Here is a 57671-nt window from a genome sequence, read left to right on the forward strand (position 1 = left end):
CCAACACACCGAACCAACGACCACCACGGTCTACCCAATCCTCGCCGACCCCAAACAACAGCCAAGCCAGGTTGGTGTGGTGAACACTCAAGGACGTCATGACGGTGAAACGTGGGAAGAGATTGCCCCTAACGGGGACCATTTGCAGCATACGTTGGTTCCTGGAACCGGGGGGCAAACCGTTGATACGCATGTCACTCGCAGTGATGGCACGTTTGCTGACATCCGTAGCGTTGATGATGGCAACGGTGGTGCGACGGTTTGGGCTGATGAAAGTACCGGCACTGCTTCATATGGGACATTTGATGAACACGGCAACTTAGATGCTGTTGCCTATGAGCAATCACCGGTGTTGAGTGAAGATCCTGTAGCGGTGTCTTATACCCCAGCCGGTGGTGAGGTCTCGGAATTTACGACAGCAAATCCCGATGGGACCGTTTCGCACGGTCTGGCTGCCCAGACAGCATCGAACCAAGTGACCACATTGGTGGAAAACCCTGATCAATCCACCTCGACGATTACTTCCACAGATACTGGTCAAGGCACCACCTCTGAATTGGTTCAAGATGCTGCCGGTACCCGTGTACGCGTAGACAATGGTCCCGTCACCGAAATTGATGAGCTTGGCAACGACATATCAGTCCATGATCAGCCATCTGTAGATACCGGGCGGTTTTATAACCCGGACACAGGTCAGTGGGTCAACGGTGCGGTTGTCGAAGGAAGGGATACCCCCATCTATCGTCTCGATGATGGTTCATTGGTCTATGGCCAGCACAACGAGGAAGGAACCACCGATTGGGTAATAGTCACCAACGATGGCGGCGTTGCCGCAGTTCGCGAACTTGAATGGGACACCAACGGTGCACCCATTGTCACCGCCCATGATCCGATCGAACACGGCACAACCCAAGCAGACAACGGTGTTGCGATCCTGACCCCCTCAGATGTAGCTGGCATCACCTACGGCATTGGAACACTAGCGCCCTTAGAAATGGCCAAACACCAAACACTTCGCGACCTAGGCACCGGCCATCTTGATGACCTGGATACGGCGAAAACCCTCCGCAGCGTCAAGATCGCCGGCAAAGCCCTCGGCCCGATCGGTACAGGACTATCCATCGGCGCCGACATGAAAAGCGGTGAATCTATGCAAAAAGCAGTTACTACAAATCTCGTTGGTGTAGGAGCAGGAGCTGCGACGGGTGCATTAGTCACAGTGGCTGCAGGAGCAATTGCAGCGACTGCACCAGTCTGGGCGACCGGCCTCGTCATTGGTGGTGTTAGCACGGCTGTCGGTCTTCTCGCGACTAAAGGGGCGAAATTAATGTGGGACAAGGTGGCCGAATGAGATCGGCGTTGCTGCGAAAGGTCGGTTTCAAAAGCCTGGGGATCTTATTAAGTTCTGTATTTCCCGCGATCCTCCTTTGGATTTCGACTTTCCCTGAAGAAACAAATAGTCGTTGGTACTGGATTTCAGGGGCTTTACTCGCTCTGGTATTGAGCGTCATGGCGACTTATCTATTTCTTCCCATCTTTGCACTTTCTAAATTCCTTCAGGTGAAGAGTATTGAAGGTGTCGGCATTGCAATCCGTTCCCACTATTGGAAGTTGTGGATGGTCCTCATATTTGCGGTCGCATGTTGCATAGTAATTTGGAATTTTGGCTCGCAGTTCACACTGCCTGGCGAATTAGTCAAAGCCCGGTTTTGGTTGGTTTTACTCATTCCACTGCTTTATGGAAACGCCAAAATCATTCAAAATGCAAGATTAAATCCTCCGATAATGCGGTTTGATTACCGTCAGGTGGAGGTTTTGGGTCCGCATGCGGTGACGCTTCACGCTGATGACGTGGAAGCTGTGGTGCTTAAGGATTGTCTGTGGCGACCGAGTATTTCCATTCGTTTTTCCAACCCGGATGCGCCTCGTCCACGTTCACCGTATTGGTTGACCAATTTTTTGACTTATGGGCCTAGGGAATTAGCTGAGCTCATGGCTAACCACTTGGAGGCTCCCGTCGAACTCGCGAAGCGATGGAACCACGATCAGTGAGCCTGTGAAGTGTCCCAGGTTTTGTTCCGTCTGAGGAGATGGGAGAATTTGGTGTGTGCCAATGAAGTGTGACCAACCGGCGAAGGATCGGGTGATCCGCCTGATCGGGGATCGCATCCTTGCCGAGTACCTCTCGCTGCAGGTCGCGTGCCAAGAGGTGGGTTTGTTGCCGGCGAAGTCGGCGGATACGCCGGTGCTGCTGTCGGAGAGCTCATCGCTGGGCCACCCGGCGCATTTGTAGGAGGATTCATCGGCGCTGCTGTGTTCTCCATAGCCGGACCCAAGCTAGCAGAAGACCTCTACGATCGACACCTGGGTTAGTCACATGAATTACTATTCGGCAACCGCAATAATGTTCGTCGCCGTCATCATTGCATCAATTATGGAGGAACCATACGGATTCAAACAAAGAATCGCCGCCATAGTGGGTATGAGTGGCTACGTCATCCTGTTGTGGGACGCCGATGAATCGCTTGGGGCAAACATATTTGTAACTCAGGGTTTGTTCTTCATGGGCTCCTGGGTGTTTTGGTGGGATCACACCAGCTTTCTGCGCATCCTGTGCGACATGTACATCGTCACACTCTTTCCATTCCACCTCGTGATCTACTGGCTCAACCGCCTGATCACCCACCTCACCTCAGGCAAGATCCCAGTCTTCATCATGGATCCCATGCGCATCGCCGACGCCCACCCGAAGTACTAAGGAGCGTTGCAGGAGTCTTGGGCGAATGAATTGGATTCGAGAGGGCCCTCCAATCAGAAATGTCTAAGATATCAATTGACCCAATTACCCTAAAGTTTCTCATTATTGTGTTGCCGATGTACAACCCCGGTTTTGCTTACATCTTGCACCGTCCTACTGATCCAAGACTTTCCGAAACGGAGCGTATGCGGAAGGCCCTGGGAGATACCCTCAAGGTCACGCTTCCTGGCGTTGTGTTCTCAGTCATTATTTCCTATTGGGTGCATCCAATTTCAACTGATTGGGGGGGGGGAGAACATCTTTGTAGTCTGCTTGGCGTATCTTGGCGTCCTCGTCCTTGCCTTGCGATGGGGATAGCTATGATCGGGCGATTTGCGATCAAGAGTTCTGACCGGTGTCCCGCCATTAGGATGTTGATTTGCTGTCTCCCGATCTCGAACTTGGGGCCCTTCAGATCTTCTGCTTGGAAATATTGCCATCGGTGAAGAAAAGAGGCGGATGTGCATGGCAAAGCTGAATAAGTTTTCCGTCTATACGCTGCCAGGCTTTCTGTTCTCGATGTCAGCGGCGCTTTGGCTGGAGCTCGTCTCTTCCGGTTGGACGCAGATTATCCATTTGTTAGTGCTGTTGCATTTCGGGATGCGCGTGAGCTTGTTCAAGTGGACTTGGTGGCCAATGAAGCAACCAGGCACTGTATGGCTATCCCTAAATCAAAACGCTTGCCCTCGCCGAGGAGGAATATGCAAGAGCTGCTAATTCTCGCCCTCGTGGGTGGCATCGGTGTTCCGCTCAGCATGCCGCTGCCCTACCGCCTGAAGCATTGCCTTATTGTTGCTGGCTGCGGTCTGGGTTTGAGTGCCATTACCTGGGCGTCGGTGGATTCGGTGCCGGCAACAATTCTGCTCACCTACGTCATCTTCGCCTACTCGTTCTCGATCCATTGGTTCCGCCACCGTAGTTGGACTCGTCTGCTTTGTGATCTCTACGTCGTATCAGCCTTCCCCGTCCACGCCCTCATGTACGGGCTCAACCGACTCATCACCAGCCTCACCTTCGGGCATGTGCCCCTGATAGTGGGCGACCCGATGTTGGTGGCGGACTTCCCCGCCACCCCACCCAAGCACCGCAAGCAGTAGCAGTCGCCCGAAATTGCACAGGCGTCACTTCCCAGGGTGCGCGTGGGTAAGCGCGCGGCGTGGGGCGTCGAAAAGCTAAGATATTTGCCTATGACTACTCCTTCCGAGAACTCCCAAGGGCCCGCCTACCGCTACACTGCCGAGCTTGCGAATTCGCTGGAGCGCACCTGGCAGCAGCGCTGGGTGGCCGAAGGCACTTTCAATGCGCCGAACCCGGTGGGTGATCTGGCCCCGGCGGACCCCGCGGAGTTGGAGAAGGAAAAGCTCTTTGTGCAGGACATGTTCCCCTACCCCTCTGGTGCGGGCCTGCACGTGGGGCACCCGCTGGGCTACATCGCCACGGACGTGTTTGCGCGCTTCAACCGCCAACTGGGCAAGAACGTCCTGCACACGCTAGGCTATGATGCCTTCGGCTTGCCCGCCGAGCAGTACGCGATCCAGACGGGCACCCACCCGCGTGCCACCACGATGGCCAATATTGAGAACATGCGCCGTCAGCTCGATGCGCTGGGTCTGGGGCATGATCGCCGCCGTAGCGTTGCCACCACGGATCCTGAGTTTTATAAGTGGACGCAGTGGATTTTCCTGCAGATCTTTAATTCTTGGTTCGATACCAAGCAGCAGAAGGCTCGCCCCATCGATGAGCTGATTCCCTTGCTGGAATCCGGTGAGGTCGAAACCCCCGGCGAAGTACCTTTTGCACAATTAGATGAGGTCGCGCGCCGCGATGTGATTGACTCCTTCCGCCTGGTCTACCGCAGTGAATCCATGGTGAACTGGTGCCCTGGCCTGGGCACGGTGCTGGCCAACGAGGAGGTCACCGCCGATGGCCGCTCGGAGCGCGGCAATTTCCCGGTGTTCCGCAAGAAGCTTTCGCAGTGGATGATGCGCATCACCGCCTACTCGGATCGCCTGATCGATGACCTCGACACCCTCGATTGGCCCGAGAAGGTCAAGAGCATGCAGCGCAACTGGATCGGCCGTTCCCGCGGCGCCGAGGTCCACTTTGACGCCGCCGGACACCGCATCACCGTATTCACCACCCGCCCGGATACCCTCTTCGGAGCCTCCTACCTCGTGCTTGCACCCGAGCATGAGCTTGTCGACGCCCTCCTGACCCAGGCACCCGACGCCTACCAGGAGGCGCCAGCGAAGTGGACCTATGGCGAGGACTCCCCCGCTGCCGCCGTGGCTGCCTACCGCAAAGCCATTGCCGCGAAGTCCGATGTGGAGCGCCAAGAAAACAAGAAAAAGACTGGTGTGTTCTTAGGCGTGTACGCCACCAACCCAGTCAATGGTGAACAACTGCCCGTGTTCATTGGCGACTACGTCTTGGCTGGCTATGGCACCGGCGCTGTGATGGCCGTGCCCGCCCACGACGAGCGCGACCACGAATTTGCCCTCGAATTCGACCTCCCCCTGCTCGAAGTAGTAGCTGGAGGCGAAGTGGTCAAAGAAGCCTTCACCGGCGAAGGCGAAGTGATCAACTCTGCCAATGACGAAGGCCTGGATATCAACGGCCTGAACAAGGCAGAAGCCAAGAAGGCTGTGAATCAATGGCTAGAGCAGCGCGGCGCCGGCGAGGAGAAAATCCAGTACAAGCTGCGCGATTGGCTCTTTGCCCGCCAGCGCTACTGGGGCGAACCCTTCCCCGTGGTCTACGACGAGCACGGCCATGCCCACGCGCTGCCCGAGTCCATGCTGCCCGTGGAATTGCCGGAGGTAGAAGATTATAAGCCGGTGAGCTTTGAGCCCGACGATGCCGACTCCGAGCCGCAGCCACCTTTGGCAAAGGCAAGCGATTGGGTCACGGTTGAGCTCGATCTTGGCGATGGCCTCAAAACCTACACTCGCGATACCAACGTGATGCCGCAGTGGGCCGGTTCTTCCTGGTACCAACTGCGCTATATCGATCCCAATAACACCCAGGCCTTCTGCGATATTGAAAATGAGCGCTACTGGACTGGTCCGCGTGGCGAAAACGACCCCGGCGGCGTGGACCTTTATGTCGGCGGCGTGGAGCACGCCGTGCTGCACCTGCTCTACTCGCGCTTCTGGCACAAGGTGCTCTTCGACCTGGGCTTCGTTAGCTCAAGCGAGCCCTATCGCAAGCTCTTCAACCAGGGCTATATCCAGGCCTACGCCTACACGGATGCCCGTGGCGTGTACGTCCCGGCTGCAGAGGTAGAACAGCGCGACGGCAAATTCTTCTACCAGGGCGAGGAAGTATTCCAGGAGTACGGCAAGATGGGTAAGTCGCTGAAAAACAGCGTCTCCCCCGATGAAATCTGCCGCGACTACGGTGCAGATACATTGCGTGTCTATGAAATGGCCATGGGCCCACTGGATACTTCCCGTCCCTGGGCCACGAAGGACGTGATTGGTGCGCACCGCTTCCTGCAGCGCCTCTGGCGCCTCGTGGTTTCCGAAAACAGTGGCGAACTGGTGCTCAGCGATGCAGAACTCACCCAAGAAGACCTCAAGCAGCTTCACCGCACCATCGCCGGTGTGCGCGAGGATTACACCGAATTGCGCATCAACACCGTGGTAGCGAAGTGCATTGAGTACGTGAACTACCTGACCAAGACCTACCCGAACGGCGCACCTCGCGAAGCCGTGGAGCCGCTGGTGATTATGATCGCCGCCGTGGCCCCGCACATTGCCGAGGAACTCTGGCACCGTCTTGGCAATAGCGGCAGCGTTGCTTTTGCACCCTTCCCCGATTTTGATGAGCAGTGGCTCAAAGACGATGAAGTTGAGATGCCCGTGCAGATCAACGGCAAGGTGCGCTCGCGCATCATGGTGCCCGCCGATGCTAGCCAAGAGCAGATCATCGAGATCGCCCTTGCTAACGAGGCCGTTGCCGCTCACACCGAGGGCAAGGAAGTATTCAAGACCATCGTGGTGCCTGGCCGCATGGTCAACCTCGTGGTGAAATAAGCGCTCTTAGAGCTGGCACCGTCCCTTTGTGGGGCGGTGCTTTTATTTATCGCCACTGCGAAATTCTTGGAGTGCCTGCAGCGCAGTAGCGCTGCTAGTTCTTGCGCCCGTTCGGTATAAGGAAAAGCACCAATGTCACCGGGAACAGAAGCAGGAGTGAGTGCCCAAGGGTGAGGAAGTTCTGCATCCAAGCCAAGACCAGGGGCATAGCAAACACCACTACTCCCCCGGCGAGCGCTGATAACGCCGCGGCACGATTTGGAGAAAGTGAAGGCTGCGCAACCAAGTCATCAACGGTGATGGGATATAGCAAGGCGTTGCCCATGCCGGCTACAAGCAACCCCACCACAACCACCGCGCTAGAAGTGCCGGTGCCGATGATGATGGTGCCCAGCATGGCGCAGGCCACGCTTGTGTGAAAGATGTATCGCCAGCGAATGAGCACTCCTGCAGATAAACGGCCTGCAGCCATACCAAGGGGGAACACCGCACCAAGGGTTGCTGCGGTGGCATTGGGTACACCGATATCGAGCAGGCGAGCCACACCCCAGGTGTACAACGCGAACTCAGCCACCACGCTCAGCGCTACGCGCAGCAGTCCCACCTTGATCTGGCGGCGTTCGCGCTTTGATGCCTTGGGCAGGCGCTGCGAAGGTGCATCGTGAAAGGAAGAAACGTGCACGCTTTGAGCACTTGAGGCTACCGCTGCTCGGGCAAGTTCATCATCGGCCACATTTTCGGCGCCGCCAAAGGCCTTGACGGAAGGCACTTTGCCAAAGGCATCTGCAAGATCGCGGCGTCGCTTCCCTTTTCTTCCTGCACGTCGCTCTGCAAAAGCGGAGGGGGTATGCACAAAGTCCACATTGCGGATCGTCACCATCACATACAGGGCTGGGAACGCCAACATCAGTGCTGCCCAGCGCCCTTCCACCAGGGGTAGCGATGCAAAAAGGCCATAGAGCAGCGGTGAGGCGATGGATGCGGCTGAAGAAGCCCCATTGGCAAGCGCAATATCTCGCGCGCGGTTCGGCCCAGCTAATACCGAGGGCACAATCAAAATGACTAAGGACGTGCCCAGCGCAACGCTTAAACCAGAAGCAATGGCCAGGTTGGCCCAGGGCGCGAAAGCTAGACCAATAGCCCCCAGGATCACCATGACGGAAGATGCCTTGAGCAGCATGCCGGCGGTGGCGTCCATGACCCACTTGGACAGCAAACTAAATAGCACCATGCCCACGCCAAGGAAGGATCCGAGAATGGCGAAGTGGCTGATCGGAAGATCGAAGTCTTGGGCAAGCAGCGCGATGAGTGCACCGACGCCACCGACATGGGCGCCGACGGCAATTTCGGAAACGAAGGTGGCGGCAAAGATTCTGGGGCGGGCAGGCGAAGTTGGCCTCGCCAACGTAGGCGCAGTAGACATGGTGGTGTCCTCGTGGTCTCGTTGTGTACTGGCCGCCGGGTTGTGCGGCTTTGGCGCAGTTTAACCTGTCTGCGCTGTGGCCTCTGGCACAGCCTCGGCAATGGCCAAGGCACTCATCGTGCTGTGCCCTGAAGGGGTGCGCGCCGCCAACCAACCGGCGCGGGCATGCAGCACGGCCGCCTGGGCCGCTACCTGGGCGTAATTAACACGATGAGCAGTATGAACAGCTTTGGCCACCAAGGCCACCAGGATCCCGCTGAGCACATCGCCACTGCCTGGTGTTGCTAACCACCCATGGCCAGCATCCACGGAATAAGCCTGCGTGCCATCACTGATTAAGGTGAAGCGACCTTTGAGCAGCACGGTGCACTCAAGCTTTCTCGCCATCGCTTGCACATGTTCAAGCCTCGGCTCAGTGCCCACACCGCAGGCCTTGGCCAGGGTGGCAAATTCTCCTGCGTGTGGGGTGAGTATTGTGGGCGCCTGCCGCTGCTGCAGCCCAGCAATATCTTCTATCACCATGCCCAAGCCGCTGGCGTCGAGCACCAGTGGCTCTGGGCGCTGCAATAACGTCCTCAGTGGTTCGCGTTTGGTGCAGCCCGGGCCAAAAAGCCAGGCCTGTACCTTCTTACTACTGGCCTCAATGCCCTGTGTGCACACCATCTCCGGGTAGCGCTGGAGCACGAGGTGCTTGACTAGATCATCCGGTGCCACCACATGCTTCATGCTTGGCGTGGTGTGGATGGCACCTGCTACCGCGAGTACTCCGGCACCCGGATATTCCTGGGAACCAGCCAGGATGCCGGCCACGCCGCTGTATTTATGTTCTGTAGGTGTTGGCTCCCATTGCGGCCAGGCAAGATCAGCCTGTATTGCTCGAAGCCCTTGAGGTGCCTGGTAGCGATCGCGTTCGATGGCGCGCAGTAGCCAAAGGGCGCATGAAGCATCGTCACGGGCGGCCTGCTTCAGCGCCGAGCCAATCGGCTCTACCTCTGCCACCCACACCTGCCCACAGTGGTGGCTAAGCCCATGCACCATCCGTGGAGCACCGAAGGTGACGCACACATCTGCCTGCACAAACACCTCACCCTCGGGCAGGCCAGTATCGGGGTGAATACCCGAGGGCACATCCACGCTGAGGGTGGGAGTGCCTGCAAAATGGCGCACCAGCTCGGCTGCGTTCGGGCGTAGCTCCCCGCTCGCTCCGATGCCAAGCATGGCGTCGATAAGCAAATCGGCATGCCCTGGTTCTTGGATAACCTCGCCGCCTGCCTGCATAAAGGCCTGCAGTGCCGGCTCGTGTGCCCTTGAGCCAGTCAAGATGGCCTGCACCTGATAGCCCTGCATGGCCAGCTCGGCCCCCGCGTAGAGGCCATCGCCACCATTGCCGCCGGAACCCGCCAGCACCACTACCCTGCCCGATGCCACCATGCTGCGCGCAGCAAGGGCCACGTGGTGCGCCGCCTCTTGCATAAGAGCATCCGGAGCCGCTGCCTCAATCAGGGGTGCTTCAATTGCTGCGATCATTGCGGAAGGAAGTGCGGGCAGGCTCATAGCAATCCAGCCTAGTGCTGGCGTTGGCACGCAGGGCACCAAAAAAGATTGCGTCCTTCCATGCTTCGCTCGGCAATCGGGTGGCCGCACACATAGCAGGGCTGGCCGCTGCGGCGATACACATAGACCTCGCCGCCATGATCGTCCTTGCGCGGCGGGCGCCCCATGGCTTCGGGTGTGTGGACCTCGCGCACGGTATCGATGCGGCCGCGCTGGACTCCCTCGGCCATTAAAAAGCGAAGGTCCTCCCACACCTCAGGCCAGCAATCCAGGCGCTCACCTGGGGTAAAGGGATCAATGCCAAGGCGAAAGAGCGTTTCTGCGCGATAAATATTGCCCACCCCGGCAAAGAGTTTTTGATCCATGAGCAGCGAGGCCACTGTGCGCTTGGAGCGGCGCACTTTGCCGAGGATCGCTGCAAAGTCGGCATCTTCGCGCAGCGGATCGGCGCCGAGTTTTCCTGTTGCCCGGCTCTGTTCTTCTTCGCTAATCAGCCTGCACCACTGCGGGCCGCGCAGATTCGCCGCGATGGCATCATTGGCTATGCGCAACCGTATTTGGCCCCACACTTCTTCGGCCGGCTCGATGCGAAAACTACCAATGAGCCCAAGATGAATATGCACAATGTGTTCGAATCGTTCGGGTGCGAAGTGCACAAAGAGGTGCTTGCCCCAGGCCTCTGCATGATCATAGGCAAGAGAATCTAAGGCTTTGGCCTCTATGGCGAAGCGCCCCTGAGGGGAGCTCACTTCGGGGATGGTGCCGCCAAAGTGCTGGTCGAGTTCTTTGGCAAGGCGGTGGATCACGTGTCCTTCGGGCATATTCCCGATGCTAAATGCCACGGCTAGTTCAAGGAAATATACACTGTTGTGTGTCCCTCATCCTCTATACACTGTGAGGTCTTTAACATATGGATACTTGGGAGCCAACGCTCTCGGCGGGGCCACTCCTGGCCATCGCCGCCGGCGCTATCGCCGTGATCCTCTTTTGTGTGATCGTGCTCAAACTGCACGCCTTTCTCACACTTACCCTCGTCTCAGCCATCACCGCCCTCGCCGCAGGCATCCCCGTCACCGGCGTGATCCCCACCATGACCGACGGCTTTGGCAAAACACTCGCCAGCGTCGCCCTGCTCGTGGGCCTTGGCGCCATGCTTGGCCGGTTGGTGGAAACCTCCGGCGGTGCACAGTCGCTTGCCGACGCCATGGTGCGCAAATTCGGCGAGGATAAAGCGCCCTTGGCGCTCGGCATTGCCAGCTTGATTGTGGGCTTCCCCATCTTCTTCGATGCCGGCCTGATGGTGATGCTGCCCGTGATCTTCGCCGTGGCCCGCAGGCTCAACGGCCCTGTGCTTGCCTACGGCATTCCCGCAGCGGGCGCATTCTCCGTCATGCACGTCTTCCTTCCCCCACACCCAGGTCCCATTGCGGCCAGCGAATTCTTCAACGCCGACATCGGCCTCGTGCTGCTGCTCGGCCTGATCGTGGCACTACCCACCTGGTACGTCTCCGGTTACCTCTGGGGTCTGTTCCTGGGCAAGAAGTTCCCACTACCAGTGCCTGATCTGCTTACCGGCGGCAAGCAGGTAGCAATGCCTGACAATCCCGCAAAGCCCGGCACCGTGGTGGCTCTGCTCGTGCTGCCCATCCTGCTCATCTTCGGCAACACCGGCATGAACATGGCAGTGGCAGCAGGCTGGATCGAAGAAGGCACCGTCTTTGGCACCGTCATGGGCTTCTTAGGCTCTACCCCAATCGCCCTGCTCATCACCACCCTCGTGGCCATCGTGGTGCTTGGTTTGCGCCAGGGGCGCAGCCGCAAGGATGTCGAAGGCATCCTCGAAGGCTCCTTAGGCCCCATCTGCTCCGTGGTATTGATCACCGGCGCAGGCGGCATGTTCGGTGGTGTGCTTCGCACCTCCGGCATTGGCGATGCCCTGGCCAACTCCATGGAAAACCTCGGCGTGCCCGTGATCCTCGGCTGCTGGCTCGTGGCCGTGCTGCTACGTTTGGCTCAGGGTTCTGCCACCGTGGCACTGACCACCACCGCAGCGCTTATGGCACCCGCTGTTGCCGCCGGCGACTTCTCTTCCTTCCAGATCGCACTCATGGTGCTCGCCGCCGCCGCAGGCTCCGTCTTTGGCTCCCACGTCAACGACTCCGGCTTCTGGCTGGTGGGCAGGCTCATGGGCATGGACGTTGCCACCACCTTGAAAACCTGGACCATGAACCAGGTGCTCATCGGCACCGTCGGCTTCTTGATGACGCTCGTGCTCTACGGCATCAGCCTCGCGCTTTAAGCCTTAGCCTCAAGCCATTCGACGATCGCCTCGACGATCTCCTCCGGCGTCGGTTCAATAGAAAAGACCGCGCCGGGTTCGTCATCTTCAAGCGGCTCCAATGTGGCGAGCTGTGAATCAAGCAGGGACACGGGCATAAAGTGTCCCTTCCGCGCCGCCATGCGGCTAGCAAGCAGCTCCCTTGAGCCGTGCACGTGCACAAAGACCGCCGTGGGCGCGTACTCGCGGATATAGTCGCGATAGGAGCGCTTCAAGGCGCTGCAGGCCATGATGCCATTGTGTTCGGCCAGCCAATCCCCCACGCGCTGGAGCCAAGGCCAGCGGTCTTCGTCGTTAAGCGGAATACCCGCAGCCATCTTCTCAACATTGGCTTGGGGGTGTAAATCATCTCCATCGCGGTAGGTCATGTTCAAACGCTGCGCCAAAAGGGTTCCGACCGTGGTTTTGCCGCTGCCAGAAACGCCCATGAGGATGATGTGCACGCCAAGCTCCCTTGATGTAGAAAAATACTCACTTTCGAGCGTAGTAGCATCAAGGGAGTGCACCAAAGCAAAATCCTGTTGTATTACAAGTTCACTCCCATCGCCGACCCAAAGGCGATGATGCTCTGGCAGCGCGAACTCTGCCGCCTGCTTGGGCTCAAAGGCCGCATCCTCATCTCCGAACACGGCATCAATGGCACCGTGGGCGGTCCGATGGATGCCTGCAAACGCTATGTTCGGGCGTTTCGCGAATACCCCGGCTTTAAGGGCACGGAATTTAAGTGGTCTGAGGGCGGGGCGGAGGACTTTCCTAAACTCAGCGTGAAAGTTCGCGACGAGATCGTGGCCTTTGGCGCCCCTGGGGAACTCAAGGTGGATGAGAAGGGCGTCATTGGTGGTGGCGTGCACCTCAAGCCCGAAGAGGTGAACAAGCTCGTAGAAGAACGCGGCGATGAAGTGGTCTTCTTTGATGGGCGCAATGCCATGGAAGCGGAGATCGGCAAGTTTAAAAACGCCGTGGTTCCGGACGTCAATACCACCCACGACTTCATCCGTGAGCTCGAATCAGGCAAATACGATTGGATGAAGGACAAGCCCGTCATTTCCTATTGCACGGGCGGAATCCGATGCGAGATCCTTTCCTCGCTGATGAAAAACCGTGGCTTTGAAGAGGTCTACCAAATCGACGGTGGCATCGTGCGCTATGGCGAAAAATACGGCAACGATGGCCTCTGGGAGGGCTCACTCTACGTCTTTGACAAGCGCATGCACATGGAGTTCGGTGCCGGCACCGAAGACCCCGGCTTTGTCCAACTGGGGCACTGCGTGCAATGTGGTGCGGCTACCAATAAGTTCGAGCACTGCATCAACGAGGACGAATGCCGCGCGCTTGTGCTCATGTGCCCCGATTGCCATGCCAATATCGAAACCCGCAATTGTGGCCAGGAGCGTTGCAAGGAAGTGGCCAAGCAGGCCGCCGCGCACTAGTGGCTGGCTAGCGGCCTACTAGTGGCCGACAATGAGCATCTGGAATGTCACCAACATCCAGAACATGGCCCATAAAGCGGTGGCCCAAAACGCGCCCATCCACGGGCGCCAGCGAATATAGCCGAGGTATTTGCGCCACAGGATGATGCCGCAGGCAACGATGCTGCCTACCGGCACCACGGACGTGGCGATGGGCCACCAGATCTCTGCTGAGCGGCTACAAATCCAGGTGGCGTGCCCACTTTCGCACAACGGCCCACCCATGACGCGAGCCACGATGGCAAGCAGCAGGGCAACGAGCATGGTCAGCCCTGGGATAAAGAGCACAAAGGCGATTGCCTGCTTGGTAGAGCGGCGGTTGCGCTGGGCCTCGATGAAGGGGTCGGGGGCGTCGGCAAGCTCATCGAAGTTGCGCGGCGCCGGGCGGTGCCGATTGGCGTAGTCGGCATCGGAGCTTAGGTCATTTTCCGGGTGCTCTTTTGGTGCAGCCACAGCGCTCGGCCTCCTAGCGTGGGCGGATAGATACGTCGTTGACCTGCGCATCGCGCGGGGTTTGCAGCACCGAAAGCACCGTTTGGGCGATAGTTTCCGGCGCAATGAACTGCGAACCATCGTACTCTTTGCCCTCATAGGCCACGATTCCGCGCTGCATATCCGTATCCACCCTGCCTGGGTAAATGGAACTGACGCGGATGCCCGGTTCCTCGGCGCGCAAGGTATCGCACCAGGCACGGGCGGCAAATTTACTGGCCGAATACGCGCCCCACTCCGGCTTGGTGTGCAAACCAGCACCGGAATTGATGTAGATGACGTGCCCATCGCGCTTGCGCAATTCCGGCAAGAGCATGGTGGTCAGCGCAATGGGGCCATAGAGATTGACCTCCATATGATCCCGCCACGCCTGCGGATCAAGCTCGGCGCACGTGCCCAAGATGGCAACGCCGGCGCAGTGAATGATGGCCTCAATATCTGCGGCCGGTGGTTCTAGGCTCGCGCCGGGCCCAAAGCCTGCCTGCCACCAGCTCAAATTCTCATGCGTAAGGCTTGGTTCAGTATCGCGATACTGGCCAATCACCTCATATCCGGCATCCAGCAGTGCGGTGACGGTAGCCAAGCCAATGCCTTTGCTGGCTCCGGTGACAAGAACAGTCATGTTCGGCTCCTTGGGTGGTATGTGGGCCTAGCGCTGCGCAGATTTTGGAATCATCAACACCGGCACGGAAACATAGGGCAGCATCTCGGTTGCTTGAGAGCCAATGAATACCCGCTCAAACGCGCCCATGGGTGAAGACCCTAAGCATAAAAGATCGCCCTTTTTCCATTTCAGTGCATCGAGGGCACCGGCCCAGCCATTGCCGGAGCCGATCTGGGTCGTGATCTCGATATTGGGAATCTCTTTTGCCACCCGGTCGCGGCAGCGATCCAATACTGCCAGGGTGCGCTCGCGCCACTCCAAGGTGATATCGGAGGGCAGTTCGAGGCTTTCAGAAATAGGCGGATCTCCAAAACCGGAGGGAGAAAGGGCGAGGATCCTTAAAGGAGTAGCCCAAATCTCTGCCAGCCGGGCGGTGCGCATGAGGGCGGCATCGTCGATCTCGTCGCCAATGATGCCGAAGTTCAGGCGGGTGACACCGCGCTTAGAAAGTTTGGGATCACGAGGAATCAGCCCCACTGGCACCGGGGAGGTGTGCAGGAGGGCATCGGCGGTAGAGCCTGCAAGCAGCCGGCCTTTCGACGCCGCCGCGCTGGATCCCAGCAGCACGATATCGGCACCATAGTCTTGGGCTGCCTGGGCGATGAGGTTGGCCTCATTGGTGCCATCGGCAAAAATGGACACCTGTTTAGCCCAGTGCGCTTGATCCACGCCGGCGGCCTCAAGCTGCTTTTTCACTGCCTTTTCGCAGGCTGCTGCCTCTTTTTTAAACCACTTTTTGTACTTAGAGCCAAGCTTGCTCACCGAGGGCGAAGGCCACGGCCGTAGGAAGGTGGTGACGCATTGAACCTCTACATTGGCCGTGCGAGCAAGCCAAGCGGCAGAGGCGATTGCCTCCGCGCCGGTTGCCGAGGGGCTCCAAGCCACAAGTACTCGGGCTGGCTGGTGGTCGAAAGCGAAGCGCTCAGAGCTATAAGGCTCGCTGTCTTCGCTGTGTTTGCTCCGCTGGACCATCGGGGCCTTAGTGCTCGCGGTTGTGCTGCGTTTCTAGGGTGTGCTGATAGGTATTAGCCAACTCGCGGATCACATCCGCAGCGATCTCCGCGTCGGCGAACTTCTCCGGGGGCAGAGTGTCGAGCATGTCGGCGATATAGGAGTCGCGTTCGCGACCAACGCGCTTGAGCTCGCGGCGACCCTTATCGGTAAGGGTCACGCGCACGCCACGGCGGTCCTTCTTATCGGGAACGCGACGCACCATGCCACGCTGTTCAAGCTGGTGCAGCGCGTTCGATGCGGTGGGCATGCGGATGCCTTCGGCATTGGCGATGTGGCTAATGCGCGAGTCGCCGTCTTCGGCAAGGCGCGTCAGGATCGTTAGCTGTGGCCCCGTGAGGTCAGATTGCTCAGCGATACGGAAATACAGCACGTATAACTTCGTCAGCGCCGGACGAACATACTGTGCTAGCTCAAGGGGGGTCTTTTGCGTCATGCCGATTATCTTAGCCATAGGAACAGAAAACATTGACATTTTTTCTAAATTTGTTACATGCAAAATGCGCGTTACCCCCATTGGGGGCAAAGCGCCTACACTGGCCACGATGCTGCAGTACAGCGATGAAATTAACTATCTTTGGCTAAGAAATAAGACCCTGGCCCAGTTCCGGGCGGGGTATATCCGCAGGCAAGACGTCTGCGATGCCGAGTTTTTGCTGCAGGCCTCGGCGCATCATCATGGCAGGCCTGCCGGCTATGCATGCCCGATTTGTCAGAGCGAGGATCTTCGGATCGTTACATGGGTGTACGGAGAGGCGCTGGGACGCGCCTCCGGTTCTGCAAGAACCGCCGAGGAGGTAGCAGGGATGCTGCAAGTAGGGGAGCAATGCAGTATTCACGATGTCGAGGTGTGCCCGAATTGCCGATGGAATCAACTCCTCAAAGCCAGGACCTTAACCAAGCTCTGAACTCGCCACTACTATCTGCCGTGCCACAGGCGGTACGCTATGGAAGAACAGTTGTGTCACATCCCAGCAACCTGGGCTTGGGCTTTGATGGCCGTGGCGCAGCACACTAGAACACCAGAAAGCTTTGTAAGTTGGCAGCGAACGAACATAGCAAGAACAACCAGGGGCGCCCCAAGGGCGCTTCGCAGGAAAAGCAGGGCAAGTCTTGGGTAAAGCCCACCCTGCTCACCGCCATCGCCGTGGCGATCATCGGCCCCATCGTGGCCTTCATGCTCGCCTATGTGGTGGTGGATGTGCCTGAACCAGAACAGTTGGTGACTAAGCAGGTATCCCAGATCTACGCCTCCGATGGCGAGACTGAGATTGCGCGCATCGTCCCACCCGAAGGCAACCGCGTGGAAGTCAGCCTGAGCGATGTGCCGGATGAGACGCAAAAAGCAGTGCTGGCGGCAGAAGACCGCGAGTTCTACAACAACTCCGGTTTCTCCATCACCGGCTTTGGGCGCGCCATCTTAGGTCAGCTCCGGGGCGATGCCTCCGCCGGCGGTGGTTCCACCATCACCCAGCAGTATGTGAAGAACTCCCTGGTGGGCAATGATCACTCTTTGGTGCGTAAGGCCAAAGAGCTGGTGTATTCGGTGAAGATGGCCAATGAGTGGAGCAAGGATGAGGTGCTGCAGGCCTACCTCAACACCATTTACTTTGGCCGCAACGCCTATGGCATCGATGCTGCAGCCAAGGCCTACTTCGGTATCCCCGCCAGCGAGCTAAATACCGCGCAATCCGCGGTGCTCGCAGCCTCTATCCAGCGCCCCAGCCAGCTTGATCCCTGGACCAACCGCGAAGAAGCAGAAGCACGCTGGAACTACGTGCTCGACGGCATGGTGGAGCAGGGTTGGTTAGATCCAGCCGCACGCGGCACCATGGCCTACCCAGAGACGGTGGATCCGGCAAGCAATCAGCCCTATAACGAGGCCGATGGCCCCAATGGCTTGATTCGCAACCAGGTGCTTGCAGAGCTCGGCAGCCTCGGCATCACCGAAGATGAGGTGCAAACCCTTGGTCTGCGCATCACCACCACCATCGACACCACTGCCCAGGAGGCAACGGTGAATGCGGTGGAAAATAACCTTGCGGGCGAGCAGGAAAACACCCGCGTGGCGTCGGTAAGCGTGGAGCCTGCAACCGGTGCCGTGCGTGCCTACTACGGCGGCGCCGATGCCATCGGATATGACTACGCCAATGCTCCGCTGCAGGCCGGTTCTACCTTTAAGATCTTCGGCCTTGCCGCCGCGGTGCAGCAGGGCATTCCCACCAACGCCTACTATTCTTCGGCGCCAGTGACGCTGCCTGGCGGCCACACCATTACCAACGTTGGTGGCGAATCCTGCGGTTCCTGCTCGCTGAAGCAGGCGCTGAAGAACTCCTATAACACCAGCTTCATCCGCATGCAGCAGGACCTGGAAAACACCACCCAAGACACCGCCGATATGGCTCATGCGCTCGGTGTGCCTCGTTCCCTGCCGGGCATTGAAAAGACGCTGACCGAAAACGGCGAGAAGCCTTTCGACGGCATCATCTTGGGTCAGTACCTGGTTCGTCCCCTGGATATGGCCCACGCTCTTGCCACCTTGTCCAACTACGGCGTCTACCACGATGCCTACTTCGTGCAGAAGGTAGAGACGGCCTCCGGCGAGACGCTCTACGAGCACGACGGTGGCGAAGGCCAGCGCGCCGTTTCCGAGGCTGTGGCTACCCAGGTGCTCGACGCCATGGGTCCGATTGCGGCCTTCTCTAATGGCCATGCCCTGTCTGGTCGCCCCTCGGCAGCCAAGACCGGCACCACCCAATTGGGCGATACCGGCAATAACAAAGATGCGTGGATGATCGGCTCCACCCCGCAGCTCGCCACCGCTGTGTGGGCAGGCACCGACGATAACGAGCCCCTGCTCAACGCCTGGGGCGGGCCAATGTATGGCTCGAATCTGCCCGCCGATATCTGGCAATCGGCCATGAATGGCGCATTGGTCAATGACGACGTGGAGTACTTCAAGGATCCTGAGCCCATTGGTTGGGCATCCGGTGGCTACACCACTGGCCCGGACTACAGCAGCAGCGGACCTGCAACGCAGACCCAGGAAGTTGCTCCTGAGACCACTACCAGCACCACCACCCCGACCACCTCGAACCAGGCACCTTCGTTGCCCGATTTGATCCCCGGCTTGGGCGATCCCGAACCGGCTAACCCCGAACCCGGGGCACCGGCTGAACCTGCGCCCGAGCAACCGGCCGAGGGCGCACCGCCGCTGCTGCCGATCTTCTAGTATTTGAGTCACTTGCCACACGCCCTTTGCACTGCAGGGGGCGTTTTGGCATTAAGATGCCTCAGGTGACAAAGCGAAGAGTTTGGACAGGGAAGATGGTGCTGGTAGCCATCATCTTCGGTGGGGTAGCCGGTGTGCTCTCCGGGCTTACCTATGGCCTGATGCAATGGCTCCAACACCTGATCTGGTCCGAGCAACCAAGCTGGATCTACACCTTCTCGGTGGTGCTCATCGCTGGTGTGCTCATCGCCTGCATCAACATCAAAGCCGGCGAATTCGAGTTACAGCAGGAAATCGAGGCCTCAGAGGATCTGCAGAGCTTCCACCGTGGCAAAGCCATGCTCATTGCCGCCGGCGCCATCGTTGCTGTGGCAGCAGGCGGAGCCATCGGACCAGAAGCCGGCCTCGTTGGCGTGGTGGGCCAACTTTCAGCCTTGGTAAATATGCGTATCACCCAAACGCGCGAGCAGGCAGTGGCTCTGGCAAAAATAGGCAATGCCGCAGCCCTAGGTTCGCTCTACGGTTCCCCACCTGCCGGTGCCACCTATGAAGACGACACCTTTGATAACCACAAAGTGGTGCCGGTCCTGGCCGCCATTGCCGGCATGGGTGGCTTCTTGCTCGTTATCAATGCCACCCCAAGCCACCACGCCAAACTGGACTTCATGGCCACCGGGGATTTCTCCATGCACCTCATGGTGCCAACGCTTTTCGCGGCAATCATCGGCGCAGCGTTTGGCCTGGGCTTTAGCGCCTTGCACCACGGCTACCAGGTGCTCAATGAGCGCATCGGGCACCCCGTTGTTAGAACCATCGGCTGGAGCATCCTGCTGGCGTTGTTGCTTGCTAGCCTTCCGCAACTTCGCTTCAGTGGCCAAGATGCCCTCGCCGATCTTGTGGCCCACCCTGGCCAAACCACAGGCCTGGCGCTTTTGGGTCTTGCTGTGGGCAAGCTCATCGCTACCATCATCACCTTGGCCGCCGGCTGGAAGGGCGGCGAATTTTTCCCACTCATGCTCATCGGCGCCTGCGCCGGTATGTGGGTTGCCGGTAGCGAATCGGGTGTGCTTGCCGCCGACCTACTGGCTGCTACAGCCATCGCGGGTATTGGTGCAGCATTGACGGTGACGCTGCGCAAGCCTTTGACCATCGTGCTGATCCTTTTGCTTTTGGCCCATCACGTGATGGTGGCGCCCTTGCTGATCGGTGTGGGCGTGGGTTATGTGGTGCAGCTTTTCCTGCCCAACAAGCAAGACGCTGACGTGTCGGCGCTCACGGAGCGTTGATGCGCCGGTGCCTGGGCAGATGTGTAAGACTGCTGTGTAGATAATGCAGTGATCGTTGTAGAAGGAGCTGGGCTTCGCGCATGTCTGATCCAGTGATGTGGTTTACCATCGCCAGCGTCTTTTTTGGCTTCGCTCTGTTTTGTGGTGCGTTTCTTTGCTACAGCACGGGCAAATCCCAGAAGCTGACCTGGACGCTCTTTAGCGTCGCGGTGGTGTTCATTACCCTGATTCCGGTGGGGTTAGCGGTGGGTGTTTCCGCCGGATAAATCGACTTGGGCTTCTGAATGCGGTATCTTGGTGGGGTTGCTGACGCAACGACCCTCCTGCCATGCCCAATGGGGGTATGGCCGATGAAACAACGAAGAAGACCATAGGAGGTGATGAGGTTCATGCGTCACTACGAAGTCATGATTATTCTGGATCCTTCCCAGGATGAACGCACTGTTGCCCCGTCCCTGGATAAGTTCCTGGAAATCGTCCGTAAGGACAAGGGCACCGTGGAAAAGGTGGATATCTGGGGCAAGCGTAAGCTGGCATACCCCATCGCTAAGAAGGAAGAGGGCATCTACGTGGTGCTCAACCTCAACTGCGAGTCCGCTACCGTGCTCGAGCTCGACCGTCGTTTGAACCTGAACGATGGCGTGCTGCGCACCAAGGTGCTGCGCGACGACAAGTAAGCCATCGAGAGCACTGAAACCCTAAGGAAGAACAATGGCTATTGGCGACGTCAATATCACCGTCGTTGGCAACATGGTTGCCGACCCTGAACTGCGCTACGGCCCGAGCGGGGCTGCGGTGGCGAATTTCCGCATCGCGTCCACGCCTCGCCGCTACGATTCTCAAAGCAATCAGTGGGTCGATGGCGATGCATTGTTCCTTCAGTGCTCCGTGTGGCGCCAGGCAGCAGAGAACGTGGCACAGACCCTAACCAAGGGCATGCGCGTGATCGTTACCGGCCGACTGAAGCAGCGCTCCTATCAAACGCGTGAAGGTGAAAACCGCACCGTGATGGAGCTGGAAGTAGAAGAGGTCGGCCCCTCCTTGAAGTACGCCACCGCTCAGGTGGATCGTAACTCCCGCGATGGTGGAAACTTCCGCGGCGGCCAGGGTGCTAACCAGGGCAATCAAGGTGGTTTCGGTGGCGGCAACGCTGGTGGCTTTGGTGGCAACCAGGGTGCTAACCAGGGCGGCTTCGGCGGTAATCAGGCCCCGAGCAATGATCCTTGGAATAGTGCACCCCAGCAGGGTGGCTTTGCCGGAGATGACTCCGAGCCGCCGTTCTAAGCTGCGACTGGCATAGGTTTAAAATCACGAAAACTTTTCCACCGGGGCTGTGAGTAGCAGCAGCGGTGATCATTCACGAAAGGCAGGGATCATGAAGCTGATCCTCACCGCCGATGTTGACAAGCTCGGTGTCGCTGGCGACATCGTTGAGGTCAAGAACGGCTATGGACGTAACTTCCTGCTTCCCCGCGGCCTGGCTATTGTGGCTACCCGCGGTGCTGAGAAGCAGGTTGAGGGCATCAAGCGCGCCCAGGAAGCTCGCGCCGTGCGCGACCTGGAGCACGCTAAGGAGCTCAAGGAAGAGCTGGCAAAGCTCGAAGGCGTAGAGGTTGCCGTGCGCACCTCCGAGAAGGGCAAGATCTTCGGCTCCGTGAAGTCTGATGATGTTGCTAAGGCAGTGAAGAACGCTGGCGGTCCTACCCTGGACAAGCGCGCCTTCATCGTGCCCAAGAACCTGGTGAAGTCCACTGGCGATTACTCCGTGGACGTCAAGCTGCACAGCGATGTAGAAGCCAAGGTGAACTTCAAGGTCGTTTCCGCTTAAGTTTCAAGCTTGACGACGCCCACGCCCGAAAAGGCGTGCGGCCACATAGACAACAGCACGAAAAAAGCCTCCCCTTTAGGGGGAGGCTTTTTTCTTAGCCACCCCCTGTGGATAACTTGGGGGCGTGTTTCCCCAGCTCGCAAGAAAAGTGGGGAATTTCGCTTTGTCAAACCCCCTGCTAGACCGGGTTATACACAGACCTTCAAGTGCTAGTTGAGGGTTGATCAAAGTTTATAAACAGCCCCTGAGCTGCGCGGATGCATAAAAGCCCAGGGCGGTGACGAGCTTCTTTCACAGCTTCTCCACATGGGCTGTGGAAAACTACCGGGGAAAACGCCGAAGTATCCACAGAGGCCTGTGGATAACGTGGCGTCGACAAGCTAGCAGGGCATTCGAGCGATCGGGGGTCGTGCACCATAATGGAGCACATGAATGCGCATCCAGCCCACCAAGCCGAGCGACACCTCGCCACCCCACTGGAAGACTATGCCCTGCTTTCCGACCTCCAAACAGGGCCACTAGTATCCCGCGAAGGCAGCGTGGACTGGCTATGCTTACCGCGCTTCGACTCCCCAGCGGTGTTCACCTCCATCCTGGGCACGCCCGACGATGGACGCTGGAAACTCAGCATGCGCGGAGGACAAGTAACCCAACGACGCTACCTCGACAACACCTTCATCCTCGAAACCATCTGGGAAACGCCCACCGGCAAAGCCCGAGTCCTGGATTATCTGCCTCCCGCCTCCGTGCAAGCAGACCTGATTCGCAGCGTGGAATGCCTCGAAGGCGAAGTCACCGTCACCCACGATCTGCGCGTGCGCTTCTCCTATGCGCGCGCCCTGCCGTGGTTTAGAAGCGCAGAGGTAGAAGAAACCGGCGAGGAAGTCCTGCTGTGTACCGCAGGCCCCGATGGCATCATGATTTCCGGCCCGAGGCTGTTTGATACAACCGAGGCCGACGAGGACCCAACCGGCGGTGCCGTGGTGCCGCGCCTGGTGGGCGATTTCTCCCTCCGCGCAGGCGAAACCCTTGATTGGTCGCTTACCTGGTTCCCCTCCTGGCAACAGGTGCCCACCCCAGCGCAGCCGCGCCAAGCCTTCGAGCTCACCTACGATTTCTGGACCAATTGGCTGTCCAACCTTGAGGTGGACTCGCCTTGGAAGGAGCAAGTCACCCGCTCCCTACTCGTGCTTCGCGCGCTTACCCACTCCGATACCGGCGGCATCGTCGCTGCTCCCACCGCCTCCCTGCCCGAGGATTTCGGTGGTGTGCGCAACTGGGACTACCGCTACACCTGGCTGCGCGATGCCGCCTTGACGGTGGAGGTGATGGTCAGCCACGGCTTTGTCCAGGGCGCTACCGATTGGCGCAACTGGCTGCTGCGCGCCGTGGCCGGCGATGTAGAAAACCTGCAGATCATGTACGGTCTTGGCGGCGAGCGCGAACTGGCAGAACAAGAACTGCCGCACTTAAAGGGCTATGAAAATTCCACGCCCGTGCGCATCGGCAACGGAGCCGCCGATCAGTACCAGGCCGATGTGGTGGGCGAGGTGATGCTGGCGCTTGCCCGCCTGCGTGATGCCGGATACCCCGAAGATGAATTCTCCTGGGGCCTGCAAAAACGCCTAATCGAGTACACGATTAACAATATTCACCGCAAAGACCACGGCATTTGGGAAATGCGAGGCGAGCTGCACTACTTCACCCACGGGCGGGTGATGATGTGGGCTGCTTTCAATGAGGCCATTCGCGCCGTCGAAGAACACGGCCTCGACGGGGATGCGGAGCTGTGGCGCTATCACCGCGACGCCCTCTACGACGAGATCATGGCCAGGGGCTTCAATGAGGAATTGGGTAGCTTCACCCAAACCTACGACAACACCGAAGTAGACGCCTCCCTGTTGCAATTGCCCCACACCGGATTCATCCGCGCCGAAGATCCAAAGATGCTGGGCACGGTGGAAAAGATCGAAAAGGAGCTTGTCGACGCCCACGGCTTTGTCTACCGCTACCGCACCGAAGGGGGCATGGACGGCATCGAGGGCGATGAGTACCCATTCTTGATCTGCACCTTCTGGTACATCGAACAGCTCGCGGCCTCAGGCCAACTTGAACAAGCCCGCGAACGCATGTGGCAGCTCGTGGGCATCGCCAATGATCTTGGCCTGCTGGCAGAAGAATATGATCCTGCTTCGCAGCGCCTCGCAGGCAATTTCCCCCAAGCCTTCTCACACCTGTCCTTGATCCGCGCAGCAGACGCCATTGCCCGCGCCGAAGGAGCACACCTTGACTAACCCCAGCTTTGACGACGACTTCTTCCCACCCGAGCCGCCGGCAGAACCAGGACCTGCGCCGCGGGCCAATACCCGCGAGGCGCGCCGCGAGCCCCAAGACATTGAGGCAGAACAATCCGTGCTCGGCGCGATCATGCTCAGCCCCCACCTGGTGGCAGACATCATCGAGCTGCTCAGCCCCGAAGATTTCTACCGCCCAGCGCACCAGATGATCTACGAGGCGATCATCGATCTCTACTCGGATAATAAAGAGATCGACGCCGTGATCGTCACCGGCCAGCTCGACCGACGCAATCAACTCGAACGCGTCGGCGGTGCACCCTATGTGCACACGCTCATTTCTTCGGTGCCCACCTCCTCCAATGCCCGCTACTACGCCGAATTGGTGGCGGAAAAGGCGCTGCTGCGCCAATTGGTGCACGCCGGTACGCGCGTGGCCCAAATGGGCTATGAGGGCACCGAGGGCCAAGAGGTTGAGCAAGTGATCGACTTGGCTCAGCAAGAAGTCTTCCGCATTTCCAAGAAGAACAAGACCACCGACTACAAGGCCTTGGCGGATATTTCCGAATCCACCATGAAGATGATCGAGGAGATCGACTCTCAAGGTGGACTGGCCATGGGCGTGCCCACAGGATTTAGCGACCTGGACAAGCTCACCAACGGCCTCCACGGCGGGCAGATGATCATCGTGGCCGCCCGCCCCGGTGTGGGTAAATCCACCCTCGCGCTCGACTTCGTGCGCTCTTGCACCATCAAACAAAACAAAGCAGCGGTGGTGTTCTCCCTGGAAATGAGCTCCGAGGAAATCGCCATGCGCTTGTTCTCTGCAGAAGCGGAAGTCAAGCTGGCCGATATGCGCGGCGGCCACCTCAACCAAGAACAGTGGAATCGCCTCGTCGACCGTGTCGGGCGCATCGACCAAGCCCCGCTGTTTATCGACGATTCCGCCAACCTCACCATGATGGAGATCCGCGCGAAGGCCAGAAAGCTCAAACAAGACCACGATATTCAACTCATCATTGTGGACTACTTGCAGCTCATGAGCTCAGGTAAGCGCGTGGAATCACGCCAGCAGGAAGTTTCCGAATTCTCCCGCCAGCTCAAACTGCTGGCCAAGGAACTCGACGTGCCCCTGGTTGCCATCTCGCAGCTCAACCGTGGCCCAGAATCACGTACCGATAAACGCCCCCAGGTAGCCGACCTGCGTGAATCGGGTTCGCTGGAGCAGGACGCCGACATGGTCATGCTCCTCTATCGCCCCGACTCTCAAAACACCGAAGATGAGCGCGCCGGCGAAGCCGACATCATCTTGGCTAAACACCGTGGCGGCCCTATCGGCACCGTGTCCGTGGCACACCAACTGCACTTCTCGCGCTTTGTGAATATGCCCCGCGGCTAGCTGGGGGAGGGCTGGCTAGGGGCGCTCGAAGCGCTCCCGGCGGCCAAGCTGGTGCAGGCGCAGCCACTCGCCAAACCCCTTCGGGTCGCGGCGCTGCACAAGGAAGAACCAGGCAAAGCGCGCATACTCCTGCGGCAATAGCCGCCGCATGCCCGGCTGATTCATCAGATAGCCGCGATTGCGGTAGGTAAAAAAGCGCTTGCCCGGCTGGTCCGGGTACTGGGTATGCATGCGCCCGCCGAGAATCGGCTTGAACTCATCGGAGCCATCGGGGTGTAAATAGGCGGTGCTTAAGCAGGTGCCAAATTTCAGGCCGGAGCGCTGCAGGCGGCGGTGGTATTCCACCTCATCGCCGCGAATAAAGAGCCGATAATCCGGCACGCCCACACGCTCTAGGGCATGGGCGGAAAACACAGCGCCATTAAACAGCGAGGCGATGCCTTCAAGCAGATCATCTTCGGGGTGCGCTGGATCAATCAGCTCCGAGCGCTGGCGGCGCCACTGCACACCGCGGCGCAAGGGGAAGGCGAGGCGCTCTGGTTCTTCGAGGTTGCACACCACAGGGGAGACGGCCTCAAGCTCATGGCGTGCGGCGCACTCAAGCAGGGTGGCTAACACCTCGCGGCCTTCGGGGCGGCCATCATCATCGGCGCACCACACCGCATCGGCACCAAGGGCAAGGGCGTGCAAGAAGCCATAGGCAAAACCGCCGCCGCCGCCGAGATTGTGCTTGGAGGCAAGATAGACGCCGTGATCGCCCGCGTGCTGCTTGAGCAAGGCCTGCACTTCGGGATCATCGCCATTGTCTACCACGATCACCCAATCCACCGGGTGAGATTGCTGTGCCACTACTTCTAAGGAGTGGGCGAGAAGCTGCGGGCGATTGTGGGTGACGATCACGGCGGCGATGGCATCACTTGGCTTCAGTGGCATGGCTTAGGCTCCCCGCTCTGCTTGTTCCTGGGCGATGCGCTGCTGCAAACGGCGCACATGTTCGCCGGCCTTGGGTCCCTCATAGGCCTCGACGATCTGATCCACGGCACCGGCTTGGCGGATTTCACCGTGGTCTACCCAAAGGGCAGTATCGCAAAGCTGCACCAGGAAATCATTGGAGTGAGAGGCAAAGACCAGGATGCCTGAGCGTTTCACCAGCTCCTGCAAACGGGTGCGCGCCTTGGCCATGAAGGCAGCATCGACGGCGCCGATGCCTTCGTCGAGAAGCAAGATCTCAGGCTCGATGGAGGTAACCACGCCCAAAGCCAGGCGGATGCGCATGCCGGTGGAGTAGGTGCGAAGCGGCATGGAGAGGTATTCGCCGAGCTCGGTGAATTCGGCGATCTCGTCCATTTTCTGCTTCATCTGCTTGCGGGTCTGGCCGAGGAAGAGGCCGCGGATGACGATGTTTTCGTAGCCGGAGATCTCCGGGTCCATGCCCACGCCCAGGTCAAAGACGGGGGCCACGCGCCCACGAATATGCGCAGAGCCGCGGGTGGGCTCATAAATGCCAGAAAGCAGACGCAAAAGGGTGGATTTGCCTGCGCCATTGTGGCCGACCAGGCCGATGCGGTCTCCTTCGCGGAGGTGAAGATTGACGTTCTTTAAGGCCTCAACCACCACGGTGTTGTCTTGGTTGCGCCCGATGGCACCGCCAGCGGCACCCAGGAAGGCCTTTTTCATGGAACGGGATTTGGCGTCGAAAATTGGGAAATCGACGCAGGCGTCATAAGTATCAATTGAAACCATGGTGTGCTCCTAACCTTGCCTGATCGTTTAAACCCAATAACTCACGCGGAAACGCCAACGCTTCATGGCCAGTAGCGCCAAGAACAGGCCCACCACGGTGCAAACGCCCACCACGATCCAGTTCTCCGCCTCAATCGGCTTACCAATGAGCGGATCGCGCACGATCTCCATGTAGTGATACAGCGGATTCAGCTTGGCAATGGCCGCGCGTTCAGACACCGCCCCGCCCTGGGCATAGAGCGTTTCGGTGGTCCACACGATGGGGGTGACGTAGAACAGAAGCTGGGTGAGTGCCTCAAGCAGCGGGGAGAAATCGCGGTAGCGCGTGGCCACGATGCCAAAGAACATCGACACCCACACGCCATTGATAATCAGCAGCGCCAAACCGGGCACCGCCAGCGCCAGGTCCCAACCCAAAGGGCGGGGGAAGATGAGCATCAAAATGGCCCAAATGACCATGTTGTGCGCGAGGAAGAGTGTTTGCTTCCACACCAGGCGATACACATGCACCGAAAGTGCTGAGGGGAGCTGCTTGATTAAGCCCTCGTTGGCGATGAAGACCTCCGAGCCCTCCTTGATGCAGCCGGCGATAAAGCCCCACATGATTAATCCCACAGTGACGTGGGGGAGGAACTCGGCCACAGGAATCTTGAACAATACCGAGTACAAAAGGCCCAGCGCCAAGGCCATCACGCCGGTGGCGATGGTGATCCAAAGCGGGCCGAGCACACTGCGTCGATAGCGTTGCTTGATGTCCTGCCAGCCTAATTGCAGCCAAAGCTCGTGCTGCGAGAAGCCGAAAGTAAGATCCTTCCAGGCACTGGCGAGCGTTTGAGACTGCGAGGGCTCCGGGTCGCCGTCACCAGCACTGGTGATTCGGGCGATCGTGGCCTCTATATTGCGATGCTCTGCGTTGTCCTGCACAACGTCCTACGATAGCCCGGATAGTGCAAGGATTGGATACGACAGGCATACTGTAACGGCAAAAGGTCGAAGGTTTGAAGCAGAAGTGAGGGAGCAACAGGCATGGCAGTTGATGTAGCTCGGATTCGAGGTCTCTACACCTCGCTGGGCGACGGCTGGACCTACCTGGACGCACACATTCAGCCTCAGATCCCCGAGCGCGTGGCCGCCGCAGCAGCGCGGGCGTTTCGCTCCGCGCCGACCCTGCCGCGCATGGATGCCCCAGCCGAGCAGGTGGGCTCGCACGCCAAGCTGGCCGTTGCCCCCGCAGCCTCTGGCCGCGACATGTTCTTAGCCGCGCGCCGGGCTATTGCGGATCTCACGGATACCTCTTCCGATGCGGTGATTTTGGGCCCCAGCCTGCCGGTATTGCTTTCGCGCTTTTCCCGCGCCGCGCGCCCGCTGTTGCGCCGCGATGCCTCGGTGGTGCTCTCCCGCGCCGATTCGCGCATGATGAACATCGATGCGCCGGTGCGCTGGGCCGAGCCCGATGTGGGCACCGGCGAGGTGCCGAGCTGGCAATTTGGTGGGCTTGTCGACGGCTCCACGCGCCTCATCGTGATGCAGACCGCATCGCCGCAGGTGGGAAGCGTGCATTCCACCTACCACGTTGCCCAGTACGTTCGCGCCGCCTCGCGTGCTTGGATGCTTATCGACGCCACGCCCACCATCACCTACCGCAGCGCCCGCCACAGCGACCTAGGCGCCGATATCGTCGCCATCGACGGCCGCGCGCTCGGAGTTCCGGGCATCGCAGCCCTGGCGTTTCGCGATTACACGATGTTCCCCCGCATCGACCGCAGCGCCTTCATCGACGACGCCTCCCCAGCCCTAGCCATGGCCCTGGCCTCGGCCGTCGACCACCTAGCCGACCTCGACGAATCCGCCCGCGGCACCCGCAGGAACCGCCTGGCCAAATCCATCGAGGGCCTTGGCGACCACGGCGAACAACTCAGCGCCGCGCTCATCGAGGCACTGCAGTCCATGCCCAAGGTGCACGTCTTTGGCGTGACCGGCGAAGTGGCCGCCGGCGCAGATGTGGATCGCCTGCCCACCGCCACCTTCGCCATCGAAGGAGTACCAGCAGCCACCATCCAACAGCGGCTGCTTACCAACGGCCTGGTGGCCGCCATTAGCGAAGCAGACCCACTGCTTGAAGCAATGGGTCTTGGTGATACCGAAGGGGCCATCACCTGCGGGCTCGCCCCATTTAATACCGTGGCCGATATTGACCAGCTCGCCCGCGTTGTCGCCAGCCTCGGCTAAACGCTGAGCACCAGCTTGCCGGTGACTTCCCCGTCTTGGAGCATCTGGTGAGCGCGCTGCGCCTGCTCAAGCGGCAGCGTCTGATGGATGTGGTGGCGAATCACGCCCTTGGCCAACAAAGGCCAAATGTGCTCAGTAGTGCTGCGCACAATATTGGCCTTATCGTCTAAGTCCCGGGCACGAAGCGCAGTGGCCGAGATGGTGCCGCGCTTAGAAAGCAGGCGGCCGATATTCAGCTCGCCCTTCACGCCACCTTGCATGCCAATGATGACCATGTGGCCATCCTTAGCCAAGGCCTTCACATTCTGATCCAAGTACTTCGCACCGATGATGTCGAGGATGCGATCGCACTTGTTCTTCAGCACCTCAGCAAAATCCTCCTCCTTGTAATTGATGAGGACATCCGCGCCCAGTTCCTTGCACGCCTGAAGCTTCTCCTTGGAACCAGCGGTCACGGCCACCGTGAGGCCAAGGTGCTTAGCCAACTGAATGGCGAAGGTGCCAATGCCGCCAGCACCACCATGAATCAGCAGCGTTTGACCAGGCTCTAAGCCCGCGAGCATCCCAAGGTTCGACCACACAGTGCAGGCGACCTCCACCACAGAGGCGGCCTCTTCAAAGGAATAGCCCTCGGGGATTGGCATGAGCTGCCCTTGAGGAACGGCCACATACTCGGCATAGGCACCACCGGCGAGCAAGCAAGCAACCTTCTCACCCTGCTCGCGATCAGTATCGCCAGCATCCTCAATGACGCCCGCGCACTCCAGTCCCAGCACCTCAGAAGTGCCAGGCGGTGGCGGATAATGTCCGGCTGCTTGAAGAAGATCAGCGCGGTTCACACCCACAGCCTTCACCTTCACCAGCACCTCGCCCGGCTTGAGCTCGGGGCGCTCGACATCAGCGAGCACCAATTGTTGATCGTCTTGTACCTGAATTGCCTTCATACCCTCCCACGTTAAAAGAAAACTCAGTTTTGGGGTAGACTTTGAGCCTGTTCCAGCCCAGCAAAGACGTTTGGGCAGGACGAGCTGGAGGTATGGCAGAGCGGCCGAATGCACTGGTCTTGAAAACCAGCGTTGGGAAACCAACCCAGGGTTCAAATCCCTGTGCCTCCGCAATTTGAGCGCCCCCGCTGGCCTGGTGTTTTGCCTGGTTGGTGGGGGTTTTTCGTGGGTGTAGCACTCGTTTTAGGCAGCCTTTTGAAGTTTTTTAACGCTAACGGTTGCCAACAAAATGTGGCTATGTGTAATGTTCAACCAGTCGGTTCAAGGATGTAACGCTTTGAACCCGACGACCGATCGTAGATTCCCTCAACGGAAGGCATTACATGTCCACCTTCACCCTCATCATTTCCGCCATCACCGCCATCGCGGGCCTCATCGTTCCGATCGCGCAGTCGAGCTCTGCCGACAAGGAGCCCACCCCAATTTCTTCCGAGAAGCAGCCCGCCACCGAAGAAGCCACCCCTGAGGTAACTGAAGAAGCAACCGAAGAGGTTGCCGAAGAGGCCACCGAGGCACCTGCCGAAGAAGCCACCGAAGAGGTTGCCGAGGAAACCACTGAAGCACCGGCTGAAGACACCGAGGCACCTGCCGAGGATGCCGCTGCGGAATCTGCTGAGTAAAAACAACATTCCAACGCCCAGCCCCGCCGGAGTTCTGAACTTCACGGCGGGGCTTTCGCGCGCCTTAAGTCTCGGTCTTCTAGGCACCCCAATCTGTTCAAGTTGAGGAGCCTGGCGAGTGCTCACTACTCTTCGAGCCCTGAATGACCCCGCGTGTGCACTTTCCAGTGTCAATCGGGTCCCGATTCTGGGTTTGGGCGCCGTTTGTCATGGGATAGTGCACGGTTGGGGTCCGATTACCTGGCTTTGGCCGTTGGTGTGTGCACTTTCCAGTGGCAATCGGCCTCGAAATCTCGAATTCCACCCCGTTTGTCATGGGATAGTGCACGGTTGGGGTCCGATTGCCTGGCTTAGGGCGTTGGTGTGTGCACTTTCCAGTGTCAATCGGCCACGAAAATCTGAATTGCACCTCGTTTGTCATGGGATAGTGCACGGTTGGGTGCAGAAGAGGCTGTAGGTTCCACAAAGTGTGCAGTTTCCAGTGTCAATCGGGTTCCGATTCTGGGGTTGGGCGCCGTTTGCCATGGGATAGTGCACGGTTGGGTCTTAGTCACCTGCCTAGGGCCACTTCGGTGTGCAGTTTCCAGTGTCATTCGGCCACGAAAATCTGAATTGCACCCCGTTTGCCATGGGAAAGTGCACACCAGCCCAACCAACCCAACCAACCCCAGCCCGTATTAGCCCTCCCAGGCGTCGATGCCGCCGCGCAGGCTGCGCAGGCCCGTGACTCCGCGCTCGCTGAGCAGGAAGTATGCCTGCTCGGAGCGTATCCCGGCCTGGCAGTAGAGCACTGCGTTGTTGGGGACGAGGGCTCCGGCCTTAATGGCGGATAGGGGTACGTTTTGGGCGCCGGGGATGTGGGTGAGGGCGTATTCGTGGGGTTCGCGCACGTCGATGAGTGGCGTGGCGGAGTCGGTAAAGGCGGAGTCGGTAAAGGCGGGGTCGGTGATGGTGGGGGCGTGTGGTTGGGTGGCTGGGGGTTCGCTAAGCACGCGGTTGAGGGTGGTGCTTGAACTGCGCAAAGGTATGTGGTCCCAGGTTTGTTCTAGGGAGGAGTAGTAGGCGAGGGTGCCTAACAGTGGGGTGCCGAGTCCGGTGATGAGTTTGATGGCCTCCATGGACATGGCGGATCCCATGACGCCGACGAGGGGGCCGAGCACGCCGGCTTGGGCGCAGCTTGGCACTTGGCCTGGTTGGGGAGGTTGGGGGAAGAGGTCTTCATAAAGTGGGCCGTGGCCTGCCCAGAACACTGACATTTGGGCGTCGAAACCCAAGATTGCGGCCCAGATGTGGGGGATGCCTTTGCGGGCGCAGGCAGTCGAGACGATGTGACGGGTGTCGAAGTTATCGGAGCCGTCGAGCACCACCTGGCCTTGGATGAGGTCCATGGCCTCTGGCCAGCGCAGACGCTGGTGCACGGCTTCGATGTGCACGTCGGGGTTTAAGGCCAAGAGTGCGTCGCGGGCCGATTCCACTTTGGGTCTGCCTACGTCGGCGGTGTTGTGCAGCACTTGGCGGTGCAGGTTGGATTCGTCGACGTGGTCGTCGTCGATGATGGTGATGCGCCCGATCCCGGCGGCCGCGAGGTATTGCAGGGCGGGGGATCCTAATCCGCCGGCGCCGATGCAGGTGACGTGGGCGTCGAAAAGCTTTTCTTGCAGCTTAGGGCCGATGAGTGTTTCTTGGCGGGCGTATCTCACTCGATGCCCACCCATTGCGTGCGGCCGTCGCGCAGGTGCTGTTCCTTCCAGATGGGCACCTCCGCTTTCACGGCGTCGGCCAGGGCGCTGGCGGCGTGGAAGGCGTCGTGGCGGTGTGCGGCGGCGGCCACCACTAAAAAGGCGGTGTCTCCAATGGTCAGCGGCCCGGTTCTGTGGGCGGCGTAGATGCGCGCGTTGGGGTGTTCGGCGGCGATGCGCTGGCACACTTCGCGCATGACGTTTTCGGCGTCGGGGTGCGCGGTGTAGGTGAGGTCGGCTACTGCTTCGCCGCCGTCGTGGTCGCGCACCACCCCGTCGAATGTGACCACGGCGCCCATGGCTGGGGTGGCGGTTTCGCGCCGTGCGTGCTCTGCGTCGATGGGGGAGTCGCTGATCCTGGCTGCGATCACTTTCCCGGTTTGTTCCCGCACGTATTCGGGGTCGTTGTGCCCTTGGTGAGTGTTGCCGCGCGCGGCGTCGATGATCGCACCGAGCAGTGGTTCGAGCACCGTCATGCCATCGCGCACGGCTTTGGGGCTGCCTGGCAGCGTGCAAATAAAACTGCGCCCGGCCATGCCCGCGACTCCGCGCGAAAGCACTGCGTATGGGGTGTTGTTGAGCCCTTCTTGCCAGATGGCGTGCATGATCGCGGGCATGGGCCTATCTATATGCGCCTGCGCCGCTTCCACCGTCTGATCCTCGGGCCCTATGCCCGTGCCGCCGGTGCTGATGATGACGTCTGCGCCAAGGAGCTTTTCGACGCCCCACGCCACATCCCTATCAGCCACCACGGTGGCCTCGGGGGTGTCGAAGCCGAGGCCGCGGAGCCACCGGACGAGTTCGGGCCCGGTGGTGTCTTGGTATGTTCCGGCGGCAGCTCGTGTGGAGGCCACCAGGACCCGCGCGCTGCGCTTCATTGCTTACTCCTGACCATTAAGCACGGCTATTTTCTATCTAATTTAGCGTTATGCTGTGCTGCATGGAGATCCACTATTTCGCCGCTGCGCGCGCTGCCCGGGGCTTGGAGGTTGAGCACCTCGAATTTGAGGGCAGCTTGGGCCAATTGCTTGAGCACCTTGCCCACTTAGGCACGCAGCACACCGATAGTGGTTTAAGCCTTGGCGACGTACTCCAGCGCTGCACCTTCCTTCTCGATGGCGCCCGCGCCGAAGCCGATGCGCCACTTACAGGCGTGCAGCGAGTCGATATTCTGCCTCCTTTTGCCGGTGGCTAAATCTGCACCTGCTCCCAGGCCTCAAGCAGGCGCTGGGTTTCTTCATCGCTGGTCACGGTGATGCGCACGCCTTCTGGGAAGGCTCGCACGATCACGCCGTGGGCAAGCAGCTGCTCGGCAATGGCTTCGCCTTGATCGGTGTCGATCCACACGAAGTTCGCTTGGGAGCGCGGCAGGCCAAGGCGCTCGGAAACAATATCGCGATTGCGGGCGACTTCTTCGGTGCGTTCCAGCAGTTCTTCATTGGCCTCCAGGGAGGCGATGGCCCCGGCTTGGGCGGCCACGTTCACGCCGAAGGGCAGGGCGACGCGGTTGAGGGCGTCGATAATCTCTTCATCGCCAAAGGCGTAGCCCACGCGCACGCCTGCAAGGCCATAGGCCTTAGAGAAGGTGCGAAGTCCGATGAGGTTGGGGTGATCGTGGAGAAGCTCGGGCGCATGAGGAGTGTCTTCTACGCGCAGGTACTCGGTGTAGGCCTCGTCGAGGGCGATGATCACGTCCTTAGGCACGCGCTCTAGGAAGCGCTCGAAGGCGGCCTTGCTCACCGTGGTGCCGGTGGGGTTATTGGGGTTGCACACAAAAATCAGCTTGGTGCGATCGGTGATGGCATCAGCCATGGCCTCTAGGTCATTGTGCCCGCTAGGGGTCAGGGGCACTGGCACGGCGGTAGCGCCGGTGACCTGCACAAAGATGGGGTAGGCCTCGAAGGAGCGCCAGGGGTAGATCACCTCGTCGCCGGGGCCTGCGCTAATTTGCACCAATTGCTGGCACAGGGCAGAAGACCCAACGCCTACGGCCACCTGCTCCCAGTCCAGCCCGAGGTGCTCGGCTAATTTCTTGCGCAATTCCACGTTCACGATGTCCGGGTAGCGATTGGCCTGTGCGGTGGCTTTGGCCATGGCCTCAGCGACGCCGGGCAGCGGGGTATGCGCCACTTCATTGGAAGATAATTTGATGGCATCCGGGGAGCTCTTGCCCGGCAGGTACTTAGGAATACCGCCGAGATCGCCGCGGATACGGAAGCGGGCAGGGGAATCTGCGAAATTGGCCATGCTCGTCATTCTAAACTTTCCTTCTTTTCCGGCGGGCTTGGTTCGGACTTTGAGGGCGAAAATGGGTGCGCATCCGCTGGTGGTAGGGGCGTATTTGTCCATTGTGGGCGTCACTTGTACAATCAGCGGAGGTTCAAAGCCTTGTGCTAAGAACTGCTGGAGACGTGCCAGAGCGGCCGAATGGGGCTCCCTGCTAAGGAGTTGTCTCGCAAGGGACCGCAGGTTCAAATCCTGTCGTCTCCGCCAACCTCCCTTTTTGGGGGAGGGTTTCACCGGGCCTGGTGAAGCACGCGCCCGTAGCTCAACGGATAGAGCATCTGACTACGGATCAGAAGGTTGGGGGTTCGAATCCCTCCGGGCGCACAAGAAAAAACCTTGGCAGCAATGCCGAGGTTTTTTGCATTTCTGGTGCGCACAGCGATATTTCGGCGCTATTGTGGGGCTAAGTCCTGCGTCTACGAGAGGCTTCGAAGATATGTCGCAAAGTTTTGCTGAGCAGTTGGTGCAACATCTCGAGGCGCTTGGAGTGCGCCGCGTGTACGGGTTGGTTGGCGATTCGCTCAACCCCATTACCGATGCCATCTCTCACTCCAGCATCGAGTGGGTTCACGTCCACCACGAAGAGGCCGCGGCTTTCGCGGCGGGCGCAGAAAGCCTGCTCACCGGCGAGCTAGCGGTATGCGCCGGTTCTTGCGGCCCGGGCAATACCCACCTTTTGCAGGGTCTTTATGATTCGCACCGCAACCGCGCCAAGGTGTTGGCGCTTGCAAGCCACATTCCTACCCCAAATATCGGCAGCGAGTACCACCAGGAAACGCACCCCACCAAGGTGTTTGAAGATGCCTCGGCCTATTGCGAGATGGTGCACAATCCCGCCCAGGGTGCCCAGGCCCTGCACCACGCCATTCAATCCACCCTCTTAGGCAATGGCGTTTCGGTGCTGGTGCTGCCCGGCGATGTATCAAAGCTCGATGCCGTCAAGCACTCCTCCCTTGATGGGCACTATTCGGATATTGCGCCTACGGTGGTGCCGCCCAAGCCGCAGGTTGATGCCTTGGTCAAGGCCATCAACGAGGCCGATTCCGTGGCCTTCTTTGCAGGCTATGGCGCTGTACCCGCGCGCGAGGAACTGTTAGAGCTGGCCCAGAAGATCAAGGCCCCCATCGGCCATGCCCTGCGCGGCAAGATGGGCTTGCAGCCGGATAATCCATTCGATGTGGGCATGACTGGCCTGCTTGGCTACGGCGCTTGCCACGAGGCCATCCACGAGGCGGATCTGACCATTTTGGTGGGAACGGACTTCCCCTATCGCGACTTCCTGCCCGAGCAGGTGGCGCAGATCGACGTCGATGGCACCCGCCTTGGCCGTCGCACCTCCACCAAGTACCCGGTGCACGGTGATGCCAAGGTGACGCTGCGCCAACTCATCGACGCAGTAGAGCCCAAGGAAGACGACTCCTTCCTGCGCAAGATGCTCAAGGTGCACGAGAAGAAGACCGAGCATGTGGTCAATGCCTATGCGCGCAGCGACCACAACCAGGTGCCCTTGCACCCGGAGTTCGTGGCCGCCACCTTGGATAAGGAGGCAGATCCCAATGCCATCGTGACGGTGGATACGGGCATGTGCACGGTGTGGGGCGCTCGGTATATGAACAATCCCGGCGATCGTCAGCTTTTGGCCTCCTTCCGCCACGGCACCATGGCCAATGCCTTGCCCCAAGCCATCGGCGCGCAGTTGGCGCACCCCGAACGCCAGGTGGTGGCCATGTGCGGTGATGGTGGTTTGGCCATGCTGCTTGGCGAGCTCATTACCGTGCGCTTGCACGAGCTGCCCTTGAAGATGGTGGTGTTTAATAACTCCGCGCTTGGCATGGTCAAGCTCGAAATGATGGTGGAGGGCCTGCCCACCTTCGGCACCGATAATGGCTCGGTCAATTATGCGGCCATCGCCGAAGGCGTGGGCATTAAGTCGATCCGCGTGACTGAACCCGAGCAGCTTCGCCCGGCGCTGCAGGAGGCCATGCAGCATGATGGCCCAGTGCTTGTCGACGCAGTAACAAACCCAGACTCCCTCTCAGTCCCACCAGACATCACGGCCGAAATGATCGCTGGCTTTGCCAAGTCCTCTGCCCGCACCGCGATCCAGGGCGGATTCCGTGAGCTTATCGATCTAGCCAAGAGCAATATCCGCAATATGCCCCGCTAGTTTTTAAGCCCGCAATAGGAGCCTGAACTGCAGATTTGACCATTGTAATCAGGTGCGACTACATTAGTCTCTTGTTGCAAGCGCCCGTAGCTCAACGGATAGAGCATCTGACTACGGATCAGAAGGTTGGGGGTTCGAATCCCTCCGGGCGCACCAACGAAGAACACCCCCGGCCTAGGCCGGGGGTGTTCTCAATTCTCCGGCAAGGATGCGAAGCGCGCGCCGCAGCTCCTCATCGCTATGAGCCCCAAAGCCAAAGACCACCCCATTGTCGCTTACGCCCGAGCCGCCCCAGTGCTCGCTGAGCGCCGTCACCCCAAGACCTTGGGCAGCACAGGCGCGCACCACCTCATGAGCGTCACGCTCGCACAACACCACCGCATGCAAGCCACCATGAATAGGCCGCAGCGTGGCGTGCGCCAAACCACTGAGCTCCTCGCTGACGATATCGCGACGCTTGGCGTATAACCTGCGCAAACGCTGGGTCCTGCGCCGAAGCGCCCCGCTTGCCATATAGCGCGCCAGGGCAATCTGCGTGATCGTGCCCGCCGGTTGGCTGAGAAGCTCGCGCACCCGCAACCCCGCCTCCACCAAATCCGGGGGCATCACAATATAGCCGCAGGCAATCGAGGGGCTGATCAGCGTGGAAAAGGTGCCCAGCAGGGCCGTGTTATTGGGCGCGAGTGCGGCGAGGGCGGGCAGCGGTTGGCCTGCGTAGCGCAGCTCGGAATCGTAGTCGTCTTCGATGAGCAGCGTGTTGCGTCGACAAGCCCACTCGGCCAGAGCCGTTCTTCTTTGCGCAGGCAGGGAACCGCCGGTGGGGTATTGGTGGCTGGGGGTGACGATCAGGGCGTCCATGTGGCCGAGCTGATCAGTGCGGATGCCGTGCTCATCGGTGCCCACCTCCTGCAAACGATGGCCCAACAGACCAGGAATTTTGCGCAAACTGGGATAACCAGGCGATTCCACCCCAACCTTGAGCTGCGGGCCAAGTGCGTGTAACAACACCATCAGCCCCTCGCGGGCGCCAGAGGCAATAATGATCCGCTCGGGCTCGGCCACCAGCCCGCGCATGTGGCGCAAATGATGGCTGATCTCCTCGCGCAACTCATAGGCGCCGGCGGCGGGCAAGGCGCGGGTCTGGCTGGCTGCTTCACGCCAAGCGGCGCGCCAGGTGGGGTCCACCAAGGTGCTGGTATCGGGCGCGCCGGGGGAGAGGGGCAAGAGGGTTTTATGGGCCTTGGGCTTTTTGCTCGGGGGTGGTGTCGGCTGAACGGGGTGCAGGTGGGGATTGATGCAGGTGCCCGATCCGCGCTCGGAAATGAGATAGCCCTCGCCCTGGAGTTGCTCATAGGCGGCCACCACGGTTCCGCGGGCTACCCCCAATTGGGCGGCGAGAGCGCGGGTGGAGGGGATTGGGTCGCCGGGGGTGAGTGTGCCCCTTGCTACCAGCTTGCGAATTTCCGCTGTGAGCTGCACGGGAATGGGCTGTTCTGCATCTTTTTGTATTGAAAGATTTAACTCCGCCGCGATCTCGGAACGCACGCATCCTCCAAGTGGTCTATTGCAACACGCTGAATATGGATCTTCCATTGAACCACTTTCGCGTGCTGCAATGAAGCCCATGTCTTTCGATCAACATGAAAATGAACCACGCCGCGGCACCACCCGAGTCAAGCGCGGCCTCGCAGATATGCTCAAAGGCGGCGTCATCATGGACGTCGTCACCCCCGAGCAGGCACGCATCGCCGAAGACGCCGGCGCCTCCGCCGTCATGGCCCTAGAACGCGTGCCCGCCGACATCCGCGCCCAAGGCGGCGTGGCCCGCATGAGCGACCCGGACCTGATCGAAGGCATCGTCAACGCCGTCTCCATCCCCGTGATGGCCAAGGCCCGCATCGGCCACTTCGTCGAAGCCCAGGTGCTCGAAGCCCTCAACGTGGACTTCATCGACGAATCCGAGGTGCTCAGCCCCGCCGACTACACCCACCACATCAATAAGTGGGACTTCGACGTCCCCTTCGTCTGCGGCGCCACCAACCTTGGCGAGGCCCTGCGCCGCATCACCGAAGGCGCCGCCATGATCCGCTCCAAAGGCGAAGCCGGCACCGGCGACGTATCCGAAGCAGTGCGCCACCTGCGCACCATCAAGGGCGAAATCGCCCGCCTCCAGCGCCTCGACCGCGATGAGCTCTATGTGGCCGCCAAAGAACTCCAAGCCCCATACGACCTGGTAGCCGAGGTCGCCGAAACCGGGAAGCTGCCCGTGGTGCTCTTCGTCGCCGGCGGTGTGGCCACCCCAGCCGACGCCGCCCTCGTGCGCCAGATGGGCGCCGAAGGCGTATTCGTGGGCTCCGGCATTTTCAAGTCCGACAACCCCGCCAAGCGCGCCGAGGCCATCGTCAAAGCCGCCACCGCCTACGACGATGCCAAGCTCATCGCCGACGTTTCCCGCAACCTTGGCGAGGCCATGGTCGGCATCAACGTCGCCGACGTCCCCGCACCGCACCGCCTCGCGGAGCGCGGATGGTAATCGGCATCCTCGCACTCCAAGGCGGCATTGAAGAACACCGCGCCGTCTTGGAGCAGCTTGGCCACGATGTGCGCCTCGTGCGCTTCCCCGCAGACCTCGAAGGCTTAGACGGCATCATCATCCCCGGCGGCGAATCCACCGTCATGGACAAACTCGCCCGCGCCTTCGGCCTCGCCCAACCCCTACGCCGCGCCCTGCAATCCGGGCTGCCCGCCTTCGCCACCTGCGCCGGCCTGATCTACCTCGCCGCGCAATTAGACAACCCCGCACCCGGCCAAGAAACGCTCGGCGTGTTGCCCATACGCGTGCGTCGAAATGCTTTCGGCACACAAAAAGACTCCTTCGAGCAGCTTATCGACGCCCACCCGGCCACCTTCATCCGCGCCCCCGAAGTCACCGACGCCGGCGAAACCGAAGTGATCGCCCAACTCGCAGACGGAAGAATCGTCGGCGTGCGCCACGGACACCACGTGGCCTACTCCTTCCACCCCGAAGAAAACGGGCGCACCGACCTGCACAAACAATGGCTAGGGAACCTCAGCGCCTGAAATACGTCTAACCATAGTGTGAAGCTTTTACACATCAACACACTCAGACGCCAAGGCATGAGCCGCCGCACCCTCAGCACCCTGCTCAAAAACGGCGAACTCGTGCGCGTATTCCGCGGCCACTACAGCCGCGGACGCCCGAGCATCGAGACGCTGATCCAATGGCTCCAACAGCACAAACCCTTTGCCGTGCTCACAGGCATCACCGCCCAAGAACACCACGAACAACGGCCCCTCAGCCTCCCACTCCACATCGAAGTCCCCCGCGGAAAAGCGCTGATCAACAACGAATACTTCCGCATGAGGCACAGCCGCAACCTCCCAGACAAGAGCTCCACAAGCGCCCCCTTCGCCAGTGCGCTCGAAACCGCGAGAGTGCTCAAAACAGCCTTCACCACCACCGAACGACGCGACTTCCTCGCCCGCGCCTACCCCGGACGCGAAGGCCTCCAAAACTGCCTTCACGACTCCACCCACACCCCGCGCCTAGGCCCACAACTCAAACAAGACCTCAAACACGCCCCCATCGGCTGCGACTCCAACACCGAACGCCGCTTCTTCGCCACCCTGGCCAACATGGGCCTCACCATGCGCCACAACAAACCCATAGGCCCATACCGCTTCGACGCCGTCTGCGAAAAAGCCAAGCTCATCATCGAAATCGACGGCTACACCTACCACAACAGCGAAGAACAATTCATCATCGACCGCTGGAAATCCAACGCCGCCCAACTCCACGGCTACACAATCCTGCGCTACTCCGCAGCCTGCATCGACACCCAATTCGACACCTGCATCGACCAAGTCATGCGCGCCACCCAACCCCACCTGCCCACTCACCAACACGAAGCCCCCGAAACCACCGGCGCCTGGCGATGGCACAGCAAACTCCGACAACTCCAATGGCAACACCCGCGCCCTAGGACTTAGACCCCCCGCCCAGTCGGGGCGGGGGGGGTGTGGGTTGGTTTGGTGTGGGGCAGGATCTCCGGATTTGTTGGCGTTTGTCATGGGAAGTGGCACAGGGGAGTGCCAGGACTGGCTAAAACCTGCCTCGCTGTGCACTTTCCCATGTCAATCAACCCAGAATCCTCGGATTTGTCGGCGTTTGTCATGGGAAGTGGCACGGGGGAGTGCAAAAACGGGTTAAAACCTGCCTCGCTGTGCACTTTCCCATGTCAATCGGAGCAGAATTCCCGGATTTCCTGGTGTTTGTCATGGGAAGTGGCACAGCGGAGTGGCGGAACTGGGTTGATTCTTGGCTGGGTGTGCACTTTCCAGTGTCATTTGGGGCAGGATCTTCGGATTTGTTGGTGTTTGTCATGGGAAGTGGCACAGGGGAGGGCAAAAACGGGCTAAGACCCGCCCGCGTGTGCACTTTCCCATGTCATTCGGGCCAGGATTTCCAGATCACCTGGCGTTTGTCATGGGAAGTGGCACGGGGGAGTGGCGGAACTGGGTTGATTCTTGGCTGGGTGTGCACTTTCCCGTGCCATTTGGGGCAGAATCTCCGGATTGGCGGGCGTTTGTCATGGGAAACGGCACAAGGGAGTGCGAAAACGGACCAAAACCTGCCTGGGTGTGCACTTTCCCATGTCATTCGGGCCAGAATTCTCAAATTCCCTGGCGTTTGTCATGGGAAACGGCACAAAGGGGAGCAAAATCGGCCCCGATCCGGCCTCGCTGTGCACTTTCCCGTGTCAATCAACCCAGAATCCCCAAATCTCCAGGTGACTGCCATGGGAAACGGCATAAAAGGGCCAGCCCAAGCCCCAACCCAAACAAGCCCCCAACCCACCTCGCCTTAGGCGATGTTGAGCACCTCGACGCGGGCGCCGATGTTTTCGGCCTGTTTGAGTTGGTTGAGCCAGCCGGGGGCGCCGGGGTGGAGTCGGAAGACGGGGCGCGATGAGATTTGCAGTGGGCTCACGGAGTCGGCGGAGGGTTGGCCGGAGCGGGCTTCGTAGCGGATGCGGGAGCGGTAGCCGGCGTCGATGAGTTCTTCGAGGTTGGGGTTGGTTTCGGCGAGGTGGGCGCGGGCGTCGGCAAGCAAGACCATGGCCTCGTCGAGGGCGCTGAGCAGGGCTTCGGAGTTGGTTTCGCACATGGCGCGCACGAGGGAGGGGGCGGAGCCGGCGACGCGGGTGCCGTCGCGGAAGCTGCCGGCGGCGAGGGAGAGTGAGAGGGCGCCTCCGTTGTCGCCGACGATGGCGAGCGTTTCGGCGAGGATGTGTGGCAGGTGGGAGATGCGGGCCACGGCGCGGTCGTGCACTTTGACGCGGGCGGGGATGACTTCGGCGCCGACGAGTTGGGCCATGAGGGCGACGTCGGTCCAGAGTTTGATCCAGGTTTTGGAGGCCTGGTGTTCGACTGCATAGTCGAAGGTCACGACCCAGGGGGCGCCGCGGAAGAGGGTGGCGTCGGAGGCTTCCCAGCCGCTGTTGGCGGTGCCTGCCATGGGGTGTCCGCCTACGTAGCGTTCTTCCATGTTGCGTTCTTTGACTTGGTCGAGCACGCGACCTTTGACGCTTACTACGTCGGTGAATCCGCAGTTGGGGGCGTGTTCTGCTATTGCGTCGAGCAGGGGCGCCACGGCCGTCATTGGGGTGGCGAGCACGATGAGGGCGCCTTCTTTTTCGGCGCGGGTGAGGGTGGTTTGGAGGTCTGAGCTTACGTCGAAGCCGTCTTTCGCTGCGGCACGGGCGCCGGAGGGGGAGCGGTTGAAGCCGAAGGTGGGGACGTTGGCGTCGACAAGCGCTCGGAGAAGGGACCCTCCGATGAGGCCGAGTCCTAATACGCAGATGGGGCGGGAAATGCGGAAGGAAGTCACCTGACAAGTGTGGCACATTCCGACTACCCTTTGGCATATGAAGCAGGATTTTGCGGTGACGGTAACGCGCGCGGATGGCGCGTGGCAGATCAGGGAATTTGAAGACGATTTCACCTCTCTTCGTACTTCAATCCGGGCCGTGCGCAACCTGCGCGCTGAATCCGCTGCCTTTGCCATGTTGTGCGTGGAGGATGATTATTTTGTGCTTGTGCGCCCCACGCCGAAGGGGGTGCGTTTGCTCATTTCTGATGCCTCGGCTGCGAGTGAGGATGATTTCGCGCTTGAGGTGTTGGAGACGCTTGGGGTGGATACGGATGATATTGATGAGGATCCGTGGGCTGAGGGCGATTTTGATATCCTCGCCGATTTGGGCATAAGTGAGCAGGTCATGGCTGTTATTTGTGATGAGACTGATTGGTGGGCTTCTGAGCAGTTGCAGCGTTTGGCGGAGGAGATGGGTATGGAAGACGAGTTCGCCGACGCGCTCGATGCATAGCTTTTCGACGTCCCTGCGTGCCCAATCCCACGCCCTCATGGGCATGGCTCTTGAGCATGCCGCTTCCACCCCCGCCGCTGATGTGCCCGTGGCGGCGCTGATTTTTGATCCTGAGGGGCGCGTCATTGGCCGTGGGGTGAATCGTCGTGAGGCGGATCAGAATCCTTTGGCGCACGCGGAGATGCTTGCCATCCAGGAGGCGCTCGGGCGCAGCGGTGATGGTTGGCGTTTGAGTGATTGCACGATGGCTGTGACGTTGGAGCCGTGCACGATGTGCGCTGGGGCTTTGGTGGGGGCGCGTTTGGGCCGGCTCATTTTTGGTGCATTTGAACCTAAGACTGGTGCGTGTGGTTCCGTTTTCGATGTGATTCGTGATCCCATGGTGATGCACCGCATGGAGGTGCTTGGTGGGGTTCGTGAAGCTGAGTGCGCGGAGCTTCTCGAGTCCTTCTTCCGGCGCCTGCGCAGCTAATTTGGGGTTTGGCACTGGCGTTTTATAAGCTGATCGACGGTAGCGTGTCCGAGCGGCCGAAGGTGCTCGCCTCGAAAGCGAGTGTTGGGTAACCCCCAACCGCGGGTTCAAATCCCGCCGCTACCGCCAAGAAAAAAACCTCCCACATGCAAGTGGGAGGTTTTTGCTTTGTTGGGTGTGGGGTGTGTGCGTTTTCCCGTGTCATTTGGGGTGCGGATTCTGGGTTTGGGCGCGGTTTGACATGGGAAAGTGCACGTTTGGTTCCAGAACCGGGTGCTGGTTCCTGCGGGTGTGCGTTTTCCCGTGTCATTTGGCCGGGATTTCTGGGATTAGGCCCGGTTTGTCATGGGAAAGTGCACGTTTGGGTTCGGTTCTTGCGCTAATTCCCGTGCGGGTGTGCCTTTTCCCGTGTCATTTGGCCAGAATTTCCGGGATTAGGCCCGGTTTGTCATGGGAAACTGCACATTTGGTTCCAGAAACGGGCGTTATAGCCGCGAGGTGTGCGTTTTCCCGTGGCGTTTGGCAGAAATTTCCAGATTTGGGCGCGGTTTGTCATGGGAAAGTGCACGGTTGGTTCCAGAACCAGTCATAAAACCTCCTAAGAGCATCGACATGTCAACTACCAACCCCACCTCCCCCAACCTCAACCCCAACCCCACCACCTCGATTCTTGTCCGCGGCGCGCGGGAGAATAATTTGCGCGGGCGGGTGAGCCGCGTCCGCCGAGGACGCCGGCGGGCAGTTGACGGCGCAGTATTTAGCAGCAGGGGTCGCCTCGTAGTGCCTCGATGCCTTCGCGCACGGCGAATGCGGCGATTACGAGCGCTGCTACAGAATCGGCCCAGTGCCAGCCAAAGAGCGAGTTCAATAACAGCCCTGCCAGGGTGGCTACGGAGAGCATGGCGCAGATGAGGCGCTGTTTGGAGTCTGCAACCACCGATGCTGAGCCGAGTGCTTGGCCGGTGCGGCGTTGCCATAGGGCCAGCGCTGGCATCACGATGGCGCTTAAGGCGGTGATGGTGATGCCGATGGTGGAGTGTTGGGCAGGTTGTGAGCTGATCGCCTCATAGGTGACGTAGAAGGCCAGAAGGAAGAAGCAGCCGGCGATGAGTTTGAGGGCTACTTCTTCGCGTTCTTCTGGATCGGGGGCGGAAAATTGCCAGGCCACCACGGCGGCTGAGAGCACTTCTACTGTGGAGTCCAGGCCAAAGCCGATGAGGGCTGCAGATGAGGCTTCGCGGCCTGCCCAAATGGAGATTGCTGCTTCTACCACGTTCCATGCGATGGCGATTCCCACGATGAGGCGCACCCGCGCCTGCAAACTTTTGGTGCTCATAGTGCCAAATTCTAGAGCTGGGATAAGCTAAAGCCCGACTTCCCCCCACTCCTAGGAGCACCCATTGGCAAAGTTGCTGTATCGGATCGGCACGTGGTCATTCCGAGCGAAATGGTTCGTGATCGCCGCGTGGTTTGTGATTCTTGGGGCCATGGGTGGTGCTGCCGCCACCTGGGGTGGCACCTATGTGGATAACTTCGCCATCAAGAACACTCCCTCCCAAGAAGCCACTGATATCTATTTAGAGCAGTTCCCGGAGGCTCGTAACCCGCTGCGTGGCACGAGTGTGAACTTGGTGTTTAAGGCCCCAGAGGGTCAGACGCTGACAGAGCCGCACAATGTTGAGGTCATGGATCAAGTGGTGGGCTATATCCGCGATAACCTCCACGAGATCACAGAGACGCAACGTTTTGGCAACCCGGCCATCTTGGGCCCGGAGCTGCAGCGTGGCGTGTATGACCAGCTCACCAATCAGGGCCTCCCGGAACTTACTGCCCGAGCTGATGCTGATAATTTGGCCATGTTAAGCCCCGATCAAACCATCGGCTACACCACCTTCTCTATTGATGTGCCGATGCCTGGTGAGGTCACCCAGGAGCAGCGCGATGTGGTTGATCAGGCTTTGGAGCTGGGGCGTAGCCAAGGGCTGCAGGTAGAAGCCGGTGGCCCTGGTTTTGGTGATCCGATCGCTATTTCTTCTACCTCGGAGATCATTGGTATCTCGGTGGCTGCCGTGATCTTGGTCTTCACCTTCGGCTCCCTCTTGGCCGCCGGTATGCCCCTGATTACCGCCGTGGTTGGTGTGGGCATCGGTTCTTTGGCCATCACCTTGGCCACGGGTTTTGTAGACCTCAACAACACCACCCCAGCCCTGGCGGTGATGATTGGTTTGGCCGTGGGCATCGACTACGCGCTGTTTATTATGTTCCGCTACCGCCGCGAGCGGCTGCGCATGAGCAACCAAGAAGCCGCCGGCATGGCCGTGGGCACCGCGGGCTCGGCGGTGACCTTCGCTGGCCTTACCGTGATCATCGCGCTGGTGGCCCTGGCGGTGGCTCGCATTACCTTCCTGAGCTACATGGGTTATGCCGCGGCCTTCACGGTGTTGGTGGCGGTGCTGGTGTCGCTGACACTGGTGCCGGCCTTGCTCGGTGTGCTGGGTGATCGCGGTTTCCGTTCGCGCCGGGGCGGGCGCAGGCGGCGTACCCGCACGGCCCCGAAGAAGTCGATGGGGCGCCGTTGGGTGCAGTTTGTGCACAAGGTGCCGGCTTTGGTGATCGTGGTGTGCATCATTGGCCTTGGTGCTTTGACCTATCCGGCAACCAGGCTGCACCTTTCTTTGCCCTCGGATACGCAGTCCAATAAAGACACCACCCAGCGTAAGTCTGCTGAGCTGCTCAGTGAGGGCTTTGGCCCGGGTATCAATTCGCAGATGCTCGTGGCCGTCGATGCCCATGAGGTTCGCGATGATGCCCCCGTTTTACAGCCGCTGATTCGTGCCCAAGAAGGTGATCGCCACCGCGCCGCTGCCAATGCTGCCTTCCAATACCTTGTGCAGAACTACTCCAATACCCCGGATGTGAAGCATGTGCAGATCATTGGTGTGTCTGAGGATGGTTTGGGTGCGCAGATGCTCATTACTCCTGAAAGCACCCCGGAAGATGAGTCCACGAATCAGATGATTTCCACGCTTCGCACCAAGGAGCAGGCGGTAGAAGATGCCACGGGTGTGCGTGCCGGTATCACTGGTTTGGTGCCGATCCAGCAGGACATCACCAATAGGCTCGCCGGCGTGATGCCGCTGTATCTGGGCATCGTGGTGGGCTTGGCCATCTTGTTGCTCATGGTGATCTTCCGCAGTTTCTGGGTTCCGGTGGTCGCTGGCGTGGGCTTCTTGCTTTCCATTGGTGCGGCCTTTGGTGTGACGGTGTTGTTCTGGCAGGAAGGTCTGTGGGATTTGGTCAATACCCCAGGCCCGATCATCGCCTTCATGCCGATCTTCTTAATCGGTGTGTGCTTCGGTTTGGCTATGGACTATCAGGTGTTCCTGGTGTCTGCGATGCGCGAGCACTATGTGGCTCACCCCAATGGCAGTGAGACTGAGCTTGGCGATTCCCGCTATAACCCCATCGAGGAATCCATCGTGGAAGGCTTTAGCTCCACCGCCCGCGTGGTCACTGCCGCAGCACTGATTATGATCGCGGTGTTCGTGGCCTTCATTGGTCAGCCTTTGCCCTTTATTAAGATCTTCGGCTTTGCGCTTGGCGCCGGTGTGCTCTTTGATGCCTTCTTTATCCGCATGGCCTTCGTTCCCGCCGCCATGTTCTTGATGGGGCGCAGGACCTGGCATATGCCGCGTTGGCTCAACGCCATTTTGCCGCGTATCGACGTCGAGGGTACGGCCCTAGAAAAGGAATATGAGGCAAAGCAGCAACATCGAAAAGCTACCGAAAAGGTGCAGGCTTAAGCTAAGGCGCTAAGGTTGCCTGCATGAACAATGCTGAAGGTGAAGCGAAAGCACAGCACGAAGATATTGCATTTGAGTTAGGCACGGAGCTGCCCGAGGCACAGCAACAGCCAGGCAAGCACGGGCGCACGGGAGTTATTCATACCCCTCACGGGGATATTCACACCCCGGCGTTCATTCCCGTGGCAACGAAGGCCACGGTGAAGACCCTAACTCCAGAGCAGATCAAGCAGACTGGCGCTCAGGCCATTCTTTCGAATGCCTATCACCTGTACTTGCAGCCAGGCCAGGATGTGGTGGATGAAGCCGGTGGCTTGGCGGAGTTCGAGCATTGGCACGGCCCCACTTATACCGATTCCGGCGGCTTTCAGGTGATGAGCCTTGGTGTCGGTTTTAAAAAAGTGCTGGCTATGGATACCAAGGGCTGGGAAGAAAAAGATATTCGAGCCCGCCATAAGGATCGCTATGCGCACGTGGATGAAGAGGGCGTGAATTTCCGCAGCGTGATCGACGGCTCCAAGCACCGCTTTACCCCAGAAGTGAGCATGCAGATCCAGCATGGTTTGGGCGCAGACATCATGTTCGCCTTTGATGAGCTGACCACCTTGGTAGATACCCGCGCCTACCAAGAATCCTCCGTGGCTCGTACCCACCGCTGGGCGCGACGCTGCCTGATCGAACATGACCGTTTAACCCTGGAACGTTCGCACCGCCCCAAGCAATCCCTGTGGGGCGTGGTGCAAGGCGCACAATATGAGGACCTGCGCCGTCAAGCCACCCGCGGGCTGCTGGATTTGCACCGCGAGGCCTTAGATGAAGGCCGCCGTGGTTTTGGTGGCTTCGGCATTGGTGGTGCGCTGGAAAAGGAAAACCTTGGCACCATCGTTGGGTGGGTCTGTGATGAGCTGCCGCGTGAGATGCCAAGGCACCTGCTGGGTATTTCAGAACCAGATGATCTCTTTACCGCCATCGAGGCCGGTGCCGATACCTTCGATTGCGTAGCACCTACGCGCCTGGCTCGTCGAGGTGGCGTGTACACCTTGGATGGGCGCCTCAACTTGAAGAATGCTCGCTTTAAACGAGACTTCTCCGGCATCGACGAAGAGTTCGGTGGCTATGTCTCTGAGAACTACTCGCGCGCATACTTGCACCACCTGCTCAAAGCCAAGGAGTTCCTCGCAGGCACCCTGTGCACCATGCACAACGTGGAATTCATGGTGCGCTTGGTAGACAATATCCGCGCCAGCATCGATAACGGCACCTACGAGGAGTTCAAAGCCGAGTTCCTAGGGCGCTACTACAGCAAATAAAGAGTCAGCACTACCCATGAGTCTCTAGTGGCTTTTTCGGCGGGCATTATGCCCGCCTTTTCTTCGGCTTCGTTTCGATTGGAATTATTCAACTGTGGCGTTGCCGAGTTAAGAAATTGGATGGGATCATGCGGGTGGTTATTGATAAGTATTAGATCCACTTAGATCGGTGTCGAATCCCCATCTGCCATTGGTTTTCGTCCACGGAGTGCTGGAGTGCCGTCGAGGTTTTGTTGGCACACCTACACGAATTGTCAGGGGTGCATCATTTGGATTACACCCGGATGGGGTTAGGGGTGAAAGTTTACGAAAATTAATGCCATTGCCATCCCTAGGGTTTTGAAGTGCAAATATAAACAATCTTTTCCGAAAAAGACCCTTGACAAATCGAAAGGTCAGAGGTTTTTCTGGCAAACATTTATCGCCTGAGTAACGCCATTAAGGCGTTGATGGGATAAGAATGTTGATAGTTAGCAAATTTGGAGTTGGGCTACCCACGCCCGCGCTCGAAGTAGAAGGCAGTTCGTTGCACATTCACACTGAACCCGCACGCAAGGTGACGGGCACCCTCAAGATGGTGCTCGCGCTCCTTGCAGCGCTCGCCATTGCCATTTCAACTATCGTCTTGATCGAACCAGCGCCTGCCCACGCGCAGGAAACTGAGGCGACTAGTGAAGAAAGCGCGGCGGATACTCCAAGCGACGCCACTCGCGATGCTGCTGAACAGGCTGTGGCCGATGAGGTTGAGGATCAACCCTCGGCGCAGCCTGAAGCTCCTGCCGAGGCAGACAAGCCAGTAGAGAGTGAAACCCCCGAGGTTGTCACCAGCGAATCTGAGGAACCTTCCGAAGATCCCGAATCGGGTCCGAGTGAGGAAGATGAGGAATTTGATCCGGATGCTCCCTATTTTGAATCGGAGCCGCACAACGAGATCATGGCTCAGCTGGCTGCTCAGAATAGGCGTCGTTCAACGCGCGCGGTCCAACCCGGAAACGATCCCCGTTATACCTGTGGTTTGAGCATTGCGCTTCTAATGGATATCTCCAGTTCGACTCAGCCTTTCAAAAATCAGTCACAGAATGCCGCAAAACGGGCCATCAACAATTTAGTCAATACCGGTTCTGAACTGGGCATTATCCAATTTGCCAGCACTGCAAGCTATGTGGTTCAGAAACAGGCACTCGACTCGGGGAACGTGAATCAGGCTCGCCAAGCAGTGGACTCAATGACCTGGTTTAATCGGAAGGATATTCAAAACGAGGACGGCACGAATATTGCAGCAGCACTAAACCTCGCTGCTGCTGGTGGTTATGACGCCGTCATTTTGGTTAGTGATGGCCAGCCGAATAACACCAGTGCGTCTGGAGATAATACAAGTGATAGGGATCTGCTCAACGCCATTGATGCCGCAAACGCAGTGAAAAGTTCGGGTGCTGCCATCTTCGGACTTGGTATCACCGGCGGTGGCGAAACGGCTGTTTACAACTTGATGAACAATCCGGTTGGCGGGCGAGGTGTTGACAGCTGGTGGTTCGCGGATTCGGATCCTCTGCCTTCTTACATGCGTCGCGCAAACCGAGATGAAAAATTGGAAGAAGCTGGTCCAAATAATTACCTTCCGGCCTGGAAATACTACAACGTAACATTGAAGGGTCTTTACGACATCGGATTGCTTCCGGTAAAAGGTACGGTTCCCAACCGAACGGTCGGCACAGGCTCGTCGCCTCTCTATACGATGCGTACCCTGGACGGTAATAAATTCATGCAGTCGTGGGTCGACTCCTATGACACCGTGAATTCTGACCTGTCCAACTTAGAGACGAAGATTGACGCTCTTACCTCTGGCTGCTGGGGCACGGTAAATCTCCAGAAGGAAATTGTGGACGCCACCGGTAAAGCGCAATCTGGCCAACCGGTCTCCGGCTTTGAATTCGTTGCCGACAAAGCGCTTAACGGCTCGAACGTTCAGAATAACTTCACTGTTGCCACCGACGCTCAAGGCAAGGCGGCCTTCCACTACCCGACAACAGCAGGCGTTGGTTCTATGAAGCTAACCGAAACCGAGCGTGACGGCTACAAGCTCTACGAGCAGACCGCAAACGGCAATAAGACTCTGGCGAAATGTACCGCTGTAGATAAAGACGGTAGGAACGTCGCTGTTTCCTATGGCTCCGGTTCTGGCATCGTCGTAACTAGCAAGAAGGAAGAAAACGCCTTCACCTTGTCCGGTGTTGGAACCCAGCACCGCGTGACTTGCACTGTGCAGAACTTTGAGGGGCAGCCAGATTTCACTCTGACAAAGAAGCCTTTTGGTAACTCTTCGCCACGAGTAATCACCGGCGAAGAAAACCAGACGCTCAAAGTTGAGTACCTTGTGTCTGCCGAAAACAAAGGCACTGGTGCTGGCAAGGTTCCTGCCATTATTGAGAAGCCTTCCGCACCTAACGGCATGAGCGTCACCAGCGTTGAGGCTCTCCCCGATGGCGACAAGCCCCTCGTGCAGAGTGGCACCCAACTCGCTAAGACTGGCGATACCTGGAAGCTTGACCCTGCAAAGACCAATGACGTCAGCGTCAATGAGACTCGCACGGCAAAGATCGTTGTCACCTACCGGGTAAACCAGCCTGGCAGCGTCAACAAGGATCAACTGACCTGCGAGAGTGGCAATAACTCCAAGGGTCTGTTCAACCACGTTGAGTTTGAGGGCGCCAAAGAGGACAAGCAGAAGTCTGATGCCTGCGTCAGCGCTACTGTTCCCGGTGTTGAGCTAAAGAAGCTCATCAACAACGCCGATGCCAACACCAAGGAAGAGGCCACCTCGATCATGGGTGGCACCAACCAGGTCACGATCGAGTACCAGGTCAAGAACACCGGCACCACTCCGCTGACCGAGATCCGCTTGGACGACTACAACCTCGACAAGGATTCCGGCGCGCAGCAGGGCAAGATCAACATGACCGGTTTGACCTGTGATGCTGCTTCGGTCCGTGACGATAACCAGACCAAGGTCATCACCCCGACCAAGCCACTGGCTAAGGATCAAACCCTGAAGTGCCGTTGGAATGCTCAGGCTCCCATCGTCCCGGCTGAAGGTGAATACCACGGTGACCGAGGCATCATCCTCGCCTCCTACGCTCTGCCGGAAGGCCAGGGTGGGACGGTGAAGCCTGTAAGTGCCGAAAACGACGCTTGGGTGTTCAAGCTCCCCGTCGCAGTAGGCGTCCTGCCCGACGCTGGCGCTAAAGGCCCCACCCAGTACCTCGTCCTCGGCGGGCTCATCGCAATGGCAGGTGCCTTCTGGGCCTACCGACGCCGCGCATAACGCAAGATCAACAACTCAATAGTCCAAACGAACATCTATTAAAGGAGCAGTCATGATTCAGGACCGTCCCCGGTGCAATAGCGAGTAAGTAAAGCGCACCGACGTGCTCGCGGGCGCGAACTTACTCACAATCGCATCACCCGTGGCAACCTCTCAAAGGCATTTGCCTTGAGACCCCTGGCAATTGACTTTGCCACTGAAGTTCAACCACAACCTCAAAACTCAGAAGAGGAAAACATATGACTACTCTCAAGCACCGCTGGGCAGCAGCCCTCGCTGCAGGCGCAATCGCCGTGACCGGCGCTGGCGCAGGCGTGACCCTCGCACCTGTTGCTGCATACGCACAGGAGACCGCCACCCCCAACCCCACCGGAATCAACCAAGATAACGGCACCCTGCACATTCACAAGTTTGTGAATGAATCCGGCAACGGTGACAAGGGGCTGAAGAACGACGGCACCCAGGTTGAGGGTGTTCCCGGGGATCCAGTAACGGGTGCTCGCTTCAAGATTGAACGTGTTTCTGGCATCGATCTAAAGACCAACGAAGGCTGGAAGAAGGCTGCTGCTCTCCAGGGCACAGATATCTCTGAGCTGCCTGTTGAGAGCGAAGAAACTGTGAGCACCGTCAACGGCGAAGCGTCTAAGACCTTGCCTGTTGGTCTCTATCGTGTCACTGAGGTTGGTGCACCTGCAGGTGTTGAGGTAACCACCGCGCCCTTCCTGGTGACATTGCCGATGACTAACCCCACGAACAACAGTCAGTGGATGTATGACGTTCACGTCTACCCTAAGAATAAGCGCCAAGAGGATCCGATTCTCAAGACGGTAAATGACGAGAACGCCACCACTGTCGGCAACAAGATCAATTACGAAGTCACGGCCAAGATCCCGCAGACTGATTCCCTGAAGGCTGTTTCCGTCACCGACGTGTACCCTTCCACCCGACTTGAGAATCCCACGGTTAGCTCGGTGGAGCTTGGTGACGGAACCGAACTCGCGCCTGGGGACTACAACCTCAACATTGAGACCGATGGTGAAGCAAAAGTCATCTTGACCTCCACCGGCTTGGATAAGCTTCGCGGGCTCAACGGTGAACAGCGTACTGTGGTCGTCAATTACACTTTCGACATCAAGAAGACTTCTTCCGAAAGTGATAAAACCCCGATCAAGAACAACGCCAAGTTCCAAGTGGACACCGGCGATGGTTCTGGCCCCGAGGTTGAGGTTCCAGAAGAAAAGCAGCCTGAGACCTTCTACGGTGATGTGAACATCACTAAGAAGGGTGACGGAGAAAACATTCAGGCGACGTTCGACCTTTACAAGTGCTCTGTCGATCAGCCTGATAACCCCTCCAGCCCCAAGCTCTCCGGTGACCCAATCCAGGAAGGCATCACCACCACAGGTGGTACGGCAACCGTCACCGATCTGCACGTTAACGACTGGGTGAACGGTGAAACTGGCACCACTACTCCGAACGGCTACTGCCTCGTGGAAACCCAGACCGCTGACGATTACGCCCTTCTTGCTGAGCCCTACTACTTCCAGGTGAAGAAGGGTGGCGCCAGCACTGTTGCCTTGAGCTCCCTGACGGTTGAAAACGTCAAGAACAACGCTGGCTTCAAGCTTCCGCTTACCGGTGGTACCGGTGTGACCATGCTGCTGATCATCGGTGGCCTGATCATGGCCGGTGGCGCACTGTACATGGTGCGTAACAACCGCCGCGAGAACAAGGCCTAATTAAGTTCTCAGCACTCCTTTGAGTGCGGCCTGAATTGGTGGCGTGGGGCGTCGACAAGCTTGGCGCCCCGCCACCTTCCTTAAGCTTTTTCATATAACTCAAAATCCAAAGAGGATCACTGTGACAACTGCGTCGCTTGAACGCCACGAAGGTGGCAAGCACACGAATGAGCGCTCCATGCTTCAGCGCATCATGCCGCTGATTATTGTGCTCATCGGCTTCGCCATCGTGATGTACCCCGTGATGGGCACGTGGGTTCGTAACGTGACGCAGACGAAGCAGGCCGAGGCATACACCTCGCGCATCAACGACGAAACCACCGAGGAAGAACGAGCAGCCTCGCTCGCCTCCGCAGAAGAGTGGAACCGCAACCACGCCCAAGGGCCGGTGCTGGATCCCTGGCTTGCGCGTGTGGATGAATCGAACCTCGAATATCAGGAGTACCTCAAGGAACTCGATCTTGACGATGTAATGGGGCGCATTATCATCCCCAAGATCGACTCCGACCTGCCCATCTACCACGGCACCGACGAAAAGACGCTGGGTAAAGGCATCGGACACCTCTACGGCTCCTCCCTGCCCGTCGGTGGCGAAGGCAGCCACTCAGTACTCACCGGACACACCGGCCTACCCAACGCGACACTATGGGACCGCCTAGTCGACCTAGACAAGGGCGATAGCTTCACCGTGTACGTGGCCGGCCGAGTGATGAAGTACGAAATTGGCGAGCGCCGCGTGGTGCTGCCCACCGAAACGAATAACTTGCGCCCGGTTGAAGGCGAAGACCTGGTCACGCTCATTACCTGTACCCCCTATGGCGTGAACTCGCACCGCCTTGTGCTCACCGCACACCGCGTGCCCATCGATGATGAAGAAGCGCGCGAAATCCTCAACCAGAAACATAACCCCTGGCAGTGGTGGATGATCCTCGCCCTTGTGCTATCCCTGGCCGTGCTGATCGCCGGCATCGCATGGACCGTGCGTGGCATCAAACGCTCCAAAGCCCAAGAAGAGGTGGAGTAAACCTTGCGCACCCTCACTCAGCTCCTTGCCATAATCGCCGCGGGTCTTCTCGCCCTCACCGGCGTCGCTTCCGCACAGCCTTCTTCGCTTATCGACGCCTCACGCACCGGAACCCTCATCATTCACAAATCCGCAGGCGACCCCCTCACCCAATACGGCGATCCCACCAACCCGAACGCGGATCTGAGCCGCGACCCCATTGCGGGCATCGACTTCGAAATCCGGCGCATCACCGACATCGACCTCAACAAGAACGAGGATTGGCAAAAGCTGGCCGCCACCGACATCAGCGACTACTACGCCGATGGCTCGCGCAGCAACGTCCTCGGTGACGCAATCGTGGCCACCACCGGCGAAGATGGCGCCGCCACCTTCAATGACCTCCCCCTCGGTGCCTACCTGGTCAGCGAATCGCCCGCCTCCGCAGGGCGCAAAAACTTAAGCGTGGCCGCCCCCTTCGTGGTGACCGTGCCCATGACCAACCCCAAGAACCAACAAGAATGGCTCTACACGGTTGAAGTCAATGCCAAAGACCAAACGCTCACGGCAAACAAAGCCACCAGCAAAACCTGCGCCGCCCACGGCGACGAAGTGAAATTCGCTATCTCCGCCCTGCTGCCCGCACCCGACCGCCAAGGCCGCATCAACCGCGCCGAGATCGCCGACCCCCTCTCCGCCGAATTCACCTACCAAGACGGCACCTCCGAAGCAGTGGTGGGCAAAACCACCCTCACGCCCGAGGATTACCGCATCGTCGTCAACAACAACGTGGTGAACTTCCAACTGAGCAAATCCGGCCTGGAAAAAGCCGCCGAACAACGCCTGAGCAACCCGGAGGCCGTGCTCACCTGGAGCTTCAAGGTCAAAGTCACCGGCACCAATATCGCCCCAGGCACCCGCCTTGAAAACCGCGGCTACTTCCTAGCCGAGGGCTACCCAGACTTCGACCCAGCCCAACACCCCGGCGTTCCCACCAACCGCGTGCGCGTGCGCATCGGCAACTGCGAACCCACCACCAGCGAAATCCCCACCCCCGTACCCGACCCAGGCACCACACCAACCACTCCCGTAGTCCCCGGTGATGGCTCCGATGGTTCCGGCGGCTCGGGCTCCGGTGGCTCCGGCAGCTCCGGTAGCAGCTCCCGTGGCGGCGGCCTCGCCTCCACCGGTGCCAACGTGATCTGGGCAGCGGTCATTGGTTCCGCGCTGATGATCCTTGGCTTCTACCTCATCGCCCGCCGCAAGCGCTCCTAGAAATATATCTAGAAGAAGACCCCACCTAGGCCTCCAAGGCTCTGGTGGGGTCTGGCGTTTTAGTTGCTGCTCGTCGGCACGTAGTTCTCGTGCTTTTTCACCCAAGCAATCACGGCATAGGTAATGGGCATGACGAGCACTTCTACAAGCGTCTTCCAGATAAAGCCCACCACCACGTAATTGATGGTGTCTGCGGTGGTGGTGATGCCGATGACGGGTGCTGCGATGAGGCAGAACACGAGCGTATCGCCAAATTCGCCCACAATGGTTGAGCCGATCAGGCGCTGCCAGAGCGACTTCTCGCCAGTGCGCTTCTTCATGGCGGTGAGTGCCCATGCGTTGAGTAGCTGCCCGATGGCGTAGCCGCAGAGCGATGCCAGCACGATGCGTGGCACGAGCCCGAGCACCAAGGCGAACTGCTCTTGATGCTCATAAAAGTCTGCCGCGGGAAGCCAGATCGCGATATAGAACGCAATCACCGCCAAGATGGTGGTGAAAAACCCCGTCCAAATGGCCCGGCGTGCAGCCTTAAAGCCATAGCACTCACTGAGCACATCACCGATCACGTAGGCGGCAGGGAAAAGGAAGAAGGCACCGTCGGTGACCAGCGGGCCAATAGTAATGCCCTTCGTGCTGGTGATATTAGAAATCAAATAGATCGCCACAAACAGGGCGACGAGCACCGGGTAGTAGCTCTTTTGCACGGGGACATAGGAGGGTTGAGTTGC

Annotated in this window: 51 protein-coding genes and 5 tRNA genes (1 of these 56 running past the window's edge); 37 read left to right on the top strand and 19 right to left on the bottom strand. The window is 59.1% G+C overall.

All coding sequences use genetic code 11. The annotated features are described in order from the left end of the window. The 6 genes from IEU99_RS03665 to leuS form a co-directional block, all read left to right on the top strand. The coding region (locus IEU99_RS03665) for a hypothetical protein (RefSeq protein ID WP_229718381.1) at positions 1-1351 on the top strand (1351 nt) is incomplete at its 5' end. Further along, positions 1348-2052: a hypothetical protein gene (locus IEU99_RS03670; protein ID WP_128890690.1), complete on the top strand. Its 705-nt coding sequence runs from the start codon at positions 1348-1350 to the stop codon at positions 2050-2052. The genes IEU99_RS03665 and IEU99_RS03670, both read left to right, overlap by 4 nt. Positions 2053-2143: 91 nt before the next feature. Next, positions 2144-2293, top strand: a complete 150-nt coding sequence (locus tag IEU99_RS03675; protein WP_164931112.1) for a hypothetical protein — start codon at positions 2144-2146, stop codon at positions 2291-2293. A 189-nt stretch (positions 2294-2482) separates the two neighbouring features. Beyond that, positions 2483-2758, top strand: a complete 276-nt coding sequence (locus IEU99_RS03680) for a hypothetical protein (protein ID WP_128890688.1) — start codon at positions 2483-2485, stop codon at positions 2756-2758. 740 nt (positions 2759-3498) lie between these two features. Continuing rightward, on the top strand, positions 3499-3894 hold the full coding sequence (locus IEU99_RS03685) for a hypothetical protein (protein ID WP_128890687.1): 396 nt from the start codon (positions 3499-3501) through the stop codon (positions 3892-3894). A 90-nt stretch (positions 3895-3984) separates the two neighbouring features. Next, positions 3985-6834 carry a leucine--tRNA ligase gene (gene leuS, locus IEU99_RS03690; RefSeq protein ID WP_128890686.1) on the top strand — a complete coding sequence of 950 codons (2850 nt, stop codon included), beginning with the start codon at positions 3985-3987 and terminating at the stop codon, positions 6832-6834. Positions 6835-6928: 94 nt separating this feature from the next. On the opposite strand, the gene IEU99_RS03695 is transcribed toward leuS, so the two are convergent. The 3 genes from IEU99_RS03695 to IEU99_RS03705 are packed head-to-tail and all read right to left on the bottom strand — an operon-like array spanning position 6929 to position 10632. Then, positions 6929-8257 carry an MFS transporter gene (locus tag IEU99_RS03695; protein WP_128890685.1) on the bottom strand — a complete coding sequence of 443 codons (1329 nt, stop codon included), beginning with the start codon at positions 8255-8257 and terminating at the stop codon, positions 6929-6931. A 60-nt stretch (positions 8258-8317) separates the two neighbouring features. After that, on the bottom strand, positions 8318-9811 hold the full coding sequence (locus tag IEU99_RS03700) for an NAD(P)H-hydrate epimerase (protein ID WP_128890684.1): 1494 nt from the start codon (positions 9809-9811) through the stop codon (positions 8318-8320). 11 nt (positions 9812-9822) lie between these two features. After that, entirely contained in the window at positions 9823-10632 is an 810-nt protein-coding gene (locus tag IEU99_RS03705; RefSeq protein WP_128890683.1) for an Fpg/Nei family DNA glycosylase, read from the bottom strand. An 89-nt stretch (positions 10633-10721) separates the two neighbouring features. Between IEU99_RS03705 and IEU99_RS03710 the strand changes: the two genes are divergently transcribed. Continuing rightward, positions 10722-12110: a GntP family permease gene (locus IEU99_RS03710; protein WP_128890682.1), complete on the top strand. Its 1389-nt coding sequence runs from the start codon at positions 10722-10724 to the stop codon at positions 12108-12110. On the opposite strand, the gene IEU99_RS03715 is transcribed toward IEU99_RS03710, so the two are convergent. Further along, positions 12107-12592 (bottom strand): gluconokinase, encoded by a 486-nt coding sequence (locus IEU99_RS03715; protein ID WP_128890681.1) that lies wholly within the window; start codon positions 12590-12592, stop codon positions 12107-12109. The genes IEU99_RS03710 and IEU99_RS03715 overlap by 4 nt on opposite strands. Before the next feature lie 57 nt (positions 12593-12649). Here IEU99_RS03715 and trhO point away from each other — a divergent pair, with 57 nt between their 5' ends. Continuing rightward, entirely contained in the window at positions 12650-13579 is a 930-nt protein-coding gene (gene trhO, locus IEU99_RS03720; protein WP_128890680.1) for an oxygen-dependent tRNA uridine(34) hydroxylase TrhO, read from the top strand. A gap of 18 nt (positions 13580-13597) precedes the next feature. Here trhO and IEU99_RS03725 read toward each other — a convergent pair whose 3' ends face one another. The 4 genes from IEU99_RS03725 to IEU99_RS03740 are packed head-to-tail and all read right to left on the bottom strand — an operon-like array spanning position 13598 to position 16221. Beyond that, positions 13598-14071 carry a hypothetical protein gene (locus IEU99_RS03725; RefSeq protein WP_128890679.1) on the bottom strand — a complete coding sequence of 158 codons (474 nt, stop codon included), beginning with the start codon at positions 14069-14071 and terminating at the stop codon, positions 13598-13600. Positions 14072-14084: 13 nt separating this feature from the next. Further along, positions 14085-14732, bottom strand: coding sequence for an SDR family oxidoreductase (locus IEU99_RS03730; RefSeq protein ID WP_128890678.1), 648 nt, complete (start codon positions 14730-14732; stop codon positions 14085-14087). 27 nt (positions 14733-14759) lie between these two features. Next, on the bottom strand, positions 14760-15746 hold the full coding sequence (locus IEU99_RS03735) for a universal stress protein (protein WP_128890677.1): 987 nt from the start codon (positions 15744-15746) through the stop codon (positions 14760-14762). Positions 15747-15753: 7 nt separating this feature from the next. Next, entirely contained in the window at positions 15754-16221 is a 468-nt protein-coding gene (locus IEU99_RS03740) for a MarR family winged helix-turn-helix transcriptional regulator (protein WP_128890676.1), read from the bottom strand. Positions 16222-16330: 109 nt separating this feature from the next. Here IEU99_RS03740 and IEU99_RS03745 point away from each other — a divergent pair, with 109 nt between their 5' ends. The 9 genes from IEU99_RS03745 (at position 16331) to dnaB (ending at position 25824) form a co-directional block, all read left to right on the top strand. Continuing rightward, positions 16331-16693 carry a DUF5318 family protein gene (locus IEU99_RS03745; protein ID WP_128890675.1) on the top strand — a complete coding sequence of 121 codons (363 nt, stop codon included), beginning with the start codon at positions 16331-16333 and terminating at the stop codon, positions 16691-16693. A gap of 131 nt (positions 16694-16824) precedes the next feature. Further along, positions 16825-19017: a transglycosylase domain-containing protein gene (locus IEU99_RS03750; protein WP_164931203.1), complete on the top strand. Its 2193-nt coding sequence runs from the start codon at positions 16825-16827 to the stop codon at positions 19015-19017. 65 nt (positions 19018-19082) lie between these two features. Further along, positions 19083-20303: a chloride channel protein gene (locus IEU99_RS03755; protein WP_188358282.1), complete on the top strand. Its 1221-nt coding sequence runs from the start codon at positions 19083-19085 to the stop codon at positions 20301-20303. Between the two features lie 80 nt (positions 20304-20383). Continuing rightward, positions 20384-20569 (top strand): hypothetical protein, encoded by a 186-nt coding sequence (locus IEU99_RS03760; RefSeq protein WP_128890673.1) that lies wholly within the window; start codon positions 20384-20386, stop codon positions 20567-20569. 123 nt (positions 20570-20692) lie between these two features. Next, on the top strand, positions 20693-20980 hold the full coding sequence (rpsF, locus tag IEU99_RS03765) for a 30S ribosomal protein S6 (protein WP_123961098.1): 288 nt from the start codon (positions 20693-20695) through the stop codon (positions 20978-20980). Positions 20981-21014: 34 nt separating this feature from the next. Further along, on the top strand, positions 21015-21587 hold the full coding sequence (locus tag IEU99_RS03770; RefSeq protein ID WP_128890672.1) for a single-stranded DNA-binding protein: 573 nt from the start codon (positions 21015-21017) through the stop codon (positions 21585-21587). Positions 21588-21678: 91 nt separating this feature from the next. After that, on the top strand, positions 21679-22131 hold the full coding sequence (gene rplI, locus IEU99_RS03775) for a 50S ribosomal protein L9 (RefSeq protein WP_128890671.1): 453 nt from the start codon (positions 21679-21681) through the stop codon (positions 22129-22131). Between the two features lie 428 nt (positions 22132-22559). Beyond that, entirely contained in the window at positions 22560-24425 is a 1866-nt protein-coding gene (locus IEU99_RS03780) for a glycoside hydrolase family 15 protein (protein WP_229718382.1), read from the top strand. Beyond that, positions 24418-25824 (top strand): replicative DNA helicase, encoded by a 1407-nt coding sequence (gene dnaB / locus IEU99_RS03785; RefSeq protein WP_128890669.1) that lies wholly within the window; start codon positions 24418-24420, stop codon positions 25822-25824. Before IEU99_RS03780 ends, dnaB begins: the two co-directional genes overlap by 8 nt. Before the next feature lie 15 nt (positions 25825-25839). On the opposite strand, the gene glfT1 is transcribed toward dnaB, so the two are convergent. Genes glfT1 through wzm form a run of 3 tightly spaced genes read right to left on the bottom strand, consistent with a single transcriptional unit; the run spans position 25840 to position 28491 of the window. Further along, positions 25840-26757, bottom strand: a complete 918-nt coding sequence (glfT1, locus tag IEU99_RS03790; RefSeq protein WP_128890668.1) for a galactofuranosyltransferase GlfT1 — start codon at positions 26755-26757, stop codon at positions 25840-25842. Positions 26758-26760: 3 nt separating this feature from the next. Then, complete coding sequence (wzt, locus tag IEU99_RS03795) at positions 26761-27567, bottom strand: galactan export ABC transporter ATP-binding subunit Wzt/RfbE (protein WP_123961092.1); 807 nt, start codon at positions 27565-27567, stop codon at positions 26761-26763. 27 nt (positions 27568-27594) lie between these two features. Next, positions 27595-28491, bottom strand: coding sequence for a galactan export ABC transporter permease subunit Wzm/RfbD (wzm, locus tag IEU99_RS03800; protein ID WP_123961091.1), 897 nt, complete (start codon positions 28489-28491; stop codon positions 27595-27597). Positions 28492-28593: 102 nt separating this feature from the next. On the opposite strand from wzm, the gene IEU99_RS03805 reads away from it, so the two are divergent. Then, entirely contained in the window at positions 28594-29796 is a 1203-nt protein-coding gene (locus IEU99_RS03805) for a PLP-dependent aminotransferase family protein (RefSeq protein ID WP_128890667.1), read from the top strand. Here IEU99_RS03805 and IEU99_RS03810 read toward each other — a convergent pair. Beyond that, positions 29793-30740: an NAD(P)H-quinone oxidoreductase gene (locus tag IEU99_RS03810; RefSeq protein WP_128890666.1), complete on the bottom strand. Its 948-nt coding sequence runs from the start codon at positions 30738-30740 to the stop codon at positions 29793-29795. The genes IEU99_RS03805 and IEU99_RS03810 overlap by 4 nt on opposite strands. Positions 30741-30826: 86 nt before the next feature. Between IEU99_RS03810 and IEU99_RS03815 the strand changes: the two genes are divergently transcribed. After that, positions 30827-30911 (top strand) — tRNA-Ser (locus IEU99_RS03815). A gap of 212 nt (positions 30912-31123) precedes the next feature. After that, a complete protein-coding gene (locus IEU99_RS03820) occupies positions 31124-31420 on the top strand; it encodes a hypothetical protein (RefSeq protein WP_188358283.1) in 297 nt (98 codons plus the stop codon). Between the two features lie 677 nt (positions 31421-32097). On the opposite strand, the gene IEU99_RS03825 is transcribed toward IEU99_RS03820, so the two are convergent. Both IEU99_RS03825 and IEU99_RS11045 read right to left on the bottom strand, forming a co-directional pair. Next, positions 32098-33135, bottom strand: coding sequence for a ThiF family adenylyltransferase (locus tag IEU99_RS03825; RefSeq protein WP_128890665.1), 1038 nt, complete (start codon positions 33133-33135; stop codon positions 32098-32100). Beyond that, positions 33117-34037: a molybdenum cofactor biosynthesis protein MoaE gene (locus IEU99_RS11045; protein ID WP_128890664.1), complete on the bottom strand. Its 921-nt coding sequence runs from the start codon at positions 34035-34037 to the stop codon at positions 33117-33119. Before IEU99_RS11045 ends, IEU99_RS03825 begins: the two co-directional genes overlap by 19 nt. Positions 34038-34099: 62 nt before the next feature. Here IEU99_RS11045 and IEU99_RS03835 point away from each other — a divergent pair, with 62 nt between their 5' ends. After that, entirely contained in the window at positions 34100-34354 is a 255-nt protein-coding gene (locus tag IEU99_RS03835) for a MoaD/ThiS family protein (protein ID WP_128890663.1), read from the top strand. Here the strand turns inward: IEU99_RS03835 and hisC are convergent. Further along, positions 34351-35406, bottom strand: coding sequence for a histidinol-phosphate transaminase (gene hisC / locus IEU99_RS03840; RefSeq protein WP_229718383.1), 1056 nt, complete (start codon positions 35404-35406; stop codon positions 34351-34353). The two genes, IEU99_RS03835 and hisC, sit on opposite strands and share 4 nt — an antisense overlap. A 158-nt stretch (positions 35407-35564) precedes the next feature. On the opposite strand from hisC, the gene IEU99_RS03845 reads away from it, so the two are divergent. The 4 genes from IEU99_RS03845 (at position 35565) to IEU99_RS03860 (ending at position 37768) form a co-directional block, all read left to right on the top strand. Further along, positions 35565-35652 (top strand) — tRNA-Ser (locus IEU99_RS03845). 44 nt (positions 35653-35696) lie between these two features. Beyond that, positions 35697-35769: transfer RNA gene (locus IEU99_RS03850), tRNA-Arg, on the top strand. Positions 35770-35881: 112 nt separating this feature from the next. Further along, positions 35882-37612, top strand: a complete 1731-nt coding sequence (locus IEU99_RS03855; protein WP_128890661.1) for a thiamine pyrophosphate-dependent enzyme — start codon at positions 35882-35884, stop codon at positions 37610-37612. Between the two features lie 80 nt (positions 37613-37692). Further along, positions 37693-37768 (top strand) — tRNA-Arg (locus IEU99_RS03860). 18 nt (positions 37769-37786) lie between these two features. Here IEU99_RS03860 and pdxR read toward each other — a convergent pair. After that, a complete protein-coding gene (gene pdxR / locus IEU99_RS03865) occupies positions 37787-39157 on the bottom strand; it encodes a MocR-like pyridoxine biosynthesis transcription factor PdxR (protein WP_229718384.1) in 1371 nt (456 codons plus the stop codon). Between the two features lie 79 nt (positions 39158-39236). Between pdxR and pdxS the strand changes: the two genes are divergently transcribed. Genes pdxS through IEU99_RS03880 form a run of 3 tightly spaced genes read left to right on the top strand, consistent with a single transcriptional unit; the run spans position 39237 to position 41623 of the window. Continuing rightward, positions 39237-40145, top strand: coding sequence for a pyridoxal 5'-phosphate synthase lyase subunit PdxS (pdxS, locus tag IEU99_RS03870; RefSeq protein ID WP_128890659.1), 909 nt, complete (start codon positions 39237-39239; stop codon positions 40143-40145). Next, positions 40139-40693: a pyridoxal 5'-phosphate synthase glutaminase subunit PdxT gene (pdxT, locus tag IEU99_RS03875; RefSeq protein ID WP_128890658.1), complete on the top strand. Its 555-nt coding sequence runs from the start codon at positions 40139-40141 to the stop codon at positions 40691-40693. Before pdxS ends, pdxT begins: the two co-directional genes overlap by 7 nt. Positions 40694-40750: 57 nt before the next feature. Next, positions 40751-41623: an endonuclease domain-containing protein gene (locus IEU99_RS03880; protein WP_128890657.1), complete on the top strand. Its 873-nt coding sequence runs from the start codon at positions 40751-40753 to the stop codon at positions 41621-41623. A gap of 874 nt (positions 41624-42497) precedes the next feature. Here the strand turns inward: IEU99_RS03880 and IEU99_RS03885 are convergent. Continuing rightward, complete coding sequence (locus IEU99_RS03885) at positions 42498-43541, bottom strand: prephenate dehydrogenase (RefSeq protein ID WP_371869467.1); 1044 nt, start codon at positions 43539-43541, stop codon at positions 42498-42500. A gap of 19 nt (positions 43542-43560) precedes the next feature. On the opposite strand from IEU99_RS03885, the gene IEU99_RS03890 reads away from it, so the two are divergent. The 3 genes from IEU99_RS03890 (at position 43561) to IEU99_RS03900 (ending at position 44620) form a co-directional block, all read left to right on the top strand. Next, positions 43561-44019 (top strand): tRNA adenosine deaminase-associated protein, encoded by a 459-nt coding sequence (locus tag IEU99_RS03890; protein ID WP_128890655.1) that lies wholly within the window; start codon positions 43561-43563, stop codon positions 44017-44019. Continuing rightward, the gene (locus IEU99_RS03895) at positions 44012-44491 is read left to right on the top strand and encodes a nucleoside deaminase (protein ID WP_128890654.1); all 480 of its coding nucleotides are present in this window, start codon (positions 44012-44014) and stop codon (positions 44489-44491) included. The genes IEU99_RS03890 and IEU99_RS03895 overlap by 8 nt, the downstream gene beginning before the upstream one ends. 38 nt (positions 44492-44529) lie before the next feature. Beyond that, positions 44530-44620 (top strand) — tRNA-Ser (locus IEU99_RS03900). A gap of 628 nt (positions 44621-45248) precedes the next feature. Here IEU99_RS03900 and IEU99_RS03905 read toward each other — a convergent pair. Beyond that, the gene (locus IEU99_RS03905) at positions 45249-45827 is read right to left on the bottom strand and encodes a cation diffusion facilitator family transporter (protein ID WP_128890653.1); all 579 of its coding nucleotides are present in this window, start codon (positions 45825-45827) and stop codon (positions 45249-45251) included. Between the two features lie 64 nt (positions 45828-45891). Between IEU99_RS03905 and IEU99_RS03910 the strand changes: the two genes are divergently transcribed. The 6 genes from IEU99_RS03910 to IEU99_RS03935 all read left to right on the top strand — a co-directional run bounded on the left by IEU99_RS03910 (position 45892) and on the right by IEU99_RS03935 (position 56943). Next, positions 45892-48294, top strand: coding sequence for an MMPL family transporter (locus tag IEU99_RS03910; RefSeq protein ID WP_128890652.1), 2403 nt, complete (start codon positions 45892-45894; stop codon positions 48292-48294). A gap of 23 nt (positions 48295-48317) precedes the next feature. Beyond that, entirely contained in the window at positions 48318-49604 is a 1287-nt protein-coding gene (gene tgt / locus IEU99_RS03915; protein ID WP_128890651.1) for a tRNA guanosine(34) transglycosylase Tgt, read from the top strand. 526 nt (positions 49605-50130) lie between these two features. After that, on the top strand, positions 50131-52926 hold the full coding sequence (locus IEU99_RS03920; RefSeq protein ID WP_188358284.1) for a vWA domain-containing protein: 2796 nt from the start codon (positions 50131-50133) through the stop codon (positions 52924-52926). Positions 52927-53165: 239 nt separating this feature from the next. Then, positions 53166-54665: a SpaH/EbpB family LPXTG-anchored major pilin gene (locus IEU99_RS03925; protein ID WP_128890649.1), complete on the top strand. Its 1500-nt coding sequence runs from the start codon at positions 53166-53168 to the stop codon at positions 54663-54665. A 121-nt stretch (positions 54666-54786) separates the two neighbouring features. Beyond that, the gene (locus IEU99_RS03930) at positions 54787-55689 is read left to right on the top strand and encodes a class C sortase (RefSeq protein ID WP_229718386.1); all 903 of its coding nucleotides are present in this window, start codon (positions 54787-54789) and stop codon (positions 55687-55689) included. A 3-nt stretch (positions 55690-55692) separates the two neighbouring features. Further along, on the top strand, positions 55693-56943 hold the full coding sequence (locus IEU99_RS03935; RefSeq protein ID WP_128890648.1) for a SpaH/EbpB family LPXTG-anchored major pilin: 1251 nt from the start codon (positions 55693-55695) through the stop codon (positions 56941-56943). 59 nt (positions 56944-57002) lie between these two features. Here IEU99_RS03935 and IEU99_RS03940 read toward each other — a convergent pair whose 3' ends face one another. Further along, positions 57003-57671 carry the 3' portion of a queuosine precursor transporter gene (locus tag IEU99_RS03940; RefSeq protein ID WP_371869468.1) on the bottom strand. It continues 3 nt past the right edge of the window, so the window shows 669 of its 672 coding nt (coding positions 4-672); the start codon falls outside the window, past its right edge; the stop codon is at positions 57003-57005.

The sequence above is a fragment of the Corynebacterium pelargi genome (assembly GCF_014635485.1).
GTDB classification, from domain to species: domain Bacteria; phylum Actinomycetota; class Actinomycetes; order Mycobacteriales; family Mycobacteriaceae; genus Corynebacterium; species Corynebacterium pelargi.

Excerpts from the sequence above, each read along its gene's own strand:
- IEU99_RS03670 (WP_128890690.1), top strand. The coding sequence starts at position 1,348 with ATGAGATCGGCGTTGCTGCGAAAGGTCGGTTTCAAAAGCCTGGGGATC.
- IEU99_RS03680 (WP_128890688.1), top strand. The coding sequence starts at position 2,483 with ATGAGTGGCTACGTCATCCTGTTGTGGGACGCCGATGAATCGCTTGGG.
- IEU99_RS03685 (WP_128890687.1), top strand. The coding sequence starts at position 3,499 with ATGCAAGAGCTGCTAATTCTCGCCCTCGTGGGTGGCATCGGTGTTCCG.
- leuS (WP_128890686.1), top strand. The coding sequence starts at position 3,985 with ATGACTACTCCTTCCGAGAACTCCCAAGGGCCCGCCTACCGCTACACT.
- IEU99_RS03695 (WP_128890685.1), bottom strand. The coding sequence starts at position 8,257 with ATGTCTACTGCGCCTACGTTGGCGAGGCCAACTTCGCCTGCCCGCCCC.
- IEU99_RS03700 (WP_128890684.1), bottom strand. The coding sequence starts at position 9,811 with ATGAGCCTGCCCGCACTTCCTTCCGCAATGATCGCAGCAATTGAAGCA.
- IEU99_RS03705 (WP_128890683.1), bottom strand. The coding sequence starts at position 10,632 with ATGCCCGAAGGACACGTGATCCACCGCCTTGCCAAAGAACTCGACCAG.
- IEU99_RS03710 (WP_128890682.1), top strand. The coding sequence starts at position 10,722 with ATGGATACTTGGGAGCCAACGCTCTCGGCGGGGCCACTCCTGGCCATC.
- IEU99_RS03730 (WP_128890678.1), bottom strand. The coding sequence starts at position 14,732 with ATGACTGTTCTTGTCACCGGAGCCAGCAAAGGCATTGGCTTGGCTACC.
- IEU99_RS03735 (WP_128890677.1), bottom strand. The coding sequence starts at position 15,746 with ATGGTCCAGCGGAGCAAACACAGCGAAGACAGCGAGCCTTATAGCTCT.
- IEU99_RS03740 (WP_128890676.1), bottom strand. The coding sequence starts at position 16,221 with ATGACGCAAAAGACCCCCCTTGAGCTAGCACAGTATGTTCGTCCGGCG.
- IEU99_RS03745 (WP_128890675.1), top strand. The coding sequence starts at position 16,331 with ATGCTGCAGTACAGCGATGAAATTAACTATCTTTGGCTAAGAAATAAG.
- IEU99_RS03760 (WP_128890673.1), top strand. The coding sequence starts at position 20,384 with ATGTCTGATCCAGTGATGTGGTTTACCATCGCCAGCGTCTTTTTTGGC.
- rpsF (WP_123961098.1), top strand. The coding sequence starts at position 20,693 with ATGCGTCACTACGAAGTCATGATTATTCTGGATCCTTCCCAGGATGAA.
- IEU99_RS03770 (WP_128890672.1), top strand. The coding sequence starts at position 21,015 with ATGGCTATTGGCGACGTCAATATCACCGTCGTTGGCAACATGGTTGCC.
- rplI (WP_128890671.1), top strand. The coding sequence starts at position 21,679 with ATGAAGCTGATCCTCACCGCCGATGTTGACAAGCTCGGTGTCGCTGGC.
- IEU99_RS03780 (WP_229718382.1), top strand. The coding sequence starts at position 22,560 with ATGAATGCGCATCCAGCCCACCAAGCCGAGCGACACCTCGCCACCCCA.
- glfT1 (WP_128890668.1), bottom strand. The coding sequence starts at position 26,757 with ATGCCACTGAAGCCAAGTGATGCCATCGCCGCCGTGATCGTCACCCAC.
- wzt (WP_123961092.1), bottom strand. The coding sequence starts at position 27,567 with ATGGTTTCAATTGATACTTATGACGCCTGCGTCGATTTCCCAATTTTC.
- IEU99_RS03805 (WP_128890667.1), top strand. The coding sequence starts at position 28,594 with ATGGCAGTTGATGTAGCTCGGATTCGAGGTCTCTACACCTCGCTGGGC.
- IEU99_RS03810 (WP_128890666.1), bottom strand. The coding sequence starts at position 30,740 with ATGAAGGCAATTCAGGTACAAGACGATCAACAATTGGTGCTCGCTGAT.
- IEU99_RS03820 (WP_188358283.1), top strand. The coding sequence starts at position 31,124 with ATGTCCACCTTCACCCTCATCATTTCCGCCATCACCGCCATCGCGGGC.
- IEU99_RS03825 (WP_128890665.1), bottom strand. The coding sequence starts at position 33,135 with ATGGGTGGGCATCGAGTGAGATACGCCCGCCAAGAAACACTCATCGGC.
- IEU99_RS11045 (WP_128890664.1), bottom strand. The coding sequence starts at position 34,037 with ATGAAGCGCAGCGCGCGGGTCCTGGTGGCCTCCACACGAGCTGCCGCC.
- IEU99_RS03835 (WP_128890663.1), top strand. The coding sequence starts at position 34,100 with ATGGAGATCCACTATTTCGCCGCTGCGCGCGCTGCCCGGGGCTTGGAG.
- hisC (WP_229718383.1), bottom strand. The coding sequence starts at position 35,406 with ATGGCCAATTTCGCAGATTCCCCTGCCCGCTTCCGTATCCGCGGCGAT.
- IEU99_RS03855 (WP_128890661.1), top strand. The coding sequence starts at position 35,882 with ATGTCGCAAAGTTTTGCTGAGCAGTTGGTGCAACATCTCGAGGCGCTT.
- pdxS (WP_128890659.1), top strand. The coding sequence starts at position 39,237 with ATGTCTTTCGATCAACATGAAAATGAACCACGCCGCGGCACCACCCGA.
- pdxT (WP_128890658.1), top strand. The coding sequence starts at position 40,139 with ATGGTAATCGGCATCCTCGCACTCCAAGGCGGCATTGAAGAACACCGC.
- IEU99_RS03880 (WP_128890657.1), top strand. The coding sequence starts at position 40,751 with ATGAGCCGCCGCACCCTCAGCACCCTGCTCAAAAACGGCGAACTCGTG.
- IEU99_RS03885 (WP_371869467.1), bottom strand. The coding sequence starts at position 43,541 with ATGTGCCACACTTGTCAGGTGACTTCCTTCCGCATTTCCCGCCCCATC.
- IEU99_RS03890 (WP_128890655.1), top strand. The coding sequence starts at position 43,561 with ATGAAGCAGGATTTTGCGGTGACGGTAACGCGCGCGGATGGCGCGTGG.
- IEU99_RS03895 (WP_128890654.1), top strand. The coding sequence starts at position 44,012 with ATGCATAGCTTTTCGACGTCCCTGCGTGCCCAATCCCACGCCCTCATG.
- IEU99_RS03905 (WP_128890653.1), bottom strand. The coding sequence starts at position 45,827 with ATGAGCACCAAAAGTTTGCAGGCGCGGGTGCGCCTCATCGTGGGAATC.
- tgt (WP_128890651.1), top strand. The coding sequence starts at position 48,318 with ATGAACAATGCTGAAGGTGAAGCGAAAGCACAGCACGAAGATATTGCA.
- IEU99_RS03925 (WP_128890649.1), top strand. The coding sequence starts at position 53,166 with ATGACTACTCTCAAGCACCGCTGGGCAGCAGCCCTCGCTGCAGGCGCA.